This window comes from Streptomyces sp. MS191 (assembly GCF_008042125.1).
Taxonomy (GTDB): Bacteria; Actinomycetota; Actinomycetes; order Streptomycetales; family Streptomycetaceae; genus Streptomyces.
Genome location: NZ_RDBI01000051.1, coordinates 7904 through 65574, shown reverse-complemented (window position 1 = coordinate 65574; position 57671 = coordinate 7904). Strand labels below are relative to the sequence as shown.

46 protein-coding genes and 2 pseudogenes (1 of these 48 cut by a window edge) are annotated in these 57671 nt (G+C 73.4%); 24 read left to right on the top strand and 24 right to left on the bottom strand.

Annotated features, from left to right (window positions below; translation table 11 throughout):
- The 6 genes from EAO71_RS22780 to EAO71_RS22755 all read right to left on the bottom strand — a co-directional run.
- Window positions 1–1718, bottom strand: the 5' portion of a protein-coding gene (locus tag EAO71_RS22780) for a hypothetical protein (RefSeq protein ID WP_147979686.1). 163 nt of this gene lie to the left of the window's left edge; only the first 1718 of its 1881 coding nucleotides appear in the window; it begins with the start codon at window positions 1716–1718; the stop codon falls past the left edge of the window.
- The gene (locus EAO71_RS22775; RefSeq protein WP_147979685.1) at window positions 1715–5410 is read right to left on the bottom strand and encodes a vWA domain-containing protein; all 3696 of its coding nucleotides are present in this window, start codon (window positions 5408–5410) and stop codon (window positions 1715–1717) included. The genes EAO71_RS22780 and EAO71_RS22775 overlap by 4 nt, the downstream gene beginning before the upstream one ends.
- Complete coding sequence (locus EAO71_RS22770; protein ID WP_147979684.1) at window positions 5407–6561, bottom strand: ATP-binding protein; 1155 nt, start codon at window positions 6559–6561, stop codon at window positions 5407–5409. The genes EAO71_RS22775 and EAO71_RS22770 overlap by 4 nt, the downstream gene beginning before the upstream one ends.
- Window positions 6562–6664: 103 nt before the next feature.
- Window positions 6665–11569, bottom strand: coding sequence for a DNA-binding protein (locus EAO71_RS22765; protein ID WP_147979683.1), 4905 nt, complete (start codon window positions 11567–11569; stop codon window positions 6665–6667).
- The gene (locus tag EAO71_RS22760) at window positions 11566–12426 is read right to left on the bottom strand and encodes a DUF4132 domain-containing protein (protein WP_147979682.1); all 861 of its coding nucleotides are present in this window, start codon (window positions 12424–12426) and stop codon (window positions 11566–11568) included. Before EAO71_RS22760 ends, EAO71_RS22765 begins: the two co-directional genes overlap by 4 nt.
- 142 nt (window positions 12427–12568) lie before the next feature.
- The gene (locus tag EAO71_RS22755) at window positions 12569–13843 is read right to left on the bottom strand and encodes a geranylgeranyl reductase family protein (RefSeq protein WP_147979681.1); all 1275 of its coding nucleotides are present in this window, start codon (window positions 13841–13843) and stop codon (window positions 12569–12571) included.
- Window positions 13844–14160: 317 nt separating this feature from the next.
- Between EAO71_RS22755 and EAO71_RS22750 the strand changes: the two genes are divergently transcribed.
- From EAO71_RS22750 to EAO71_RS22740, 3 genes are all read left to right on the top strand, one after another.
- On the top strand, window positions 14161–14814 hold the full coding sequence (locus EAO71_RS22750) for a hypothetical protein (protein WP_147979680.1): 654 nt from the start codon (window positions 14161–14163) through the stop codon (window positions 14812–14814).
- A gap of 220 nt (window positions 14815–15034) precedes the next feature.
- Complete coding sequence (locus EAO71_RS22745; RefSeq protein ID WP_147979679.1) at window positions 15035–16120, top strand: S1 family peptidase; 1086 nt, start codon at window positions 15035–15037, stop codon at window positions 16118–16120.
- Between the two features lie 356 nt (window positions 16121–16476).
- Window positions 16477–17310, top strand: a complete 834-nt coding sequence (locus EAO71_RS22740; RefSeq protein ID WP_147979678.1) for an SDR family oxidoreductase — start codon at window positions 16477–16479, stop codon at window positions 17308–17310.
- A gap of 48 nt (window positions 17311–17358) precedes the next feature.
- On the opposite strand, the gene EAO71_RS22735 is transcribed toward EAO71_RS22740, so the two are convergent.
- The 3 genes from EAO71_RS22735 to EAO71_RS22725 all read right to left on the bottom strand — a co-directional run bounded on the left by EAO71_RS22735 (window position 17359) and on the right by EAO71_RS22725 (window position 21630).
- Window positions 17359–18582 (bottom strand): serine hydrolase domain-containing protein, encoded by a 1224-nt coding sequence (locus EAO71_RS22735; protein ID WP_147979677.1) that lies wholly within the window; start codon window positions 18580–18582, stop codon window positions 17359–17361.
- A 213-nt stretch (window positions 18583–18795) separates the two neighbouring features.
- On the bottom strand, window positions 18796–20265 hold the full coding sequence (locus EAO71_RS22730; protein WP_147979676.1) for a multicopper oxidase family protein: 1470 nt from the start codon (window positions 20263–20265) through the stop codon (window positions 18796–18798).
- Window positions 20266–20691: 426 nt separating this feature from the next.
- On the bottom strand, window positions 20692–21630 hold the full coding sequence (locus EAO71_RS22725) for an ADP-ribosyltransferase domain-containing protein (RefSeq protein ID WP_261992293.1): 939 nt from the start codon (window positions 21628–21630) through the stop codon (window positions 20692–20694).
- Window positions 21631–21717: 87 nt separating this feature from the next.
- Here EAO71_RS22725 and EAO71_RS22720 point away from each other — a divergent pair, with 87 nt between their 5' ends.
- Entirely contained in the window at window positions 21718–22269 is a 552-nt protein-coding gene (locus EAO71_RS22720; protein ID WP_147979675.1) for a 2'-5' RNA ligase family protein, read from the top strand.
- 72 nt (window positions 22270–22341) lie between these two features.
- On the opposite strand, the gene EAO71_RS22715 is transcribed toward EAO71_RS22720, so the two are convergent.
- The 3 genes from EAO71_RS22715 to EAO71_RS22705 all read right to left on the bottom strand — a co-directional run bounded on the left by EAO71_RS22715 (window position 22342) and on the right by EAO71_RS22705 (window position 25844).
- Window positions 22342–23454 (bottom strand): serine hydrolase domain-containing protein, encoded by a 1113-nt coding sequence (locus EAO71_RS22715; protein WP_147979674.1) that lies wholly within the window; start codon window positions 23452–23454, stop codon window positions 22342–22344.
- Between the two features lie 186 nt (window positions 23455–23640).
- Window positions 23641–24600 carry an endonuclease/exonuclease/phosphatase family protein gene (locus EAO71_RS22710; protein WP_222723577.1) on the bottom strand — a complete coding sequence of 320 codons (960 nt, stop codon included), beginning with the start codon at window positions 24598–24600 and terminating at the stop codon, window positions 23641–23643.
- Window positions 24601–24821: 221 nt separating this feature from the next.
- Window positions 24822–25844, bottom strand: a complete 1023-nt coding sequence (locus EAO71_RS22705) for a hypothetical protein (RefSeq protein ID WP_147979673.1) — start codon at window positions 25842–25844, stop codon at window positions 24822–24824.
- Between the two features lie 314 nt (window positions 25845–26158).
- Between EAO71_RS22705 and EAO71_RS22700 the strand changes: the two genes are divergently transcribed.
- On the top strand, window positions 26159–26530 hold the full coding sequence (locus EAO71_RS22700) for a hypothetical protein (RefSeq protein WP_261992292.1): 372 nt from the start codon (window positions 26159–26161) through the stop codon (window positions 26528–26530).
- Here the strand turns inward: EAO71_RS22700 and atzF are convergent.
- From atzF to EAO71_RS22680, 4 genes are read right to left on the bottom strand one after another with little or no spacing between them, the layout of a single operon-like run.
- Window positions 26517–28226, bottom strand: a complete 1710-nt coding sequence (gene atzF, locus EAO71_RS22695; RefSeq protein WP_147979671.1) for an allophanate hydrolase — start codon at window positions 28224–28226, stop codon at window positions 26517–26519. The genes EAO71_RS22700 and atzF overlap by 14 nt on opposite strands.
- Entirely contained in the window at window positions 28223–31810 is a 3588-nt protein-coding gene (gene uca, locus EAO71_RS22690; protein WP_147979670.1) for an urea carboxylase, read from the bottom strand. Before uca ends, atzF begins: the two co-directional genes overlap by 4 nt.
- Before the next feature lie 5 nt (window positions 31811–31815).
- Window positions 31816–32460 carry an urea amidolyase associated protein UAAP2 gene (locus EAO71_RS22685; protein ID WP_147979669.1) on the bottom strand — a complete coding sequence of 215 codons (645 nt, stop codon included), beginning with the start codon at window positions 32458–32460 and terminating at the stop codon, window positions 31816–31818.
- Window positions 32457–33299 (bottom strand): urea amidolyase associated protein UAAP1, encoded by an 843-nt coding sequence (locus EAO71_RS22680; protein ID WP_261992291.1) that lies wholly within the window; start codon window positions 33297–33299, stop codon window positions 32457–32459. Before EAO71_RS22680 ends, EAO71_RS22685 begins: the two co-directional genes overlap by 4 nt.
- Window positions 33300–33455: 156 nt before the next feature.
- Between EAO71_RS22680 and EAO71_RS22675 the strand changes: the two genes are divergently transcribed.
- Window positions 33456–34142 (top strand): TetR/AcrR family transcriptional regulator, encoded by a 687-nt coding sequence (locus EAO71_RS22675; RefSeq protein ID WP_147979668.1) that lies wholly within the window; start codon window positions 33456–33458, stop codon window positions 34140–34142.
- Window positions 34143–34274: 132 nt separating this feature from the next.
- On the opposite strand, the gene EAO71_RS22670 is transcribed toward EAO71_RS22675, so the two are convergent.
- The 3 genes from EAO71_RS22670 to EAO71_RS22660 all read right to left on the bottom strand — a co-directional run bounded on the left by EAO71_RS22670 (window position 34275) and on the right by EAO71_RS22660 (window position 37057).
- Window positions 34275–35864 (bottom strand): amino acid permease, encoded by a 1590-nt coding sequence (locus tag EAO71_RS22670; RefSeq protein WP_147979667.1) that lies wholly within the window; start codon window positions 35862–35864, stop codon window positions 34275–34277.
- A gap of 316 nt (window positions 35865–36180) precedes the next feature.
- Window positions 36181–36570 (bottom strand): VOC family protein, encoded by a 390-nt coding sequence (locus EAO71_RS22665; RefSeq protein ID WP_147979666.1) that lies wholly within the window; start codon window positions 36568–36570, stop codon window positions 36181–36183.
- 79 nt (window positions 36571–36649) lie between these two features.
- A complete protein-coding gene (locus EAO71_RS22660; RefSeq protein WP_147979665.1) occupies window positions 36650–37057 on the bottom strand; it encodes a response regulator transcription factor in 408 nt (135 codons plus the stop codon).
- Between the two features lie 200 nt (window positions 37058–37257).
- Between EAO71_RS22660 and EAO71_RS22655 the strand changes: the two genes are divergently transcribed.
- From EAO71_RS22655 to EAO71_RS22635, 5 genes are all read left to right on the top strand, one after another.
- Window positions 37258–37479: a hypothetical protein gene (locus EAO71_RS22655; protein WP_147979664.1), complete on the top strand. Its 222-nt coding sequence runs from the start codon at window positions 37258–37260 to the stop codon at window positions 37477–37479.
- Between the two features lie 291 nt (window positions 37480–37770).
- Complete coding sequence (locus EAO71_RS22650) at window positions 37771–39900, top strand: SpoIIE family protein phosphatase (protein WP_261992290.1); 2130 nt, start codon at window positions 37771–37773, stop codon at window positions 39898–39900.
- 225 nt (window positions 39901–40125) lie between these two features.
- Window positions 40126–40410: a hypothetical protein gene (locus EAO71_RS22645; RefSeq protein ID WP_147979663.1), complete on the top strand. Its 285-nt coding sequence runs from the start codon at window positions 40126–40128 to the stop codon at window positions 40408–40410.
- A gap of 102 nt (window positions 40411–40512) precedes the next feature.
- Window positions 40513–41073: a YcxB family protein gene (locus EAO71_RS22640; protein WP_147979662.1), complete on the top strand. Its 561-nt coding sequence runs from the start codon at window positions 40513–40515 to the stop codon at window positions 41071–41073.
- Between the two features lie 79 nt (window positions 41074–41152).
- A complete protein-coding gene (locus tag EAO71_RS22635) occupies window positions 41153–41953 on the top strand; it encodes a hypothetical protein (protein WP_147979661.1) in 801 nt (266 codons plus the stop codon).
- A 319-nt stretch (window positions 41954–42272) separates the two neighbouring features.
- Here the strand turns inward: EAO71_RS22635 and gdhA are convergent, their stop codons facing one another.
- The gene (gene gdhA / locus EAO71_RS22630; protein ID WP_147979660.1) at window positions 42273–43619 is read right to left on the bottom strand and encodes an NADP-specific glutamate dehydrogenase; all 1347 of its coding nucleotides are present in this window, start codon (window positions 43617–43619) and stop codon (window positions 42273–42275) included.
- Between the two features lie 287 nt (window positions 43620–43906).
- Here gdhA and EAO71_RS22625 point away from each other — a divergent pair, with 287 nt between their 5' ends.
- From EAO71_RS22625 to EAO71_RS22600, 6 genes and pseudogenes are all read left to right on the top strand, one after another.
- A complete protein-coding gene (locus EAO71_RS22625) occupies window positions 43907–44947 on the top strand; it encodes a vWA domain-containing protein (protein WP_147979659.1) in 1041 nt (346 codons plus the stop codon).
- 225 nt (window positions 44948–45172) lie between these two features.
- A complete protein-coding gene (locus EAO71_RS22620; protein WP_147979658.1) occupies window positions 45173–47509 on the top strand; it encodes a SpoIIE family protein phosphatase in 2337 nt (778 codons plus the stop codon).
- Window positions 47502–47717: pseudogene (locus EAO71_RS40085) on the top strand (hypothetical protein); the annotation flags it as partial. The gene EAO71_RS22620 and the pseudogene EAO71_RS40085, both read left to right, overlap by 8 nt.
- A gap of 88 nt (window positions 47718–47805) precedes the next feature.
- Window positions 47806–48120, top strand: coding sequence for a hypothetical protein (locus tag EAO71_RS22610; protein ID WP_187282791.1), 315 nt, complete (start codon window positions 47806–47808; stop codon window positions 48118–48120).
- Between the two features lie 100 nt (window positions 48121–48220).
- Entirely contained in the window at window positions 48221–48583 is a 363-nt protein-coding gene (locus EAO71_RS22605) for a helix-turn-helix transcriptional regulator (protein WP_261992289.1), read from the top strand.
- Window positions 48584–48775: 192 nt separating this feature from the next.
- On the top strand, window positions 48776–49678 hold the full coding sequence (locus EAO71_RS22600; protein ID WP_147979656.1) for an STAS domain-containing protein: 903 nt from the start codon (window positions 48776–48778) through the stop codon (window positions 49676–49678).
- 153 nt (window positions 49679–49831) lie between these two features.
- Here the strand turns inward: EAO71_RS22600 and EAO71_RS22595 are convergent, their stop codons facing one another.
- The gene (locus EAO71_RS22595; RefSeq protein ID WP_147979655.1) at window positions 49832–50449 is read right to left on the bottom strand and encodes a sigma-70 family RNA polymerase sigma factor; all 618 of its coding nucleotides are present in this window, start codon (window positions 50447–50449) and stop codon (window positions 49832–49834) included.
- 75 nt (window positions 50450–50524) lie between these two features.
- Between EAO71_RS22595 and EAO71_RS22590 the strand changes: the two genes are divergently transcribed.
- The 5 genes and pseudogenes from EAO71_RS22590 to EAO71_RS22570 all read left to right on the top strand — a co-directional run bounded on the left by EAO71_RS22590 (window position 50525) and on the right by EAO71_RS22570 (window position 54340).
- On the top strand, window positions 50525–51355 hold the full coding sequence (locus EAO71_RS22590; RefSeq protein ID WP_147979654.1) for an alpha/beta fold hydrolase: 831 nt from the start codon (window positions 50525–50527) through the stop codon (window positions 51353–51355).
- 172 nt (window positions 51356–51527) lie between these two features.
- Window positions 51528–51701 (top strand): CsbD family protein, encoded by a 174-nt coding sequence (locus tag EAO71_RS22585; RefSeq protein WP_147979653.1) that lies wholly within the window; start codon window positions 51528–51530, stop codon window positions 51699–51701.
- Between the two features lie 473 nt (window positions 51702–52174).
- A pseudogene (locus EAO71_RS22580) lies at window positions 52175–52744 on the top strand (sigma-70 family RNA polymerase sigma factor); the annotation flags it as partial.
- Between the two features lie 131 nt (window positions 52745–52875).
- Complete coding sequence (locus EAO71_RS22575) at window positions 52876–53607, top strand: FadR/GntR family transcriptional regulator (RefSeq protein WP_147979652.1); 732 nt, start codon at window positions 52876–52878, stop codon at window positions 53605–53607.
- A complete protein-coding gene (locus tag EAO71_RS22570) occupies window positions 53594–54340 on the top strand; it encodes a sterol desaturase family protein (protein ID WP_261992288.1) in 747 nt (248 codons plus the stop codon). Before EAO71_RS22575 ends, EAO71_RS22570 begins: the two co-directional genes overlap by 14 nt.
- Window positions 54341–54658: 318 nt before the next feature.
- Here EAO71_RS22570 and EAO71_RS22565 read toward each other — a convergent pair whose 3' ends face one another.
- On the bottom strand, window positions 54659–55027 hold the full coding sequence (locus EAO71_RS22565; protein WP_187282789.1) for an STAS domain-containing protein: 369 nt from the start codon (window positions 55025–55027) through the stop codon (window positions 54659–54661).
- A 124-nt stretch (window positions 55028–55151) separates the two neighbouring features.
- Between EAO71_RS22565 and EAO71_RS22560 the strand changes: the two genes are divergently transcribed.
- Window positions 55152–55481 carry a helix-turn-helix transcriptional regulator gene (locus EAO71_RS22560; protein ID WP_147979650.1) on the top strand — a complete coding sequence of 110 codons (330 nt, stop codon included), beginning with the start codon at window positions 55152–55154 and terminating at the stop codon, window positions 55479–55481.
- A gap of 49 nt (window positions 55482–55530) precedes the next feature.
- On the opposite strand, the gene EAO71_RS22555 is transcribed toward EAO71_RS22560, so the two are convergent.
- Window positions 55531–56451, bottom strand: a complete 921-nt coding sequence (locus EAO71_RS22555; protein WP_147979649.1) for a Rieske 2Fe-2S domain-containing protein — start codon at window positions 56449–56451, stop codon at window positions 55531–55533.
- A 208-nt stretch (window positions 56452–56659) separates the two neighbouring features.
- Here EAO71_RS22555 and EAO71_RS22550 point away from each other — a divergent pair, with 208 nt between their 5' ends.
- Window positions 56660–56935, top strand: a complete 276-nt coding sequence (locus tag EAO71_RS22550) for a hypothetical protein (protein WP_187282788.1) — start codon at window positions 56660–56662, stop codon at window positions 56933–56935.
- Between the two features lie 186 nt (window positions 56936–57121).
- On the opposite strand, the gene EAO71_RS22545 is transcribed toward EAO71_RS22550, so the two are convergent.
- Complete coding sequence (locus EAO71_RS22545; RefSeq protein WP_147979647.1) at window positions 57122–57400, bottom strand: GlsB/YeaQ/YmgE family stress response membrane protein; 279 nt, start codon at window positions 57398–57400, stop codon at window positions 57122–57124.
- Window positions 57401–57671 lie beyond the last annotated feature (271 nt).

Below are 57671 nucleotides of genomic sequence, written 5' to 3'. Positions count from 1 at the left end.
GCCGCCCCGCCGAACCCGGCCCGGCGCAGCGGTGCGACGAGACCGGCCGCGTCCGCCCCGCGCCCGGCCTCGGCCACGGCACGCCGGCCGCCGGCGACCCCCGACTCCAGCAGGCGCCGCACCCGCCACAGCGGCGCGTCCGCCAACGGGTCCGGTCCGGCCGTCACGGGACCCGGCACGTCAGGGGCCGTCGCCCCAGGCGGGAAGTGGCTGCCCTGGAGACGGTCGTAGCCCAGATCCGCCCGGCCCAGCCACTCCTCCGGCAGCCGCAGGGTGTACGGCGCCGCCGGCACCGGACCGACCGCGAGCGGCCGGAGGGTCGCCGCCCGGTCGAGGTCGGGCCTGCCCAGCACCCGGAGGGCGAGCCCCGGGTGCTCGGCGATCCGGCGCAGGCTGGCGGCGTGCGGCAGCTCCGGATGGGGGTGGGCCGGGCGCAACCGCAGCAGCGGACCGTCACCGGCGACACGGACCATCAGATACTCCCCGGCGGCACCGACCACCTCCACGTCGCACCCCAGCAACGGCGCTTCGGACTGCCCGCCCGGCTCCTGCGGGCCGCCGTCGAGCGCGTCGGCCATCGCCTCGCGTACGGGCCGGGAGAACAACGCCGCCGCCGGCTCCTCCGACCAGTCCACCCCGGGCAGGGGAGTCGCGCGCACGCCCCGGCCCGCACCGAGGCGTCCGTCCGCGGAGACGGTCGCCCCGACGATCCGCAGCCCCCCGCGCGCGAGCCCGGCGTGGTCGAGGACCCCGCCACCGAGCGCCACCGACGCGGAACCCGCCCCCCTGGCCCGGCCCGGACCGCCCGGGCGCACGTCGGACACCGAGTAGCAGGAGCCGTCGGCGCTCACCAGGTGCGTGGCCACACCCCCGTAGCCGGTCGCGGACAGCACCGGCTCCCTGCACAGGCCGAACACCCGCAGGCTGCCGCCCTCCTCGTAGGCGCGACGCGCACTGCCGGCCGCGCCGTGACCGGCCGACCCGGAGGCGAGCCCGGCGGCGCCGGCCAGCAACTCGCGGAAGGAGGACGTGAGATCACCGAGCCGCTGGCCCTGGCCGCGCTCCCGCGCGGCCCGCAGCCCCCGTACGACGCGCAGCGCGGCGGCCTCGGCACGGGGCAGCCCAGCCAGCCGCACGGTGTGGGCCGCGCGCAGCAGCTCGGCCTGGACCACCGCACCACCGGCCGTGACGCCGGCGGACAGCGCTTCGGCGGCCGCCTCCCACAGCACGGTCGCCGCCCGGACCTGCGCCGGACCGAGCCCGCTCGCCGCAGCGTCGGTCGCGGCGGCGGGGGCGACGGACGGGCCGGTTCCGACGCCGGAGGGCGGCGCGGCGGCCGCGGCCGCCGGCGGTTCCGCGGCGGAGCCGCCGACGGCCTCCGCTCCGTCTGCCGGCGGTTCCGCGGTCACGGGCAGGGTGTCCGCGTCCGCGATCGGGGCCGCGCCCAGCACCGCGGCGCGGTGCAGGCATCGGGGCGCCAGCAGACAGGTGCAGACCGCCTGCCCGGGGGCCGTGACGGCGCCCGAAGCGCCGGGGGTCAGGGTGACCACCGCGTCCTCGCCGAAGCGTACGTCGACCGAACCGCCGGTGGACGGGACGGCGTGTTCGGCGCAGCCGGCGATCGCGGCGTCGAGCTTCTTGCGCAGCCGGGCGCTGAGCTGCTCGACGGCGTCGGCGAGCACCTCGGGGGCGACGGGCGGCAGGACTTCCAGGCTCAACGGGCTTCTCCACGGAGGCGGTCGCCCACCCAGCGGGCGAGGGCGAGCGGACTGAGGGCGGCCACCGGCATTCCGGCGGCGACGAGCCGGCGCGCCACCGGCACCGAGTAGCGGGGCGCACCGGAGTCGTCGAGGGCCGCGCAGCCCAGCAGATGGGCGCCCGACGAGGCCAGCGCCCGCACCTCCGCGAGCAGTCCGGCGAGCGGCGCGCCCTCCTCGAAGTCGCTGACCACGACGACGAGGGTGCGGCTCGGCACGGTGATGAGCGAGCGGGCGTGCGCGAGCCCCGCGGCGATGTGGGTGCCACCCCCGACGCGGACCTCCAGCAGCAGCGACAGCGGGTCCGGCACGCGGTCGGTGAGGTCCACCACCTGGGTGGAGAAGGCCAGGAAGTGCGTCGACAGGGTCGGCACACCGCCCAGCACCGCGGCGGTCAGCGCCGACCAGATCACCGAGGCCTCCATCGAGCCGGAGACGTCGACGACCAGGATCAGTCGCCAGTCCGACTCCTTGCCGGCCCGGGTGGCGAACACCGGCCGTTCCGGCACCACCACGACGCGGCCGTCGTCCGTGCGGCGCGTGTGTGCCAGGTTGGCGCGCAGGGTACGGGCGAGGTCGAGGCGGCCACCGGGCCGGCGGGTCGGGCGCGGCGTCGTCAGGCCGGACAGCGTCGGGCGCAGGCGGGTGGCCAGTTCCCGGGCGAGCTCGTCGACGAGCCGCTTCACGAGCGGCCGGAGCCGGGCGAGTTGCGCCTCGGGCATGCCGCCGGCCAGCGACAGCACCGAACCCAGCAGCTCCACCGACGGGCGCACCGCCGCCGGATCCAGCTGTGCGAGGACGTCGGAGCGCCCCGCGTCGGCGGCCTCGGCGAGGACCTCCTCGCGGACGTCCGCCCCGAAGAGCGCCTCCAGCTCCTGGGACCACTCCCGGGCGGTGGGGAAGGACGGATCCTGCCCGGCGCCCGTCCCGGCACCACCGTCCAGGTCGTCGGCGCCCTCGCCGCGGCCCCTGCCGTACAGCTCGTCCAGGGCGCGGGCGTAGCGCCGCGCGTCGGCACTCAGCCGCTCCTTGTGACGGCCGAGGAGGAGGCGCCACCGGTCGACGGGGCCGAGTCGCCGGTCCGCCGGACCGGCGGGGGCAGGGTCCGCGGTGCCGGCGGCCGGAGTGTCCGGACCGGCCGGGGGCCGCGGCCCGTCGGGTACGGCCAGGGCCAGGGCCTTCAACGCGGCGAGACCGGCCGCGTCGGCGGCGGCCCACAGCGCCAGCAGCTCCGGCGGGGCGTCGAGGGAGAGGTCCGGACGGTCGCCGAGGCGCTCGGTCACCGTGGTGAGCAGACGGTCGCGGGCGGCCGGGGCGAGGGCGTCGAACCCGCCCCGCAGAGCCGGAAGACGATCGAGGAACTCCTGGTCGCCCAGGGCGTCGACCCGGTCGAGCAGCGGTGTCAGGGCCTCCGGGGATGCCTGGAGCAGCGGCCCGGCGGCCGTGAGCAGTCCCGCGAGCCGCTTCGTCAGGACGCGCCGCGCGTCGGGAGCGGTCGCCCCGTCGACCCAGCCGGCCGCCCGTTCCCCCAGTGCGGCGGCCGGGTCCAGGTCGAGCATCACCCGTACGGCCAGGGCCGCGCCCTGCATCAACGGCGCCGCATCGGCCGCGAGTTCGGCGAGCGCCCGGTCCAGCCGCAGGCCCAGGTGCCGGGCGGCCGTCCGGTCCGCGAGCGCGACCAGCGCGCCCGCGTCCGCGGGGGTGTCGCTTCCGGCCAGACCGGGCAGCGACCGTACGGCGGCCTCCAGCAACTCGTCCGTCAACGTACCGGCGGTGGTCCGGGCTTCCGCCGTGGTGCCGGGGTAGTGGCCGCGGCGGATGCCCTCCAGGAGATCCAGGGCTTCGAGGAGTTCGGGCAGGTCGGCCGTCTCGGGCAGGAGTACCGACGCCTCGCGCAGCCGCGCGTCGACCAGTTCGGGCAGGTCGCAGCGCGCGGCGGCGGTCAGTCCGGTCAGGATCTGGGCGGCGGTGGGGCCGCCCTCGGCGGCCTCGCGGCGCGCGGTCTCGCCCAGGGTGCCGGCGGCGGCCTGCTCGGCGGTCACCCCGCGGACCCCGGCGAGATCGAGACGCGCGGGCACGGACGGCGTCCAGGTCAGCCGCCACTTGGTACCGAGGGCGGTGCCGTCACCGGTGGCGGCGACGGGCTCGCCGTACGACGCCCCGATGACCAGCAGGCGCTGCAGCAGCACCTCGCGGCGGCCGTCGAGCGGGGAGCGGAGCGGGTCGAGCCGGACCTCGCGGGCCTCCGGCTCCTCCGGGCGGGGCAGCCGCAGCCGGGCCAACTCGTCCTCGACCGAAGGACCCAGACCCGAACGGGGCGCGTGCGGGCTGATCCGGCCGCGCGCGGTGCCGACGAACACGGCTTCCAGGGCACGGGCCAGCGCCCGGCCCCGGCCCAGGGGCTCGCCCTGCCCGAGGACGGTCGTGACGGCCTCGAGCAGCTCACCTCGCCCGGGCGCGGGGAGCCCGCGCAGGGCGGCCAGGTCGCAGGCAAGCCGCAGCGTCTCGGCGGCCTCGCCCGTGCCGGCGGTGTGACCCGCGCGGCGCAGCTCCCGGCACAGGCCGGTCACCGCGGCGGACGCCGCCACACGGATCCGGTCGGGGTCGCCGCCCGCGGCGAGCACGGCCTGCTGCCACCGGGGGTCGCGGATGCCGGCGGGGTAGCCGGACCGGGAGTCCAGCAGGTCGAAGGAGTACGGCACGAAGGAGGTCACCGCGCCGCCCCCGGCCGTCGCCCCACCGGCCGTCGCCGGCGCGTGGCCGGTCCCTGCCGGGGCGCGGTGCGCGTCGGGACCGGTCGTGCTGGTCCCGGCCGCGTCGGGGCCGGCCTGAGCCGGGACAGCCGCCGCGCCCGTACCGGCCGAACCCTCGTACCCCGGGCTCTGATCCCGCTTGCCCGTGTCCGTACCCGCGTCCGTGCCCTGGTCCGCGAGCAGTGCCGGCGCGTGGAAGGCGCCGATCACGGCGGCGACGCGACGCCCTCCCGCCGAGGCCGCCGCGATCACCTGCCGCATCCGCGCCTCGCGGGCCAGGTCGGTGGCGGGCACGGCACCGTCGGCGCGCAGCGCCCAGCCCACGCCCAGGGCCGCCCGGCGCACCGACTCCGGGGAACACCCCGGAGCGAGGACCTCCACGGCGCGGTCCCACATGTCCTCACCCTCACGGCCCGTGCCGGCGGCGGCGAGCGCCCCGGCGAAAGAGGCGCGCCCCCGCGGCTCCCCGGCGTCCGGGCCGGCGTCGACCTCCGCGCGCTCGTCCGGTTCCTCGGCCGGCCGACGTGCCGTTCCGGTCGCCGACCAGCCGGGGTCGGACAGCGGCAGGTCGCAGCACACGACCTCCACCCCGCGCTCCCGCGCCCAGCGCACCGCCACCAGCTCCGGTGAGAAGTCCGCGAACGGGTAGAACGCGAGCCGGCCCGCCTCGCCGGCCCCGGCCAGCGCGACCGGGGCCACCGTCTCCGGGTCGGCCAGATGCCCCAGCCACGGCTGGAAGTCGGCCGGCAGCTCCACGCAGACCACCTCGGCACCCGCGTCGTCCAGCAGGCGGGGCACCACCGCCGCCAGCGCCGGACTGTGGTGGCGCACTCCCAGCAGGTACGGCTCCCGCGACGCGGCCAGCGCGTCCACGGCCCGCCGCGGATCGACGCTCGTCAACGCAGGCTCCCGCGCAGGTCCCAGAGGCGGCGCCACATCGCCGAGCCGCTCTCGGCCCGGCGGCGCACCGGGCCGTCCCAGTAGCCCAGCAGCCGCGCGTGGTCGGCCGGATCGTCCTTGCGGACGACGCCCAGCAGATGGCCCGGCAGCAGGTCCAGCACGTCGCCGCCCGGCAGGTACGCGGCCGCGACCCCCAGCGACGCCGCCACCTGCACCGCCTCGGCGGTGGACATGACCGTCCCCGGCCGCTCCACGTCCCAGCCCTCGGTGGAGCGTCCCGAGCGCAGGTCCCGGAAGACGGTGACGAGCGCGTCCAGGACGGCGTCGTCGACCCCGAAGGCCGCGCCCGCGCGCTGCACCGCGGCGACGGCCTGACGACGGATCAGGACGGCCTCGGCGTCGGCGTCGGCGATCGGGTCCACCGTCTCGAAGTTGAACCGGCGCTTGAGCGCCGCGGACATCTCGGAGACACCGCGGTCCCGCAGGTTGGCGGTGGCGATGACGGTGAAGCCGGGTTCCGCGGTGACCACCGCGTCCTCGGAGGCCGTCAGCTCGGGCACCGTGATCCGGCGGTCGGAGAGGATGGACACCAGGGCGTCCTGCACCTCGGGCAGGCAGCGGGTGATCTCCTCGACCCGCACGACCCGGCCGGTCCGCATCGCGGCGAGGACGGGGGAGTCCACCAGGGCCTCCGACGTGGGGCCCTGAGCGAGCAGCAGCGCGTAGTTCCAGCCGTAGCGGAACGCGTCCTCGGTGGTACCCGCCGTGCCCTGCACGGTCAGCGCGCTGGTACCGCTGACGGCCGCCGCGAGCAGCTCCGACAGCATCGACTTGGCGGTGCCGGGCTCACCGGTCAGCAGCAGCCCGCGCTCCCCGGCGAGGGTCACCACACAGCGCTCGACCAGCGCGCGTTCGCCGACGAACTTCGGTGTGATCTCCAGCTTCGAGGGCAGGCCCGCGCGGCGCTTCGGCAGGGCCAGTTCCCCGCCGCCGCTGCCGCACACGAAGGTGACGACCGCGCGCGGGGTCAGGGCCCAGCCGGGCGGACGGGGGCCCGGGTCCTGGGCGGCGAGGAAGGCGAGCTCGGCGGCGTGACGCTCCTCGGCCGCCTGGACCTTCCGGACGGGGGAGGGCTGTTCGGTGACGGTCATGCGGGAATCCTTCTGCGTGGTACGGGTACACGGGTACGGGGTGGCCGGTGCGGCGCACCTGGGCAGGGGTGCGCCGCACCGTACGTCGGACGGCTGCGGCCGGTCAGCGGCGGCGCCTGGTGCGCCGGACCTTCAGCTCCTCGAAGCGGGGGACGTCGCCGTCGAGGATCCGCCGCCACGCCCGGGCGAACAGCTCCGCGGCCGGCTCGGTCGGCACCAGCGCGCCCAGGACGGGACGCTTGCCCGACACCGGCCCGTACATCGGCAGCTTCCACTGCTCGACCGGCAGCACCGGGGCCGACTGCTCGGCCCACGCGCCCGGCAGGAACAGCGACCGTCCCGCCCGGGTCCGGACGGCCGACACCACCAGCTCGGTGTCCGCCAGTTCGGCGCGGGCCGCCTTGGCGCGCGCCGGCTTCCAGCCGGTCCAGCGCGCGGTGTTGCGGTCCGTCGGGTCGGGCATGGCCAGCAGCATCAGGTACAGCGCGGCCGCGTCGGCCCCCAGCCCGCGGGCCTCGGCGACCTCGGCGACCAGCGCGGGCACCGAGCGCGACGGATCCTGCGGCCACCACAGGCCCTCCGGGTCCGGCGATCCCGCCGCGGGCGCGCCCGGATCGGCCAGCAGCCGCGCGAACGCCGGGTCGTGGGCCCGGCGCAGCGCCGCCTCCGCCTGCGTCGGCTGCTGGTCCTGACCGCGCAGCGCCGCCAGATACGGATCGGATCCGGTCGAGTCGAGCAGCGCCGGCCGCAACGCGGGCTCGGGCTGGCCGTCGTGCGTGGCCATGAGCACCGCGCCGTACCGCTCGTGGTCCGGCGCCGTCTCGGTCGGGGAGCCGGCCACCTTCCGGAAGTCCGCGAGGCTCGTGTAGCCGCCGCCGGACAGCAGCAGTCCGGGTGCCGCCAGGCGCTGCCGGACGGCCGTGAGCGCCGCGGGCAGGGCCGCGCGCACGGGATCGCCGGCGGGCAGCCGGTGGGCGAGCCAGGCCGTCAGACCCATCGCCCCCGCCAGCACCGACGTGGTGAACGGGGCCTCCGTCGCCACCACCGGCGCCGGCCGGTCGCCACTGATGTGCCACTCCACGTCGACGCTCAGCTCCGGGGCCGACGCCGGGTCCAGCAGAGCCGGCAGCGCCTGGTGGACGGCCCAGCCGCTGCGCGTGGCCCGGGCGGCCTCTCCGGCCAGCCAGTCGGGCACCCGCCGCCGGCGCCCCACGCGCGCGTTCCACACCGCCGCCGCGGACGCCACGTCCGGGCCCTCGCTCCACAGCCGCGCCGGATCGTCGGGCACCAGCGCCGCCACCACGGCCTGGCGCACCTCGACGGCGAGCGCGCGCAGCTCGTCGCGGGCGTGTCCGGCCTCGGACACCTTCAGCCCCAGCGTCTTGCGCAGCTCCGCGGGCAGGAAGTTGCTCTGCCAGCTGTCCACCTCGGGCATGCCCGCGAGGACGAGCCGGGACAGCGCCCCGGACGCACCGGTGAGCCGCCCGAACTCCTCGGCGGCCTCCGCCACGAACGGAGCCGCGCCCCGCGCGGTCGCCTCCCGCAGGAACCCGGTCAGCCAGTCGGCGCCGCGCCCGCGGTCACCCACCGGCGACGCGCCGCGGACCGTGTAGGGACCGGGCACCTCGAACCGGCCCCGCGGGTCGTACAGCAGCGCGCCGAACTCGCGGCCGTCGTCGACGTTCGTGCTGTCCTCGGCGAACCCCAGCACCGCTCCACCGCCCAGCGGCAGCACGCAGCGGTGCCAGGAGCTGCGCTCCGTGCCGTCGGCCGTGTGCAGGTGCGGCGTGCCGAGGTGGACCCGGACCCGGCGCCAGTGGCCGGCCGAACCCGCCGCCGACCCCAGACCCAGCGCGTCGACCTTGCCGAGCAGGCCCAGCAGCGCGGCCCGTTGCCCGTCGCCGCTGCCGGGAGCGACGGCCCGGTAGGCGATCGCGCCCGGCTCGTCCAGCAGGGAGGTGAAGGGCATCGCGGAGTACGGCAGCGACGGCAGGTCGTAGTGCAGCCGTCCCGGCCGCGCCGTGGCCGACGCGTCGGCCACGGCCGACGCCAGCCCCTCCAGGAAACGGTGGGTCACATCCGAGTCGGCGCCCCAGCGGTGGTACCCGGAGCCCACGAGGCCGTTCAGCGCCTCGCCGACGGTGCGGTCCGACGGCCCCTCGGCACGCACCTCCGCGGTCGGCGCCGCCGGGTCGAGGCGCGCCGCCACGGAATCCAGCGACTTCTGCTGCCGCACGGCGAAGCGCAGCACCTTCACCACCCCCGCGATCAGCTCGGGCGCGGAGATCCCCGGGAGCGCCGTGCTCACCAGCTCCGGAACGTCGGCCGCCCGCTCCGCGGCGGCCGCCGCCTTCAGCAGGGTGCCCGCGAGCTCCGCGTCGGCGGCGCGCAGCACGGCCGACCCCTGCGGATCCCGGGCACGCAGCGCGTGCAGGTGGGACAGCGGAGGCAGAGCCGGACCGGCCGTGCCGTACAGCTCGTTCCGGTCGCCGTCCGTCGTCGCCGTGACCACGCCGTCCGGATCGCTCAGCGACAGCGACCGCCACTGGTGGGTCACGGCACGCGGCCGGTCGTCGCCCGGGAAGGTCAGCGCCGTGATCGGCATGTCCGCGCCCTCGGGCAGGGTGACGACGCGACCGGTCGTGTCCTCGGCGTGCCAGCCGTCGCCGGGCAGCCGTACCACCCGCCAGCCCAGCAGACCGGACGCGCTCGTGCCGAGCGCCGAGCCGTCCACCGGCGGCGCGGGCCGCACCCACGACGAACGCGCGGCGAGCTTCGCCCCGGTGCCGTGGGGGCGCAGCGCGTCGGCGAGGAAGGCGGGCTGGGAGCGCCGGCAGTACGCACCCTCGGCCGGGTCGTACTCGGCCCAGCCACCGTCGCCGTGGTTCTCGCCCGCCTCCCACACCCAGTACGAGGTGCCGTCCGACAGCACCGCCCGCTCGGCGGGCAGCTTCGTGTCGCCGCGGTGCAGGACGCCGCCGCCGGTGGTGCGGCCGCCGGTGGGCAGCGGCAGGCTGAGGTGCTCCGACCGCAAGGACCAGTGGTTCCCGCCGCCGGACAGGGGGAACACCGTGTCCGGCGCGGTGTGCCAGTAGCCCTGCGCCTCCTGGCCGTAGGTGCTCCAGAACACCAGCAGCGCGCCGTCCACGTAGTGGAAGCCGTACCGGTAGGAGTGGCCCGTGGGCACGCGCAGGTCGTGCGTGAGCACGGTGGAGTCGGCGTCGATGACCCGTACCCGCGCGGTACTGGCCACGATCAGGTACGGCCAGGCCTCGACCACGGTCAGGCCGTCGAGGTTGTTGCGCCCCGGAGCCAGCTCCGCGAGCGCCTCCTCCCACGCCGGCCAGCCGAGCTCCTCGAACAGACCGCCGCGCAGGGTGCGCGCCAGCGTCTCGCCGAGGTCGGCACCCGCCGCGGCCGCCACCTCCTGCGGCGCGAGCGCGAGCGCTTCGGCGGGCAGCCACGTCAGCCGGGCGATCGCGTTCGGCAGCGCGGGCAGACCGGCCGCGACCGACGCGCGGGCGACGCCCCGCATCCACTCGGTGAGCATCGGGCGGCCCCCGGCCGTGCCGGCCAGCTTCCGCATCACATCGGCGCCGGAGGAGCCGTTGTGGTAGCTGTCGGCACCGCGCCGGAAGGCCGGACGGAAGCGTTCGTCGGCGGCGAGCGCGGCCAGGTCCCGGCGCTGCTCCCCGTTCGCCCAGTCCGACAGGTTCAGGGCCAGGTGCCGCCGGCCGCGCGGGTCCTCGTCCGGGTCGGCGACCGGGACGTCCAGGGAGAGCAGCAGATCCAGCAGGTTCGCGTCCTCGACGCCGATCCGCAGGCCCTGGCCGTCCGGCCCGGCCGCCAGGTCGGCACGCAGCCGACCTGCCGCCCGGTTCACCAGCTCCAGCAGGGCCGGCGGGGTGGGGCGGCTGCCCCAACCCCGGTGCCGGGCCGCGTGGTAGCGCTCCAGCCAGCCCGCGGCGCCGTCGGCGCACCGCGCCTCGTCCGGCACGTCCGCCTCGGTCAGGCCGGCGTCCGCGCCGGACTCCGCGAGAATCCCCAGCCACTGGACGCTCTGCTCCCCGTCGTCCCCGGGCGGCATGATCGACAACAGCGTGCCCCGCACGGCGGGGACCCGGCGCGCGAGGTCGACCAGCGCCGTGCGGTGCGCCTTCCACCAGCCCGCGGCCGCCCGCAGTGTGGCGGGCAGCGGCAGCAGCTCGGCGACGTACTCCTGCTCCGCCTCGTTGCCGGGCAGACCCGCGGCCCGGGCCAGCCGCCGCAGCTCGACGGCGACCTGGGCGGACGGGGCGAGACCGCCGGCGGTCCGGCGCACGCACAGCCGCCGGAACCGCTCGTACGCCTCCGCGGGGGCGAGCCGGGTGGCGAGCTCCTTGCCGTAGCCGGTCAGTACCTTCACCGGCAGCGCGCCGGCCAGCGCGAACTCCAGGAAGACCGCGTCGAGCCGGTCCTCGTCGACCGGCAGGCCGTGCTGCGCCTCGGCGGTGCGGGCCCGGCCGAACAACTGGCCCGCGTACGTGGCGTTCTCGACGGCGAGGAAGACCCGCGCGGCCTGCTCGTAGAAGACGGGGAGGAAGTGCGGTACGGCCGAGGCGAGCCGCCCGGCCAGTTCGTGGCAGGCGTCCAGGGCGGCCTTGGGCTTGGTCTTCGCCTGCCGCGCCAGCCGGTCGAGCTCCGGCACGACGGCCAGCGCGTGGTGCCCGTCCTCGGGGTGGTGCACCAGCACCCACTCCGGGAAGCCGAGTTCCTGCCGCTGGCCGAGCCCGACGACGGTCGCCTCGCCCTCGCGTTCCAGTCCCAGGAACCCCGCGGCGAGGTCCTCGGCGGGGCCGAGTTCGGCCGCGGCCAGCCGGACGACGACCCGCTCCTCCCCGAGCACCGGGTGCCGGTAGGTGCGCGCGGTCAGTGCCACCGCGGCGGCGCCCGCGCCCTCGGCATCGGCCGGGAGCACCGCCCCGGCCTTGAGCAGCTCTCTGTTGTCGGAAGCGGTCGTGCCGGTCACGCGTCCCCACCCTCTTCGATCGTGCGGCCGGCGTACAGCGCCGCGGCCATGCGCATCCCCTCGGACCAGGCCACCGGCCCGACCTCGCTCAGCCGCACCGCGCGGCCGTCCTCGTCGTGCCAGCCGAGCGCGCCGGTCTCCGACTCCCCGTCCCAGTACGGCTCGCCGATCCACACCGACGCCTCCGTGCTCCGGCCCCCGTCGCGGACCTTGCACGTGGCGTAGCCGCCGGACACCCGGTAGCCGAGCCCCGTGGCACGCGCCGCGAGACCGAAGCGGGAGGCGAACTTCCCGCCCGCGTAGTCCCGGACCTCCGTCGCCGTCCCGGGCCGGCCTGTGGCCGCGGGCCCGGCCCAGGTGGCCCGGTGGATCTGCTCCACCCGCTGGGTGATGCCGAGCTCGGCCGCGAAGTCCCGCACGTCGTCCAGGTCGGGAAGGAGGACGGGGTGCGGCAGGGTCACCGTGCGCGGGGACAGCCGTACGGTCTCGCCGTCGAGGTTGACCACCTTCAGCTCGCCCGCCGCCGTGGCGTCCCGCAGGAAGCCGACCTCGTCCGGATCGTCGCCCACCACGGCCATGTCGCGCAGGGCGGACCGCCACGCCTCGTCCGGCCACACCCGGGCGATCAGCTCGGTCGGCACCGGGAGCGAGGACACCATCCAGGTGTCCACCTGGGCCACGCACGAGGCCGTGTGCCGGTCGAGCCACTCGGCGAGCCGCCGCAGCCTGTCGACCTCGGGATGGTCGCGCAACGCCTTCGGCAGCGTCTTCAACTGCCGTCCCCCGGAGCGTCGTGCGACCACACGCCCGTCCTCGAGGGTGATCTCGTACCCCTCATCCGCTGTCAGCCACCCCATGAGCCGTGCCCCTCCGCCTGTCCCGTCGGAATCCGCGCAGCGCGAACCAAGGGCTCGATGCCCCTGAGCTGCGGTATGCGAGGAGACTAACCAGAGCCACTGACAACGCGTGATCGGGCCGGGGGAGGCGCCGGACGGAGGGTCAGGCCGCGGGGACCGCCCGCTGGATGGCGGTGATGACGCGGTCGAGCGCGTCCTTGCTGTGCGGGTCCGTCAGGTTGGCCCAGAGCTTGAACATGAAGCGTTGCAGGACGGGCCGCTGGAGGCTCCTCGTGGCGACCAGCCTCATGACGCGGGGGTGGTTGAGGGCGTGGACGACCAGGCGGCCCACGGTGAAGTAGCGCCCGTACGCCGCGCGGACGGCCTCCGGGTAGGCGAGCAGGGCCTCCTCGCGCGCCAGCGCGGTGGGCTGCGCGAGGGCCCGCGTGACGGTGTCGGCGGTCAGGCGGCCGGACTCCATCGCGTAGTCGATGCCCTCGCCGCTCAGCGGGTTGATCATGCCGCCGGCGTCTCCGGTGAGGAGCAGCCCGCGGGTGTACTGGGGGCGCCGGTTGAGACCGGCGGGCAAGGGCGCTCCGCGCAGCGGGGTGGTGGCGTGGGCGTCGTCGAACCGCCAGTCGGCGGGGAGACGCGCGGTCCACTCCCGGAACAGCTGCCGATGGTCCAGGTCGGGCTTGCGCCCGATGTGGAAACTGCCCAGACCGACGTTGAACGTGCCGTTGCCGACGGGGAAGACCCACCCGTAGCCGAAGGGCATGTAGGTCCTGCCCCGACTGTCGCGGGTCTCCAGGTCGAGCCAGGCCTCCAGGTGGTCCTGGTCGGGGCGCGGGGTCGTGTAGTAGCGGCGCACCGCCACCCCCATCGGCCGGTCCGTACGCTGATGGAGGCCGAGTGCGACGGCCAGCCGGCTGGACGCCCCGTCGGCGGCGACCACCAGCGGCGCCCGGTAGGTGTGAGGGGCGCCGTCCCGCCAGGCGACCACGCCGCCGACGCGGCCGGTGCCGGGGTCGAGAACCGGCTCGGTGACCTTGGTCCCCTCCAGGAGGCGCGCCCCGGACTCGACGGCCCTGCGGGCGAGCAGGTGGTCGAGGTCCATGCGGCTGCGCACGAGCCCGAAGTCGGGGAACGACGCCACGCTGGGCCAGGGCATCTCCACCGTGGTCCCGGAGCCGTAGGCTCGCAGCCCCCTCGTCCTGACCCAGCCCTCCCCGCCGATGTCCACGCCCATGTCGACGAGTTCCTTCACCGCGCGCGGGGTGAGGCCGTCCCCGCAGATCTTGTCCCGGGGGAAGGTGGCCTTCTCCAGCAGCAGGACGTCGTGCCCCGCCAGCGCCAGGTGGTGGGCGGCGCTGCAGCCGGCGGGTCCCGCGCCGACGACGATGACGTCCGCCGAGTCGCGGTGGGGAGACGGGTCCATGGGTTTCTTCCTCTGCTGGGGCCGGCATGAGGTGCGGGGAACGGCTCCCCATGTGTACCCACGTCCGACGGCTTTGATCACCGCCGGGGGAGGGTTCTGCCCCCGACAGCGGGTGCCCGGCCGTCCGGACCTGCTCAGGGAGGCCGCGTACGGACCTTTCGTTCGGCCGGACGGGGGAGGCCGGGTGCCGGTCGCCGGCCGGGGTGCCGGCCGACGCGACCGCGGCGGCGCCGGAGGGGGCGAGTCCGCTCCCTCCGCCTCCCGGAGCGTGGCGCCGCCCCGGTGACGCCGGGGGCCCGTCGCCTCTACCCTGGGGAATGCCTTCGCGCGCCCAGCTGTCCACACGCCGGCACGACTTCTCCTTCGACGGCCGGGAAGTGACCGTCGTGTCACGGTCCTTCGGGCGCCGACGCCCCCCGGTCCGGAGCCTGTTCACCGAGGTGAGCCTCTGGGTCCAGGAGCGGGACTTCGACGGGCACCCGTACCGCCGGTTCCACCTGACCTGTCCGTCGGGGGACTTCACGTGCAGGATCAACCACGATCAGGCGATCGAGGGCCGGGTGTTCGCCCGCTCCATCGCTGAAGCCAGGTGCGAGCGGCTGCGTTGGATATTCCGCCGCACGATCGGGCTGGGGCCGCATCGGCAGGAGGATCTGGAGCGCACGATCCGCGAGTTCGGCGAGTTCGGAGGTCAGGCGAGCGGCCTGGCCCTCGACGTCGGTCACCGGCTGGGCGCACTGCGCCGCGAAGGAGTCGAGCGGACACGCTTCTGGGAGATCAGGGGACTGACCCGGGAGACGGTGCGACCCGTCGACCAGTTGACGGACACCGGGGTCGTGCTCGGCGCGCAGGTCCAGACCTATTTCAACGAGCGGTTTCGGCGGTTCGTGGACCTTCTGCGCGGCGACTACGAGCCGTTGGAGGACCCGGCGTGGCAGACAGTCGTCGACCAGTACCGGGCGGGCGGGTAGAGCCGCGCCACGCCCCGGGGGCTCCTTTCCGCTCGCCTCCCGTCCGACCCGAGAAGCGTGACCTTTCCGTGAAGACGCCGTGAACCCTGCCGTGTTGTCGTGTGCGCGTCCGAAGGACGGCCTTGTGTGCGACTGCGACGCCTGGGAATAGTTCGGCGGGTCATCCTCCGTACCCGGACACCCCACATCGTCCTGGCACGGCCCCCCACAGGAGGTCACTTTGAAGCACCGTCGCATATCCAGGCGAAGGATCGGCGTCGCGGGCGGAGCGGTCGCCGCGCTGGTCATCGCCGGAGTCTCGTTCCAGAGTGCGAACGCAAGCGACAGCACCGAGCAGTTCTCCGTGAAGGCGCTGACCGCGCCGGCCGCCGGGACGCTCGCCCGCTCCCTCAAGGCCGACCTCGGCACGGCCGAGGCGGGCTCCTACTACGACGCCGACACCAAGGCGCTGGTGGTGAACGTGGTGTCGGAGGACGCCGCGCAGACCGTGCGCGAGGCCGGCGGCAAGGCCCGCGTCGTCGAGCACACCCTCGCCGAGCTGACCGGCGCCCGGAAGACCCTGACCGACAAGGCCTCCATCCCGGGCACCTCCTGGGCCACGGACCCGGTCAGCAACAAGGTGATCGTCACGGCCGACCGCACGGTGTCCGGCGCGAAGCTCGCCGAGCTGCGGAAGGTCGTCGAGGGACTCGGCGCCAAGGCGGAGCTCAAGCGCAGCGCGGGGCAGTTCAAGCCCTTCGTCGCGGGCGGCGACGCGATCCACTCCGGCGGCGGGCGCTGCTCGCTCGGCTTCAACGTGGTGAAGGACGGCGCGCCGCACTTCATCACCGCCGGCCACTGCGGCCAGGCCGGCAGCGAGTGGTCCGACTCGGCGGGCGGCGCGGCCATCGGCTCGATGGTCGACTCCCAGTTCCCGGGCAACGACTTCGCCCTGGTGAAGTACGACGGGGACACCCCGCACCCGAGCGAGGTGAACCTCTACGACGGCACCGCCCAGCCCATCACCAAGGCGGGCGAGGCCACGGTCGGCATGCAGGTCAAGCGCAGCGGCTCGACCACCCAGGTCCACGACGGCGAGGTCACCGCGCTCGACGCGACCGTGAACTACGGCAACGGCGACGTCGTCGAAGGGCTCATCCAGACCACGGTCTGCGCCGAGCCGGGCGACAGCGGCGGCTCGCTCTTCGCGGGAGACGCGGCGATCGGCCTCACGTCCGGCGGCAGCGGCGACTGCTCCTCGGGTGGCGAGACGTTCTTCCAGCCCGTGACCGAGGCGCTCTCGGTGTTCGGCGCCCAGATCGGCTGACCGCGGCAGCACAGAGTACGGAAACGGCGGGACCGTCCCTGACAGGGCCGGTCCCGCTGTCGTGCGCCGGTGCGCGACTCGGGCAGGGCCGCCAGGCACGTGCGCCCGCGCGCTTTCGCACGCCCCCACGCGAGGGATGACGGGAAGTCGGGGCGCCCGTGACCATGAACTGCTGCCACCGACCGGCAGTGGCGACGACGGGGAGACTCGGCAGCCGTGGGGAGGGACGTGACCGTCGACGACACGCGGCCGGCCGCCGAGGGCGCAGCCTCGTCCGGCCCGACGCCCGCCCACCACGCCGGCCTCCACGTTCGCCTCGGTCATCCGGACCGACGCGGTCGACACGGGGGGAACGAATGGGACGACGCTGGCTGGTGACGGGATGCTCCTCCGGACTCGGGTACGCCCTGGCCGACGCAGCGGCCAGGGCCGGCGACGACCTGGTCGTCACGGCCCGCAAGACCGCCGACCTGGAGGACCTGGCCGCCGGCCGGCCCGGCCGCGTCATCCCCGTCCCCCTCGAACTGCGGGACGCCGCCTCCTGCGAGGAAGCCGTCCGCGTAGCGGCCGACCGGCTCGGCGGCATCGACATCCTCGTCAACAACGCCGGCATCGGACTGTTCGGAGCGGTCGAGGAGGTCTCGGACACCGAACTCCGCGACCAGCTGGAGATCCTTCTCGTCGGCCCCTGGAGACTCAGCAGACTCGTTCTGCCGCTGATGCGCGCCCAGGGACACGGCCACATCCTCAACGTCTCCTCCGTGGCCGGCCGCATCGCCTTCCCCGGCCTGGCCGCCTACGTCGCCGGCAAGCACGCCCTCGAAGGCATGAGCCAGGCCCTGGCCGCCGAGGCGGCCCCGCACGGCATCCGCGTCACCGTCCTCGAACCCGGCATGTTCGCCACGCGCTACGGCACCTCCATGGCGGAGGCGAGCCACCGGGTCCCGGCGTACGACGTCACCAACCGCGAGATACTCGAAGGCGCCCGCGGCCTCGCGGACGATCCCGGGACCGGCCGCCCCGAGGACTTCGCGGCGCGGGTCCTCCGGATCGTCGCCACCGACGGCCCCACGCCCCTCCGCGTCCCGGTCGGTGACGACGCGTACGGCTATCTGGACCTGGCCGCGGAGGCGTCCCGGGAGGAGTTCGCCGCGGCCCGCGCTCTCACCGGCGGCCCGCTCCCGGCCTGACCTCGCCGCGGCCCGGACCCCGCTGCGTGCGACCGGTCCCACGGCGGTTCAGCCGAAGTCGGGAATGGGGTGCTCCGGGGAGAGCGCCGCGGCGATCCGCTGGGTGATCGTCTGGGCGGTGTGGCCGCCGGGCGCGTTCGGTCCGTTCGTGGTCGAGACGGCGATGGCCAGCCGCTCGGACGGAAGATACGCCTGGGCGGCGGCGTACCCGAAGAAGAGCGGATGCTGCGCGATCCAGTCGCCGAGGACGAGCAGACCCATGCCGTAGTGGGTCGCTTCGGTGTTCGCCAGGCACACGGTCGCCGGGCACTTGCTCGTCGGCCGGCCCAGCCCCACCGTTCCCGGGTTCAGCAACTCCCGGTAGGCGGACGGTGAGAGCAGCTCTCCGGAGCCGATGGCGGCGGCCGAACGGGCGAGGTCGCAGATGTCGGTCGTCTGCACCGCGCCCGGAGCCGTGGTCCACGAGGGATTCCAGAAGGTGGACTCCTCGTACGTCCCGCGGTCGGAGGCGAAGGCGTGCAGCACGGGGGCCGGGATGTCCGGCGTGAAGCTGTTCCGGGTCTCGCGCAGCCCGAGCGGACCGAGGACCTTGCGCTGGAGCAGCACGTCCAGACGGGTTCCGGTGATCTTCTCCAGCGCCGCGCCGAGGATGACGAAGTTGGCGTGCGAGTAGCTCCAGTTGGTACCCGGCTCGTACCAGCGGGGCTTGCTGGTCGAGATGCCCACCAGCTCCTTCGGCGTCCACTGGCGGAACGGGTCGGCCACGACGGCCTTCCCGAACTCGGGATCCGGGACGTAGTCGACGAGTCCGGTGGTGGAGGCGCCGAGCATGCGGAGGGTGATCTGCTCGGCCTGGGGAAGATCGGGCAGCCAGCGCGCCACGGGATCGTCGAGGTCGACCCGGCCCTCGTCGACCAGCCGCAGCAGCGCGGTCCCCATGTAGCTGATCGCGATGTTGCCGTTCCGGAAGTGCATCGCGGGGTCGGCGGGGACGCCCGTCATCGACTCTCCGAGCGCGGTGGTGACCATCTCGCGCCCGCCGACGGTGACCCGCACGATGACGGACTCGAGGTCCATCTCCGTCCTGGCCTGCTGGGCGATGCGCAGCACCTCACGGGCGGGGCCGTTCGCGGGGATCCGGGAGCCGGCGCAGTGCCGACCATGGCCCCCCTCGCTCGCCGCGGTTCCGGCGGTCGCGACCGGCACGACGAGAGCGAGGACGGCGCCGATCGCGGCGAGGCGCGGAAACGAAGACAGACGGACGGGTCTCATGGCCGGAGTATCGAGCGCTGCCCTGCGTCCGCCTCCCCCGCACCCGTCGACCCGCGCGAAGATCACCCATCGGGCCTCGCGCGCCCGCCTGCGGCCCGTGCCCGTACGGATCGGACACGGCAGCTCACACCCGGGGGCGCGCCGCCGTCCCGGCGCCGCGGTGTGCGGGGCGGCCGCGGAGGTTCCGGTCCGTGCCGCGAGCCGTCCGGCGGGTCAGCGGACCCGGAGCGTCGCCATCATGCCCATGGCCGAGTGGTCGAGCATGTGGCAGTGGTACAGGTAGTCGCCGCGGTGGCCGTCGAACGTGACGTGGAGCCGCACCGTCTCGCCGGCCGACACCCGCACCGTGTCCTTGAGACCCGCCTCACCGGGTGCCGCGGGCCGTCCGCCGCGTTCGAGGACCCGGAACTGCACCAGGTGCATGTGGAAGTTGTGCGGGGCGCGGGTGTTGGAGTTGGTGACGTTCCAGATCTCGGAGGACCCGAAGGCCACGGTGGTGTCGATGCGCGCGGGGTCGTACATCTGTCCGTCGACGAAGGCGCGGGGATCGGGGCGACCGTCCTCGTCCATGCTGAGGACGATGTCGCGGGTGACGGTCGCGGTGGGCAGGTCCGCGGCGGCCGGCAGAGTCCGCAGGACGGCGGGGACGTCGCTGGGGTCCTCGGCTGTCCGGACGACGTCGAACCGGAGGACCTGGCCGACCTGGTCCGCCGGACCCGGACCGGAGTTGGCGAGCACCAGGCGGGTGCCGACGGGGTACCGGGAGAAGTCGACGACCACGTCCGCGCGCTCGCCCGGCGTCAGGGTGAGGACCGGCAGGGTGACGGGGCGCTCCAGGAGGCCGCCGTCCGAGGCTATCTGGGTCAGCGGAGAGCCGTCGGCGAGCCTGAGGGAGAAGAAGCGCAGGTTGGAGCCGTTGAGAAGCCGGAACCGGTACCTGCGGGCCGCCACCTCGAAGTAGGGGGTGACCCGGCCGTTGGCGAGGAGGGTGGTGCGGTTCCGGTCGCCCATGGCGTACACGAGTTGGCCGTGCTCGTCGAAGCGGGCGTCGCGGATGGTGACGGGGACGTCGTACTCGCCCGTGGGCAGGGGGAGGCTCTGCTCGATGTCGTCGGTGAGCAGGTAGCTGCCGGAGAGTCCCCGGTAGACGTGCTCGGACTCCATGTGGTGCGTGTGGTCGTGGAACCAGAGCGAGGCGTGGGGCTGACCGTTGGGGTACACGTACGTCCGGGAGGTGCCGGGTTCGAAGACGTCCATGGGATTGCCGTCATGCTCGGGCGGGACGCTCGCGCCGTGCAGATGGACGGTGACCGGCATGTCGAGGCGGTTGTGGTGCACGACCGCGACCGGGCGTCCGGAGCGGGCGTGGATGACGGGGCCGGGGAAGTGGCCGTCGTAGGTGAGGACGTCGGTGGCGGTTCCGGGGAAGATCTCGGCGGTCGCCTTGCGGATGGTCAGCTCGTAGAGGTCCTGCCCGCCCGCGGTCGAGGTCGGGCTCAGGACGGCCGGTACCGGCATGGGCGTGCTGAAGGGTGCCGGCGCTCCGCGACGGGCCTCGCCGGCGCCGCGCGACGGGCGCGCACCCGCCGCGTGCGCGCTCCCCGCCGGCACGGCGAGCGGGGTGAGGAGCGGAAGTCCGGCTGCGGCGAGAGCCCCACCCAGCACGCTGCGACGGGTGACCATCGGCTTCCTCCCGGTGTGTCGATGTATCGATGTGCCGGCGGTGTCCGGCCCAGGGCGGTCACGTGCGACGGCGAGACCCGCGTTGATCCAGGTCTAGCCGAGTGCGGGGGGAACGGCACACGGTCGGTCGGCGGCACGGGCCACGACCCCGGCCGCACACAGGAGAGCCCCCGCCCCCTGGGAGCGGGGGTCGGGGGCGGGAGCCCGGCCGGGCCACGGCGTGAGCCGCCGGGCCGGGAACCGAGGGCCCGGGTCCCGCCGGAGCGGCGCGACCCGGACACCCGTACGGTCGCGTCCGGCGAGCCGTGCGGGTCGGCCGTTGCGGTGAACCGGCACTCGCGGACCGCCGCGCACCCGGCCGGGTGTCCGGGTCGCGCCGCATGGGTCACGGTGCCGGGCTCCTCCCCACGGCCCTGCCGTGGGTCGTCACGACACCAGGCCGGCCCCCTCCAGCTCGGTCAGCCGCACGGTGCACAGGCCTCCGCGCTCGGCCTTCACGTCCGTCACCTTCAGCTGCGTCCCCGGCGCGAGGATGTACTCCTCCTCACCCGTGAACGCGGAGAACCGCCGGATCCCCACCGCCCGCGCCGGAGTCACCTCGAACAGCGTCCGCCGGCCGCGCCCGCCGAGGAACGCGCGGGCGACACCCAGCTCGGACGTGCACGACGACACGCCCCACCACGTCACCGTCCGCCCCAGCGGGTACTGGGACCGCAGATCCAGCGCCACACCACGCCAGAGCGGCCGCGTCTGCGCCGGCAGCGCCTCCATCGCCGAGAACAGCAACCGCAGGTACGGCAGGTACGGCACCACACGCTCGCGGTCCGACGAGCGCAGCACGGCGTTGATCTCGCGGTAGAAGCCCGACTCGCACGTGTACAGGTAGAGGGCCGAGATCGCGTCGGCCGACAGGCCGCCCATGGCCTCCCCGGACAGGGCACCCATGGGCGCCGCCTCCGCGGCCTTCGTCTCCCCGAAACGGCTCGACAGATCGATATGCCGATCCAGATGCGCGAGCACCCGCGACACCGGCTCGACGGCCTTCCGGAAGTCCATCAGCGGCGTGTCGAACACCCCGGTGACGGGCGGCAGGACGAGGCCCTCGTCCTTGACGCTGGTGAGCCGCTCCAGATACAGCTGGTGCAACTCCATCGYGGACGCGATGAACGCCCCCATCCGCTGCGCGACACCGCCGTCCTCCGGACCACCGGCCCCGCCCGTGAGGTGCTGCGCATCGCCCGACCACCGGCCCCGCCCGTGAGGTGCTGCGCATCGCCCACGTGCAACCACCCCCCATCCCGTCCGCACGCGCTGAACGGGCTCACCGACCGGCCCACCCCTCGTCGTGCCGTCCGTCACGCCCATGAGGGAGGAGCCTGCCGAAGCGAGGGCCGACCCGTTCGGCGAAAGGGAGCAGCACCGGCCACGTCAGGGGTGACACCATGCGGTGTCATGGCAGATGACAGCACCAGCGGGTTCAAGGCGGGCCAGACGGCGCTCATCGTCCGGGTCCCGGAGGCGGAGCCGTCCGTCCGCGGGTGGCGTGAGCGGCTCGACCCCTCGGCCCGGGCCGGGGTTCCGGCCCACGTCACCGTGCTCTTCCCGTTCCTCGACGAGAGCCGGATGGATGCGCTCGTCCACTCCGCCCTCGCGGACGTGCTCGGCAGCCACCAGGCCTTCGACCTGCGGTTCGAGCGCTGTGGGCGGCTTCCGGAGGTGCTGTATCTCGTCCCCGAGCCCGACACGCCGTTGCGGCGGCTCACGGAGGCGGTCGCAGAGCGTTGGCCTGAGGCACCGCCGTACGGCGGCCGATTCGCCGAGATCGTGCCGCACCTGACCATCGCTCAAGGCCAGGAGGACGCCGTCCTGGAGGAGATCCAGGCCGGCCTCGCAGGCAGCCTCCCGTTCACCTCCCGCGTCTCCTCGGTCGAACTCATCGTTCACGACGGCGTGAAGTGGCAGGAACGGGCGTCGTTCGCACTCGGGGAACGAAGCAGGTCATGAGGCTGTGCCGGTCCGCTCCCCCTCGGGGCAGCGGACCGGCACACGGCCGCGGCCTTGGCGCAACCCCTGCCGTCAGCGGCGCAGGCCCTGGAGGCCGTCGTACGCGGACATCACGACATCGAGCCCCCGGGTCTCCTCCGCGGGTTCGCGGACCTGGTTCGTCACGAAGGCCACGACCATGCGGGCGTCGGGATCGATCATGACCAGGGAGCCGCCCCAGCCGCCCCAGCCGTACGTCGTGCCGAAGAGGCCGTAGCCGAGGCCCCAGCGCATCGGGATGCCCAGGACACGGTCCTCGCCCTCGAACTGCGCTTCCCGGGCGCGCTCGGCGCCCGCCTCCGACAGCAGGCGCACGCCCTTCGCCGTGMCTCCGCACGCCATCACCGACTGGACGAGCGCGACCGAGCGGGCGTTGCCGAAGCCGCTCGCCGCGGGGATCTGCGCGCGGCGCCACGCGACGCTGTTGCCGTCGCGGACGCGGACCCCGGTCCCGGAGGCGGGCTTCGCGTCAGGCCCCGGAGCGCTCGCGGCGTAGTCCTCGTCCTTGCCGGGCGGCGGAGTCACGCGGGCGACCCGGTCGTCATGCTCGGCGGGCAGGCCGATGTGGAAGTCTGCGCCCAGCGGCCCGCTCACCTCCTCGGCGAAGAACTCCCCGACGGTACGGCCCGTGACGCGGCGCAGGACCTCCCCGACGAGGAACCCCTGGGTGAGCGAGTGGTATCCGCCGTCCGCCCCCGGTTCCCACCGGGGGGACTGCGCGGCGAGCAGCCCGGTGGCGGACGACCAGTCGCAGAAGTCGTCGAGCGTCACCGGCTCGTCCCACTCCGGCAGGCCCGCGGTGTGCGAGAGCAGGTGGCGGACCCGCACCTCCTCCTTGCCCGCCGCGGCGAACTCGGGCCAGTACCGGGCGACCGGCGCGTCCAGGTCGAGCACGCCCCGGTCGGCCAGCATCAGCGCGCACAGCGCCGTCATCGTCTTGGTGACCGACCAGACACACGTGAGCGTGTCACGCTGCCACGCCACCGTGCGCGTGGCGTCGGTGAATCCGCCCCAGACGTCCACCACGGGCTCACCGTCGACGAACACGGCGACGGAACCGCCCGCGTCACCGGCATCGAGCAGCTCGGCCAGCTTGAGAGGCACCGCGGAGAAGAGGTCGTCGTACGTGCCCTGAATGTCAGCCATGAGCCGCATTAAGCCACTCCGCCACGTCACGAGCAACCGATTACCCGGCGCGGGGGCCGTGCTCGGCACCAGCCGCCACTCCCCTGGCCAGGGGAGGGCGGCGGGCTCCGTCAGGAGCTTCCCGGCCGGGCGTCGGCCGGGTCTCCCGCGATCTGTCCGCGGTGCGGGCCGGGTGGCCCTCGTGGCCTACTTCAGGGTCACCGTGCCGGTGAGGATGCGGTGGTCGGAGCAGAGCCCGTCGGGGTTCTTGCTTCCCGGGGTGCAGTCCTTCGACGTGGTGAGGGCGTCCGCGCTGTAGCTGCCCGGGGCCGCGAGCGCGGACTCGCGGACCAGGATCAGGTCGATCTTGGGGTTGCCGCCGCACGGGGTCGGGTTGGTGGGCGACGAAGGTGTGTTGGACGTCGGTTCGCCGTACCCCGGGCAGTTGCCGGCGTCGTTGTCGTCGAGCTCGCGGTAGGCACCGACGTTGCCGCCGTTGTGCGGCGTGTTCGCCGTGGCAGAGTAGAAGCTGTTCATGGACGGGTAGTCCGGCTCGACGTTGAAGTCGCCGGTGATCAGAACCTTCTCGCCGGCCGCGTTCCACGCCTCCAGCTTCTGGTCGATCTCGCCGAGCTGCGTCCACTTGAACGAGTCGACCGTCGTCAGGTGTGTGGTGCAGAACCGCACTCCCGAACCGTCGGCCAGCGGCGCGCACAGCATGTTGCGCCGCTCCAGCGTGTTCCCGTCGTCCGCGAGAGGAATCCGGTCGGCGGTGCCGAGCGGGCGCTTGCTGAAGATCGCGTTACCGAACGCCGCGCCGCCGCACACACCGGTGCCGGCCTGCCGGCTCGGCTCGAAGCGGGCGAAGTTCGTCTCCACCTGAGGCCAGTTCGCCGCCGCGAGCTGCCTCACGAGCTCGTCGTACTGGCCCTTGCAGAGCTCGTTGAACGCGGCGAAGTCCGGGTCGCGGTAGACGATCGAAGAGGCGGCCAGGGACACCATGTTGGTGTCGCTCCTGCCGCCGTGGAAGGTGTTGCCCGCCACGTTCCACTGCCAGACGCCGTACGCCGTCGGGCTCGCGGACTCGGCCTGTGCCGTGGCCGCGGGCAGCATCACGGCGAACAGCACACCAGTCGCCGCCAGCCGCGCCGTGCGGAACCCTCGCATGAAAAACCCTCCCCGTATGGAAAGCCGGCCGTCCCCCCGACCGGCGCCGCGCCGCGCGGCAGATGATCATCCGCACTCTCTCACGAGTACCGCGACCGGCGCTCGTGGACTCGAACGGACCGGCTCGACGCGACCGATGCTCCCTCTCCGGGGGCCTCCGGCTCGACTACCGCGTGTCGCAGACGGCGGTGGCTGCTGCCTCGGCCGGGTGCGCGGCACCGTCACCCGGGATCGGATGGGATCGTCCAGCGTCGCACCCTCTCCTCCTCGACGGTGAGCCAGGTGCCGTCACCGAGCGGCACGGCCGCGACCCCTGGCGGCTGCGGGTAGTCGAGTGCGGCGAGCGGCCTGAGTGTGCGGGCGTCGAGGAGGAGATGGGTTCCCTCCTCCGCCCACAGTTCCTCGGCCGCCACGACCAGAACCCGCTTGTCGTCGACGAAGCCAGGCGTGTAGCCGACGAACACCCAGTCCTCGGGCAGTACGTCGCCGGCCTCGACGATCACGTCGGCGGCGCCTTCCCGCGTGCGGCAGAGGTAGCCGCCGCCGACGTCCTGGCTGACGAGCACCCCGTCCACGCCGAGTCCGACGTAGGGTTCCTCGGCGGTGCCCGCCGCCCTGATGTCGAGCCCGCCGTCCGTCCAGGTGACCAGAAGGCAGCGGGTGCCGTCCTGGCCCATGGAGGCGGTGAGCAGGACCTCCGGGCGTGCGTCGGGGAACTGCTGGAAGGCGTACGTCGCCGAGAAGGACGGCAGGACGCGCTCGGCGAGCACCTCGCCGGTGGCCAGGTCGAGGGCGCGGCAGATGTCGCCCCGGGAAAGCCCGTCCGCCCCGAGGGGTCCGGCCATGGCCGCCAGCAGGACGCGGCCGGCCGGGTCGGGCGTACACGCGCCGGAGGCTTCGCCGGAGTCGGACCACGTCTCGTGGCCGTGCTCCCAGCGGACGGACCCGTCGGTCTCGTGGACAGTGACGGCCTGTCGGCCGCTGACGGCCAGGGCGCCGTCGGGCAGCGGTGAGCAGTAGGTGTCGGCGCCGTCCGCGGCGGGGTCGGTCCACGTGGCGCGTTCGGCGAGCACCCGGGACGGATCGGCGGCGACCCTGGCGACGGTGATCACGCCTTCGTGCCGGGTGACGAGCCGGTGTGCGCCGTCGCGCAGCAGCCAGCCGTCCATGTTCCCCAGCGCCTCGGCGACACCGGGCAGGGACTCGCCGGCGAGGAGCCGTGCGGGTACGCGGGGTTGGGTCACGTGCTCTTCCTCGTCCGTGTCCGGGGTGTCGCGGCTGGGCCGGGTGGAACTGCCGCAGGTGGGTGGGGTTGTCCTTCTCGTACGTCGGCCCCCCAAGTCTGCCGTCGACGCGGATGCGGAGTTCGAGGCGCTCGAGCCGGGGTGCGTCGCCGAGTCGGCGCCAGGCGGGTCGGGGGCGCCCGTCGCGCGGGGCGTCGCCCGTGGCACCGGACGACACCTGATGCGGATAATGGCCCGACCAGGGCTCTTTCGCGGTCCCGGCCCCGAACCACAGCAGAGACGAGGGAACGATGACGCTCGAAGAGGGCTYCCGGGTGAAGCTTGCGGCAGACCTCAGACTGGCCGGGCAGGTGGAGCCGGCCGAGAGCACGATGACCTCGACGGAGGCTGTCGCCGGGTCCCTGTCGCTGGCAGCGGGCTCCGAAGGCACCGTGGAACGGGCGGAGACACTCGCGTTGGAACAGAGCCGGCAGGTCCGCGAGTACCTCCGCCTCAAGTCCCTCCTCGACGACTTCGGCTCCCACATGCCTCCCGGGAGCCGGCAGCAGCTGGAAGAACAGGTAGCGGCCCTGGAAGCCCACTGGATCGCTCACCTGAAGGCCGAGCCCCGCATGAGGCTCCGCGTCCGCCTCGACAACGGATTCATCCTCGACGAGGCGGACGCCACCCTCTTCACCCCCTGCTGAACCCCCCGGCGGTCGCCGCCCCACCGCCGGCGCCGTCCCACTCGTCGGCGGACCGGAGCGCGGCGCGCCAGCCGCCGTACGAGGTGATCTCGCGGGCGCCGTCGAGCGCCTGCGGTTCGCAGAGGAAGCCGGCCACGAAGCCGCCGTCCGCGAGTTCCACGCTGCCGAGCGCCATCGGGCGGGGCAGCGTCGCCAGGAGCGCGCCGAGGCCCTCGGCCGGAAGCCGCCACAGCTCGGCCTCGATCGCGGCGCCGCCGTCGCGGACCCGGACCAGTCCGGGCTTGGGAGGGACCGTGTCCAGCGCGTACAGGCGGTAGGCGGGCGCGGTGGTGGTCGTGCGCTCCAGCCGGCCGCCCAGGGAGAGCAGCTGCCCGTTCAACGGCTGCCCCGAGAGGTGCGCACCGACCACCGCCAGGCGCAGCGGCGGGGCGGTGAGCAGGCCCGCGATGCGGGCGAGGCGGTCGTCGGTGAACGCCCGGCCGATCAGCATGACGCCGAACGGCAGGCCGTTCGCCTCGCCCGCCGGGACGGCGACCGCCGCCAGGTCGAACAGGTTCGTCGAGTTGGTGAACCGGCCGAGCCTGGCGTTCGCGCCCAGCGGGTCGGCCGCGACCTTCGCGAGGGTCGGGTGCCCGGGCGTCGKCGGCAGGAGCAGCGCGTCCGCGTCGCCCAGTGCGGCCATGGCCTGCGTCCGGAGGGAGGACAGCTTCCGCGTGTCCGCGTGGAGCCGGTGGGCCGGGATGTCCCGGGCCCGGGAGATGATCCCGGCCACCGTGGGGTCGAGGTCCGCCGAGCCCGTGTGCGCGTCGACGAAGCCGCCCACGGCGGTGTAGCGCTCGGCGACGAACGCCCCCTCGTACAGCATCGTGGCCGCTTCGGTGAACGGCGTCAGGTCGACGGGCAGGATCTCGGCGCCCGCGTCGGCGAGCCGGGTCGCTGCCGACCGGAACGCCTCGGCCCAGCCGTCGTCCAGCTCGCCGAGCTGCCCGGGCCGGGGGACGGCGACCCGCCACGGGCCCGGCCGGCGCTGCTCCAGGGCGGGGAGCTCGCGTCCCGACGGCGCCGCCATCAGGGACATCGCCCGCTCGGCCTCGGGGAGTGTGCGGGCGAAGACCGTCACGCAGTCGAGCGACGCGCAGGCCGGTACGACCCCCTCGGTGGGGACCAGACCGATCGTCGGCTTGAGTCCGACGATGCCGTTGAAGGCCGCCGGGACCCGTCCGGAGCCCGCGGTGTCGGTGCCGAGCGCGAGGTCCGCGATGCCCAGAGCGACCGAGACCGCCGATCCGGACGAGGAGCCGCCCGAGACGTACGCCGGGTCGACGGCGTTGCGGACCGCGCCGTACGGGCTGCGGGTGCCGACCAGGCCGGTCGCGAACTGGTCGAGGTTCGTGGTGCCGAGGAGCACGGCCCCGGCCGCCTTCAGGCGCGCCACCGCCGGGGCGTCGGCTTCCGGCCGGTAGGCGTACGAAGGGCAGCCGGCGGTCGTCGGGAGCCCGGCCACGTCGATGTTGCCCTTGACCGCGAACACCGTCCCGGCCAGCGGCAGCCGTTCGCCGTCGGCGGCCCGTGCGTCGACCGTGGCGGCGTCCGCCTCCACGTCCTGCGGCGGGCGCAGGTCGATCCACACCTCGGGCCGGTCCACCTGGGCGATGCGGGCGTACGCGGCCCGTACCCGCTCCACTGCGGTGCTCATACGGGTGCCTCCGCGGTCTCGACGGGAGCGAGGACGACGAGCGCGGTGCCCGCCTCGACCTGGCTGCCCGGTGTGATCAGGACCTCCGCGACGATGCCGTCGGCGGGTGCCGGTACCGGCGCCTCCATCTTCATCGCCTCGAGCGCGACCAGCTGCTGACCCGCCGACACCCGGTCACCGACCTCGACGTCGACCTGCCAGACGCTGGCGGTGAACTCGGCCTCGACCAGACGGCCGCCCTCGGGCACCGTGATGTCGGCGGTGGGCGGCGTGACCACGGCGGCGGCCTCGGCGCGGGCGAACTCGCCGGCCGCCTCCCAGGCGTCGCGCTCGGCGTCGAACGCCGTGCTCTGCCGGGCCCGGAAAGCCGCGATCGAGGCGGCGTTCCGGTCGAGGAAGGCGCGGTACCCGGCGAGCGAGAAGGTGCCCTCCTCGGTCTTCGGCGCGAAGCGGCCGGAGGTGATGTCGGCGCGCAGTTCCAGGAGTTCGTCGGCCCCGACCGGGTACCACTTGATCCGGTCGAAGAAGCGCATCAGCCAGGGCCTGCCCGGTTCGAAGGCGCCGCGCTGCTGCCAGCCCGACCACACCTGCGTGGTGCGGCCGATGAACTGGTAGCCGCCGGGGCCCTCCATTCCGTATACGCACAGGTACGCGCCGCCGATGCCGACCGAGTTCTCCGCGGTCCAGGTGCGGGCCGGGTTGTACTTGGTGGTGACGAGACGGTGCCGCGGGTCGAGGGGGGTGGCGACGGGCGCGCCGAGGTAGACGTCGCCCAGGCCGAGGACCAGGTATTCGGCGTCGAAGACGGTCCGGTACACGTCGTCGACCGTGTCGAGGCCGTTGACCCGGCGGATGAACTCGATGTTCGAGGGGCACCACGGGGCGTCGTCGCGCACGCCGGCCGTGTAGCGGGCGATGGCCTCGCGGGTCGCCGGGTCGTCCCAGGACAGCGGGAGGTGCACGGTCCGGCTGGGCACCACCAGCTCGTCGGTGGCGGGGAGTTCCTCCTCCACGCTCAGGACGGCGTCGAGGAGTGTCCGCTGGGACAGCGTGTCGGGGTTCGTCTGGATCTGGAGCGAGCGGATGCCGGGGGTCAGATCGACGACGCCGGGCAGTTCGCGCGCGGCCAGTGCCTCCGCGAGCGCGTGGACGCGCATGCGCAGCGCCAGGTCGAGCTGCATGGGCCCGTACTCGATGAGGAGGTTGTCGTCTCCGCTGCGCCGGTAGGTGACCGCCGGGCGGCCTTCGCGCTCTTCAAGGCGCGCGAGGACTCCGCCGTCGGCGACGGCCGCCCGGTCGGCGTGCGGGGCCGAGGCGGGTCTGCGCCGCAGTTCGGCCGCCGCCGCGGTGGTGACGGGGACGAAGCGGACCGTGTCGCCGGGCCGGAGCTGGCCGAGCTTCCAGCGCTGTCCGGTGACGACCGTCGCCGGGCAGACGAAGCCGCCGAGGGAGGGCCCGTCGGGGCCGAGGAGGACGGGCATGTCGCCGGTGTAGTCGACGGCGCCGACGGAGTACGGCGTGTCGTGGATGTTGGACGGGTGGAGGCCCGCCTCGCCGCCGTCCGCGCGTGCCCAGCGTGGCTTGGGGCCGACCAGCCGGACGCCGGTGCGCGCCGAGTTGAAGTGGACTTTCCAGTCCGCGGCGTAGAAGTCGTGGATGTCGTCCTCGGTGAAGAACTCGGGGGCGGCGTGCGGGCCCTCCACCGCGGCGATGTGCCACGCGGCGCCGAGAACCGGCCGCTCGTCGAGGGGGACGACGGACGTCCGGGTGCGGGCTTCGCCTCCGTGCAGGACGTCGCCGGCGCGCAGGGCACGGCCGCCGTGTCCACCGAACCGGCCGAGGGTGAAGGTGGCGGCGCTGCCCAGGAACTCCGGTACGTCGAGGCCGCCCGCGAACAGCACGTAGGTGCGCAGGCCCTGTTCGTCGGGGGCTCCGACGGCGAGGGTCTGTCCGGCGTCGAGGGTGACGGGCTCCCACTGCGGTACGGGGGTGCCGTCGATCGTCACGTGCGCGGGGGCGCCCGTGACGCAGACCGTCGTGGGGTGGGTGAACCTCAGCGAGGGGCCCTGGAGGGTGCACTCCAGACCCGGCGCCCCCGCGTCGTTGCCGAGTGCGGTGTTCCCGAGCCGGAAGGACAGGTCGTCCATCGGGCCGCCGGGCGGGACGCCGATCCGCCAGTAGCCGGTGCGGCCGGGCCAGTCCTGCACGGTGGTCAGCGTGCCCGGCGCGATGACCTCGACGCGCGGTGTGGGGTCGGCGATCGTCGCGAGCGAGGCGGTCGAGTGGCCCGCGGAGCGTACGGCGGTGTCCTGGAGCGCGGCCCGCACCAGGCCGAGGTTCGTCTCGATGCCGTCGACGCGGGTCGCCGCGAGCGCCGCGTCCAGCCGGTCGAGTGCCTGGGCGCGGTCGGCGCCGTGCGCGACGATCTTGGCGAGCATCGGGTCGTACGCGGTGGTGACCTCGGTGCCGGTCTCGACCCAGGCGTCGACGCGCACGTCGGCGGGGAAGACGACGCGGGTCAGCAGCCCCGCGCTCGGGCGGTGGTCGCGGGAAGGGTCCTCCGCGTAGATCCGGGCCTCGACGGCGTGGCCCGTGGGCGCCGGGGGTGCGGTGACGACCGCGGTGTCGCCCTGCGCGAGCCGCAGCATCCATTCGACGAGGTCGACGCCGTAGATCTCCTCGGTGACCGGGTGCTCGACCTGGAGGCGGGTGTTGACCTCCAGGAAGTAGGCCTCCTCGCGGGCCGCGTCGTACACGAACTCGACCGTGCCGGCGGAGCGGTAGCGCACCGATGCGCACAGCTCCCGGGCGGCTGCCGCGAGCCGGTGCCGGACGTGGTCCGGGAGGCCGGGTGCCGGGGCCTCCTCCAGGACCTTCTGGTTGCGGCGCTGCAGCGAGCAGTCACGGTCGCCGAGGGTGACGACCTTGCCCTGCCCGTCGCCGAAGACCTGCACCTCGACGTGCCGGGCCCGCTCCACCAGCCGCTCCAGGAAGACGCCGGCGGAGGAGAAGGAGGCCGCGGCCACTCGCTGCACCCGCTCCCAGGCGTCGGCGAGGTCGGCCGCGCCGTGGCAGGCCTGCATGCCGATGCCGCCCCCGCCGCCGGTCGCCTTGAGCATCACCGGATAGCCGATGTCGTCGGCCGCCGCGAGGGCCGCGGCCACGTCGGGGAGGAGCCCGGTGCCGGGCGCGAGCGGCACGCCCGCCGTTCGCGCGGCGGCGCGCGCGGTGTGCTTCGCCCCGAACAGCTCCAGTTGTTCGGGGGTGGGGCCGACGAAGACGATGCCGGCGTCGGCGCAGCGGCGGGCGAAGCCGGCGTCCTCGGACAGGAACCCGTAGCCGGGGTGGACGGCGCCGGCGCCGGTGTCCTTGGCGGCCTTCAGGACCAGGTCGGCGTCGAGGTAGGACTCCTTGGCGGGTGCCGGGCCGAGCCGGACGGCCTCGTCGGCCAGCCGGACGTGCTCGGCGCCGCGGTCCGCGTCGGAGTACACCGCGACGGTGCGCAGGCCGAGCTGCCGGGCGGTGCGGATGATGCGTGCCGCGATCTCGCCGCGGTTGGCGACCAGCAGGGTGTCGAACGTCATCGTGGTCAGACCTCGTCGCTGTCGTCGGGCCCGGTGATCGTCATCCGTACGGCCGTGGGGTCGAATCCGTTGCAGGGGTTGTTGATCTGCGGGCAGTTGGACAGCAGTGCCAGGACGTCGGTCTCGGCGCGCAGCACGACCCGCAGACCCGGGGCCGAGATGCCGTCGACGATGCCGAGGGTGCCGTCCTTCTCGACCGGCACGTTCATGAACCAGTTGATGTTGGAGACCAGGTCGCGCTTGCCGAGCCCGTGCCGGGCGCCCTCGGCGAGGAAGTTCTCCACGCAGGCGTGCTGCGACCAGGTGTGGTGGCCGTAGCGGAGGGTGTTGGACTCCTTGGAGCAGGCGCCGCCGATCGTGTCGTGCCGTCCGCAGGTGTCCTCGACGACGGTCATCAGCGGGGTGTGCTCGTTGGACAGCAGGACCGAGCCGGTGCTCAGGAAGATCGTGCCCTGGGCCTGGATGGTGTCCGGGGCGCTGTAGCGCACGGAGGTGTCGTGCGCGTCGTAGAGGAGGAAGTCGGCGGCCTGGTTGCCGTGGAGGTCGGTGATGGTCAGCGACTGGCCCTTGCGGACGACCGCCGACCAGGCTGCGCGGGCGGGGACCGTGTCGTCGGAGACGGCGCGGCCGGGAAGGGCGGTGGTGGTCATGCGATCCCCCGGGCGGTGAGGTGGTCGGCGGTGTTCAGGAAGGCGCGGCGGCCTTCGGGGGTGGCGTTCCACAGGGCGTCGCCGGGAGCGGTCGGGCGGGCGCGGTAGGCGAGGACGCCGAGGTTCCCGCAGAGGTAGTCGGGGCGTGGGTCGAGGGGGTGCGGGACGTTGACGACGAGGACGACGACGTCCTGTTCGGCGCGGAGCGTCACGGTCTTTCCTGGGCCCGCGGAGCCGGTGAACCGGGTGGTGCCGTCGTCGTCGACCCGTACGCCCTGGAAGAAGGAGACGGAGGGGGGGAGGTCGCGCGGGGCGAGGCCGTTCTTGAGGGCGGCGAGCTTGAACAGCTCGCGGCCCGACGGCGAGGCGGACTGCGGGGTGCCGTCCCCGTAGCGCTCGGTGTTGCGCGCCAGGGTGGAGGTACCGGTGAGGGCGTCGTGCCGGCCGGAGGTGTCCTGGACGAGGGAGGCGAGGACCCGGCCCTGGTCGGACAGGAGCAGGTGCCCCGCGCCGAGGTACGCGTTCCAGAGCACCTTGACGGTGTCGGCCACGTTCAGCCGCTCCCAGGGGCGGTCGGCGCTGTGGAGCAGGACGTGCGCGCAGGCGTCGCCGGTGAGGTCGGTCAGCCGGAGCTCGGTGCCCCGGGCGAGGACCTTGTGGGTGTAGTGGCCGCCCGCCACGGTCTCGGCCCACACGACGTCCCCGGCGGGCACGCCCTCGGGAGGCGCCGGCCAGCTGCTTGCGGGCAGGACGGGCATGGCGTCGACCTGGGTGCCCTCCTGGGCGCGGGCATGGTCGCGCGCGCCGTGCGTCGACGCTGTCGCTGACGGTGTCGCCATGGCTCAACCTCCGGTCGGAACTAATTTCTGTCGCTTGACAGAAATTAGGGATCGGGCGCTTCGCCGCCATTGCCCGTGCGTTTCGCGTCGGTTACCGGAAACTCACCCGAGGGCTCGCCCCGGAGGGAGCCGCCGGCCCTGTGCGAGGATCACCGGGTGACCACGCCCAGCAGCAGAAGAGTCGGCCGCCCGCGGGTCCAGGAACGTCCCGCGAGCGGCCTGGAGCCGCGCGACGAAGTCCTGGCCGCGGCGGCCGAGCTGTTCACCACCCGTGGTTACACCGCGACCTCCACCCGCACGATCGCCGAACGCGCCGGACTGCGGCAGGCCTCCCTGTACCACTACTTCGACGGCAAGGAAGCGATCCTCGCCGAGCTTCTGGAGGGGACCGTCCGTCCCTCCCTCGGCGTGGCGCGTGGGCTCGTGGCCGACGCGGAGGCGGCCCCGGAGGCGCGGCTGTGGGCCCTGTGCCACTCCGACGCGGCGCTGCTGTGCGGCGGTCCCCACAACCTCGGGGCGCTCTACCTGCTGCCCGAGGTGCGGACGGAGCGCTTCACCGACTTCCACCGGGTCCGCTCCGAACTCAAGCGGTGCTACGGGGAGTTGCTGACCGCCACGGAGCCGGGGGCGGCACTCGGCGCGGACGAGCTGGCGCTCCGCACGGACCTCGTCTTCGGTCTCACCGAGAGCGTGATCCTCATCCGGCGTGCCGACCCGGCCCGCGACCAGGAGGCCCTGGCGGCCGCGACGGCCGACGCGGCGCTCCGGGTGGCGGGTGTGCCGCAACGCTCCCTGGCACGGCTGCGCCGCGAGGGGCGGCGGCTCCTCGCGGCGGATGCCTGACACGACGCCGTACGGACCGGCGGCCCGTACGGCGTGCGGCGGGAGGTCGGACCTGCGGCCGGACCGACGCCCGGGCAGGAAGCCGGACCGGCGTGCGGGTGGGAGGTCGGACCGGCGTGCGGTGGGGACGGTTCAGGCCCGTACGGCTTCGCCCTCGGACTCCTCCCGTGCCGGTGGGCCCGACTCCCCCGACGCCGGGTCGGCTCCCTTGCGGCGGCGGTACCAGCGGTACGCCGCACCCGTCCCGACCGTGGCGCCGACCACCAGGACGGTGAACCACTGGAAGTACCAGTGGCCGCCCTCCGGGTCGTACACCTCGGCGCGCGGCCAGGAGAGGTTGACCGTCATGAAGAGGCCGTAGCCGACCGCGAGCACGTTGACGGGGAGTCCCCAGCGACCGAGGGAGAACAGCGGCCTGCCGAGCTCGTCGCGGTCGCCGTCGGCGGGCGGCGGCCACTCCCCTCTCAGCCGCCGGACCAGCATCGGCCCGGTGACCATGGCGTAGGCCAGGTACACCATCGCGATGCACGTGGTGCCGATGGCCAGGAACGCCTGCGGCGAGGCGAGATTGAGCAGGAGCAGCAGCCCCGCCCCCACGCCGACCACCACCGCGGCCGTGCCGGGCATCCCGGTGCACCGGGGCACCCGGGCCAGCCGCGCCGACCGCGGGAGGACGCCGTCGCGCGCCATGGAGTAGAGCATGCGGGTCGCCGAGGTCTGGATCGCCAGGGTCGCCGCGCAGATCGCCAGGGCCACGTCGGCGAGCAGGACCCTGCCGAGGCCGTCGCCGAGGGTGCTGGTGAGCACGTACCCCAGGCCCTCGGTCGCGAGGCGCCCGTCGGTGAGGCTGGGCGCGGCGAGCAGCCCGCCGAGCAGCAGGAGGCCGCCGCAGACGCCGGACGTGGTGAGCGCGCTGAGCGTCGTACGGGGGGCGACGCGCCGCGGGTTGACGGTCTCCTCGCTCATCTCGCTCGCGCTCTCGAAGCCGATGAGGACGTACGCGGCGGTGAACGAGCCCACCAGGAGCGCCGCGATCAGGCCGCCCTCGCCGCCGGTGTGCAGGGTGATGCCGGGATCCCGCTCCGCGTGTGTGGCGAGGAGGGTCACGATGAGGGCGACTCCGGCGATCTCGGCGGTGACGCCGACCGTGTTGACGGCCGAGAGCGCCCGGTTGTCCAGGACGTTGAGCAGCGTGGTGAGCGCCAGCAGGACGAGGCCGAGGACGGCGGCGTTGGTTGCGCCGCTGGTCGTCGTGGGCGACGGGTCCCCGCCGACGACCTGGAAGCCGGGCCAGACGGCCGGCAGGACGACCTGCAGCGCGAGCGCGGCGGCCGCCACGACCACGATCCGCCCGATCACCATGATCCAGCCGGCGTACCAGCCGAAGGCCGGGCTGCCGAGCCGGCTCGCCCACTGGTAGATCGCACCCGCTATGGGCAGCCGGGCCGCGAGTTCGGCGAAGCAGGCGGCGACGAGGAGTTGGCCGGCGAGAACGGCGGGCCAGGTCCAGAAGAAGAGCGGCCCCCCGAAGGAATAGCCGAGGGAGAAGAACTGGAAGACCGTGGTGAGGACGGAGATGAAGGAGAACCCGGCGGCGAAGGAGGCGTACCGCCCCATCCGGCGCCGCAACTCCTGGTGGTAGCCGAACGCGGCGAGCGAGCCGTCGCCCGCGGCGCCCGGCGAGGGAGGTGCCGGCGGAGCGGGATCGGTGGTGACGGTCATGGCGGTCCCCTGTCGCGGAGGCGAGTTCCTGCGAATACCTGTCGGACGACAGAAATTAGGGACGGCCGGTTTCCGCCGCGTGACGCGACCATGTCTCCGCCGTTAGTGAGTCCTCTCCGGGCGGCCCCGCCGGACGGCGAGAGGCGGCGCCGGGACCTCACCCACGCGGGTCCTCACCCACCCGGGACCGCGCACACGCGGCCGGGCGCCGGACGGGAGATCCCGTCCGGCGCCCTCGGCTTCGCCCCTGGGTCGGCAGGGGCCTCGGGGCGGGCTTCCGTCGCTGCGGCCCCTGTGGCGACGGACGTTCCGATCCTCAGTCGAGGTAGTGCGCGCGCCCCTCGTCGTCGAGCTCGAACGAGCCCTCGGGGATGATGCAGAACTCATTGCCCTCGGGGTCCGCCATCACGAGGAACCCGCCGTCGGCGTACTGCTCCAGCCGGCGCCCGCCGAGTGACTCGACTCGGTGCCGCTCGGCGGCGGGATCGGGTGAGGTGATGTCGAAGTGCATCCGGTTCTTGCCCGACTCGGGCGCGGCGGTCTGCTGGAAGCCCAGACCCAGGCCGTCCTCCCGCCGCAGCCAGACATAGGGCCCCATCCGGCCCACGACCGGCCTGCCGAGCAGTTCGGACCAGAACAGGGCGAGCCGCTCGGGATCCGCGGCGTCGACGATGAGGGCATTGATCTTCACGGGTGATTCCGTCACCTCCGGATCCTCTCAAGCGGGCACCGGCGGCTTCGCGGACGGCCCTGGCCGGCCGACCGGGCACCGGCGAGCGGCACCGTCAGGAGCCGGCCGGGCGGGCCGGCCGTGCGCGCAGAAGTGCAGCGAGGGACGCGGCGCATGCGAGGGGGTCGACCGGCGAGGTGAGGGTGTCGTCCGCCTGACTCCAGCCGGCGAGCCAGGCGTCCTGCGGGCGGGCGATGAGGAGCAGGACGGGCGGGCACCGGAAGACCTCGTTCTTGATCTGCCGGCACACCCCCATGCCGCCCGCGGGCGTGGACTCGGCGTCCAGGACGCACGCGTCGATGTGGTCGCGTTCCAGGGTCCGAAGCAGGGCCGGCAGGGTGGCGCATTCGCGCCACGTGATCGGCGGAAGATCGGCGGCGGGCCTGGTGCCGGCCGCGCGGAGCACCTCCGCGCGGGTGTTCGCGTTGCTGCTGTAGACGAGGACCGAGAGGCTGGACCGCATCGTTCTTCGCTCTCCTCCGTGGAGGCTGTCTGCCTGCGGGAGCCGCGACGCGCTCTTCACCTCCCGGGCCGACGACACCTGATTCACACGATGACGCATTCAATTATTGCTCTATGGGTATATCGGAATGTTCGATACATATCGGGCGCCCTGGTTCAGGCCGAGAGTGGACCGCACATTCTTCGGGCGGTGAGAATCCGATGACTCAATGCAAGACTCCCGATTACCGGACGGGCCACCGCGGCCGCCACTGGACGCATGCCCTGCGGTGCGCGCAGAAGACCGGAGCCGTGATCGTCACCGACGACACGCAGGAGCCCGTCACCTACTCCCACCAGCACTCCGGCCCGGGCCGCTTCCGCCCCTGGCTGACAGACGCCGGTACCCGCTACGACAGCCACGACGTCCACCCCGAGTGGTGAGGCGGCCGCGACGGGCAGTGGCTCCGTGACGCACGCCCGCCACGGAGCCACCTCTCGCAGCGGGGACCGGTCGCGCGGTGCGCGCCAGGAAGGGCCGTCTCCCCCGCGCTGAGGGCTGCCGGCTCACCGCTGTCTCCCTCCCGCCGACGACCGTCGCACGCGCCGGCTCGAAAGATCCCGCACCGCGGGTGAGGTCCGCGTGGGTATCAGCCGGTTCGACGGGTACGCGCAAGCCGTGCCCGGCCTTTCCCCAAGGCTCCGGGACGGGGAGCGGCGGGCCGAGGAAGTGTGGTGGCCAGCTTGATCGACCGGCAACGGCAGCAGGGTGACGCAGGCCTGCTGGACGACGCGCTCGCGGACGCCGTGCGCCGCACGGGGGCGTCCGCCGGCGGGGTCTACCTCTGGGACGAGTCCGCTCAGGCCCTGGGGCTGACGGTGCTGTGCGGAGTACCGGTGGAGGTCGCGTGGCCGTGGAGGCGCGTACCGCTCGGCTCGCCGGTGCCGGTGAGCGACGCGGTCCGCGAGGACCGTCTGGTGTGGGTCGGCTCCCAGGACGACCTGGCCCGCACGTATCCCCGCGCCGCCGCCAGCCTGCCCTACCGCTTCGCGCTCGCCGCGGCCCCGATGCACGGCCGGAAGCGGTGCCGGGGCGCACTGATGCTGCTGTGGCCGGCGAGCCACCCCGCCGACGCCACCCGTCGGGAGCGCAGCCACATCGCCGCGGTGGCCCGACGGATCGGCCTCCTGCTGGAGGATTCGGCCCCGCAGGCCGTGCCCGCGGAACCTCGTCTCACCTCGGTGGCGCCCGCGGACGACCACCCCCGGGACGACCGTCCGTTCCACGCGGCCATGGACTATCTGGACCGGCTTCCGGAAGGAGCACTCGGGCTCGACCTCGAGGGCCGCATCACGTTCGTGACGGGCCCGACGGAATCGATGCTCGGTCTCGACGCCGGTCGGTTGCGTGGGACCCGCCCCTGGCAGTCACTCCCCTGGCTGGACACGTCGTCGGCCGAGGACGACTACCGCACTGCGGTGATCAGCCGCGACCCCGTCGAGTTCACCGCCCTGCGCCCCCCTGACGACTGGCTCCACTTCCGGCTCTACCCGGACGCCGGCGGCATCAGCGTCCGCATCACGCACGCACCGGAACCCGGGACGCCCCAGCCCGGCGCCACGGCACGGTTCCCGTCGTCCGCTCCCCCGCACGCCGCCCGGTCCGGCCGTCTCTACCAGCTGGTGCACCTGGCCGCGGCGCTCACCGAGACCGTGGGCGTCCGCGACGTCGTCGAGTTCCTCACCCATCAGGTGCTGCCCGCCTTCGGCGCGGACGGGCTGGTCCTGTCCGCCGCCGACGCCGGCCGCCTGAAGATCACCGGGCACCACGGCTACGACCAGCACACCATCGACCGGCTCGACGGACTCCCGCTGGACACGGACCTCACGCCCGCCGGGCATGCCCTCAGCCACGGCATACCGTCCTTCTTCGCCAGCCCGCGCGACATGGCCCTCCACTACCCGCGGGCGCCACGCATCAGCGACAAACAGGCCTGGGCCTTCCTCCCGCTGATCGTCTCCGATCGCCCGGTGGGCTGCTGCATCCTCTCCTACGCCCGACCCCACACGTTCGACGCGGACGAGCGCGCCGTCCTCACCTCCCTGGCCGGCCTGATCGCCCAGGCCCTGGACCGCGCCCGGCTCTACGACACCGCCCGCGACCTGGCCCGAGGCCTGCAGCAGACGCTGCTGCCGCGCCGCCTGCCCGCTCTGCCCGGACTGGAAACCGCCGCCCGCTACCTGCCCGCCAGCCACGGAATGGACGTCGGAGGCGACTTCTACGACGTCATCCGCATCGGCCCCAGCACGGTCGCGGCCGTCATCGGGGACGTCCAAGGCCACAACGTGGCCGCCGCCGCACTCATGGGACAGGTCCGCACCGCCATCCACACGGCCACCGGAAACGCCCCCAGCCAGGTCCTGGCCCGCACCAGCCAGGTCCTCGTCGACCTCGACTCCGACCTGCTCGTCTCCTGCCTGTACGCGTACATCGACCTCGCGCGCCACGAGGCCGTCATGGCCACCGCAGGCCACCCGCCACCCCTGATCCATCAACCCGGCCGGTCGCCCCGCGTCGCGGAACTCGACCCCGGGCCCCTCCTCGGAATCGACCCCGGCCTCGCCCACCCCGACACCACTCTGACGCTGGCGCCGGGAACAACGCTCGCCCTGTTCACCGACGGGCTGATCGAGACGCCCGGCACGGACGCCGACCAGGTTCTCCACAGCCTCGCCCAGGAGCTGGCACGACTCGACGGGCGCACCCTGGAGTACACGCTGGGAGCCCTGCTGCAGCRCGCCCGGCCCACCGCGCACTACACCGACGACATCGCGATGCTCCTTCTGCGCACCGCCGCACGCTGACCTCGGCCCACGGCCCCGCTCTCGGGCACCCCCCTCGCGTGGCACCACGAGAGGCCACGGCGGCGACGGGCGGGTGCGGGCCGCGTGCCCACCGGGAAGCCGCCGTTCGGATCACCTGACGACGGCCCTTCAGGTGATTGCCGGACGCCCATGCGCCGGACCGCCACCCAGAGGGGTACGACGTCCCAGCGAGAAGAACCCTGAACCCCCGTGAGGAGCTCGGCCATGTACGTAGCAGTCCGGCGGTACGAAGGGGTGACCGATCCTGCCGAGGCGGGACGCCTCGTGAACGAGGGGTTCGTGCCGATCATGCGTCAGGTCTCCGGATTCGTCGCGTACTACTGGTTCGACGCCGGCGACGGAGTGATGGTCTCGACCAGTGTCTTCCAGGACCGGGCCGGTGCCGAGGAATCGATCTCGAGAGCGGCGGACTTCGTACGGGACAACCTCGCGTCCCTGCTCCCCAACCCGCCCCAGGTCATGGCGGGGGAGGTGCTGGCCTCCGCGTGACGGCGACCGGACCGGCCCGCTGAATCGCCGGCCACCCCGGGCACATGTGCCCCGGGCCTGATGATCGATAGGATCCGCAGGTCTTCTCACCGGGGAGGGAACATGGCCGAGGACAGCCACGTCGAAGGCAACACCGCGGAAGCCTGTGACGATGTCGAGCAGCAGCAGGGTGCGGTCCGGTTGGTGTACCGGCCCGAACCAGCCGACACCCTGGTCGGGCTGCGGGTCCGTGAGCGGATCAAGCGGACCGGACTCCTGCTGCGTGGTGCGTTCCTGACCCTGTGGGCCGGGCAGTGGCTGCTCTCCGCCGTGGGCCGCGGGAGCGTCGAGCCGGTGTCGACGGCCCTGTTCCTGTTCGTCGTCCTGGTGGTGTGGGGGTACCCGCGGATCCAGGCCGCCCACGTGCAGCGGACCATCGGATGGCAGGGCGAGTACCGCGCCACCGTGTCCGCGGCCGGGATGGCCTGCCGCAGCGACCACAGCACTCTGGTGCAGAAGTGGACCGTCTTCCAGGGCTACCGGGAGACGGCAGATCACTTCGTCCTGGTCAGCCGGGACCCGAACATCATGTGCCTGGATGTGCTGCCGAAGCGGGGCGTGCGTGAGGCGGGGGACGTCGACCGGCTACGGGCCCTCCTGGAGCGGCACACCACCCGCGTATGACGGGAGCGAACGGCAGTCGGCCGGCGCTGTGGTGCCGACCGATCGCGAGGCCCGTGGCCGGGGCTGAGATCATGAACGCATGCCCGAGGAATCGAACCCGCTGTCCGGCCTCTGGCCGCTCGCGCCGTCCGGTGCGACCGAGTGGTTGACCGAGACGTGTGGCGACGGCCTGACCGGGTTCATGCCTCCGGCCATGCCGGACGCGGCCTGGGTGCTCAACAACATGTACGAGCACGAGCGCGGGCTGACTGAAGTCAGCCACCACGAGTACCACCAGGCGCGGCTGGCCGACGGGAGCGTCCGGCCCTTCGTCGTCGCGGGCGTCGACGTCGACGCCGTGGGCGTCGCCACGGGCGGTGGACTGGGCCGCGCCGAGCACCCCGGCCCGGGGTGGCGGCGGCTGCGCTGGGCGGAACTCGCCCGGCGGACCGGCGAACCCGTCGTGCCCGACGGACTCATGCCCTCCTACCGTTGCTTCTCCTCGGTCAAGAAGGAGGGCAGCTGGCCGCTCGGCATCACCCCGCCCACCGAGGGGAGCTTGGACCGTCAGACCTGGAACCGGCTGATCGGCGTCCTCACCGGGTACAGCCCCTCGGGCCCGGACACCCGCTGCCTGGCCTACTACAACCCGCTGATGCTCGGGGCGGCGGACTTCGACAACCTCCATGTGCGTGCGGGCCGACTCGGCGACGCCGGGATGCTGTACGACAATCCGGAGGCGGACTTCAGCCCGTCCAACCTCTGGGCCGAGGATCACTCGTGGTCCCTGTGCACCGACTACGACCTGTGGGCCACCAAGGTCGCCGGGCCCTCCGCCCTGGTCGAAGCGCTGTTGAACGACGCCGAGATCGAGGCGGTACGGCTGCCCTGGGCACACTGACGGCGAGTTCGCCGCCCACCGTCTCGGCAAGTCCGCATGCCGCAGGGGCAGTTCCGGGGTGTTGTCCGCCGTCTCGACGTTCCGGGAGGCACGGGTACCTGGGGCACTCAGATGATCATGTGGGAGCCGAACCGCGGGGACAACCAGCCGTGGGTCCAGCACATGTGGTGACGACGCGAGGCTCGCTCGGCGCGATCCTCACCCGACCACGCGAGTGCCCCGCCCCCGGCAGCAGTCGGGGGCGGGGCACACCGCTGTCCACCGGCAGGCACGAGCGGCCGGTCCCGCGGTCGCTGCCGGTCCGTCAGCCGGCGCGGTCTCAGATGACGCCCTGTGCCGCCATGGCCTCGGCGACCCTCAGGAACCCGGCCGCGTTGGCACCGAGCACATAGTCGTCCGGGTTCCCCCCGCACGCCTCCGCGGTGGTACGGCACTGGCGGTGGATGTCGCGCATCACCGCGGCCAGCCGGGACTCGGTCTGCTCGAAGGACCAGGTGTCACGGGAGGCGTTCTGCTGCATCTCGAGCGCCGACGTGGCCACGCCACCCGCGTTGGCGGCCTTGCCGGGGCCGAAGAGGACCCCCGCCTCACGGAACACCGCCACCGCCTCGGGCGTGCACGGCATGTTCGCGCCCTCCGCCACCGCGCGCACCCCGTTCTTGACCAGGGCCACGGCATCCTCACGGCCCAACTCGTTCTGCGTCGCGCACGGCACCGCGATGTCGCACGGCACGTCGAAGACCGTGCCACGGGCCGAGAACCGCGCGGACGGCTTCGCCTCCGCGTAGTCGGAGATCCGGGCCCGCCGTACCTCCTTGATGTCCTTCAGCAGCTCCAGATCGATGCCGTCCTCGTCGACGAGGTACCCGGAGGAGTCGCTGCAGGCCACCACACGGCCGCCCAGGGCGTGGACCTTCTCCACCGCGTACAGGGCCACGTTCCCGGAGCCGGAGACCACCACACGACGCCCGTCGAAGCCGTCGCCGCGTGTGGCCAGCATCTCCTGGGTGAAGTAGACCGCGCCGTAGCCCGTGGCCTCGGTACGGGCCTGGGAGCCGCCCCATCCCACCGGCTTGCCGGTGAGGACGCCGGACTCGTAGCGGTTGGTGATGCGCTTGTACTGCCCGAAGAGGTAGCCGATCTCACGGCCTCCCACGCCGATGTCACCGGCCGGCACGTCGGTGTGCTCACCCAGGTGACGGTAGAGCTCGGTCATGAAGGACTGGCAGAAGCGCATGACCTCGCCGTCCGAACGCCCCTTGGGGTCGAAGTCCGCGCCGCCCTTGCCGCCGCCGATCGCCATTCCGGTCAGCGCGTTCTTGAAGATCTGCTCGAAGCCCAGAAACTTGACGATCCCGAGGTTGACGCTCGGGTGGAATCGCAGCCCTCCCTTGTAGGGCCCGAGGGTGCTGCTGAACTCCACCCGGAAGCCGCGGTTCACGCGGACGGTACCCCGGTCGTCGACCCACGGCACCCGGAAGATCAGCTGCCGCTCCGGCTCGACGAGCCGTTCCACGATCCCGGTCCCGACGTACTCGGGGTGCCGTTCGAGGACGGGGCTGAGGGACTCCAGCACCTCGGCCGCCGCCTGGTGGAACTCGGCCTCGCCGGGGTTCCGCCGGCAGACCTCCGCGTACACGGCCTTGATGTGTTCGCTCACGTTCACCGCTGTGTCCCGCTTTCCTCGGCTCGGGGTCCGTTTCGACCCGGAGGTGTTCGCACCGGATGTCACCGATCCGGATCTCTTCGGGCTGAGCCGATCAGACATCCGGTCCACCGTCCAGCCCCCACGGGCGCGCGTGCGTCGGGACCGGGCGAGGGAGGGACCACGAGCGTGCGGTGACCGGACACCTCCCGTTCGGGTGGGCACTCCCTCGGCTCCGGAGCCGAGATCGACTGTCAGTGGTGGGTGAGACGGTAGGGGCATCGGGTCGGAAACGAGGGGGATTCGTCATGTCGGGGAGTCAGAACTACATCAATCACGTGGCTCTTGTTCTGGACGCCAGTTCGTCCATGTCGCACCTGAGTCGCAAGGTCGTCGAGGTCGCCGACCAGCAGATCGCGTATCTCGCCCGCCGTTCGAGGGAGCTGGACCAGGAGACCCGCGTCACGGTGTACGTCTKCGCCGACAAGGTGGAGTGCGTCATCTACGACAAGGACGTGCTGCGGATGCCGTCGCTGCGGCAGCTGTACCGGGCCGGTGGGATGACGGCCCTGCTGGCGGCGGCACTGAAGTCGCAGCGGGAGCTGGCGCAGACGGCGCAACTGTACGGTGACCACAGCTTCCTGACGTTCGTGCTGACCGACGGGCAGGAGAACGCGAGCCACCGCAGTCCGGACGCGCCTTCCCGGAGTCCGCGTGAACTGGTCGCCGCCGTGGCCGAGATGATCGAGACGCAGGGCGACAACTGGACGCTGGCCGTCCTGGTGCCGGATCAGATGGGCAAGCGCGAGGCCGCTCAGTGCGGCTTCCCGAAGGACAACATCGCCATCTGGGACGCGACGAGCACACAGGGCCTGGAGGAGGCCGGGCAGGTCATCCGGGAGGCCACCGAGAAGTTCATGGTGGGCCGTACGCAAGGCATCCGGGGATCGCGCGCGGTGTTCTCGACGGGCGCGGAGGTCGTCAACAAGGACGCCATCGAGGCGGCCGGCCTCACTCCGGTGGATCCGTCGGAGTACCAGCTCCTGGCGGTGGCCCGGGCCGCGGCGATCCGGGACTGGATCGTCGAGAGCGGGCACACGTACCGGACGGGTGGCGCGTTCTACCAGCTGAGCAAGTCGGAGAAGATCCAGGCGCGGAAGCAGATCGCGGTCCTGGAGAAGAGCACCGACCGGGTGTACACGGGACCCCAAGCCCGCGCGCTGCTCGGCCTGCCGGATGCCGAGGTACGTCTCAAGCCGGATCACAACGACGACTTCACGATCTTCGTGCAGAGCACCAGTGTGAACCGGAAACTCGTCCCCCACACGCGCCTCCTCCTCATGCCCTGACACCTCGCGGTCCCGTGAGGCTCCGCGGGGCCTCGCGGGGCCTCACGGGGACTCGTCCGGCGGGCGCTCATCCGGAAGTGGACGGGACCATGGAGGACCGGTCCACCCCGGAGTGCGCCCGCCGTCGGTGAGAGGCACCCTGGAAAGGCCGCCCGCACGCCTGCGGGCTGCCACCGAGGCGGCGGGAGCCGCCTCCGCGGAGCGACCCCTGGAGGCGATCTGCCCATGGCATCGGACGACGCGCTGCTGGTGGTCGACGCAGCAGGAGTCGTCGTCGCCTGGAGCCGGGCGGCCGAGTCCCTCTTCGGACGGGGGCCCGCCGAAGCCGTGGGACGGCCCCTCATGGAGCTGCTCTCCGGATCATGGCCGTGGGACGACGCCGGAGGGAACGGCCCGCCCCGGAAGTCGGCCGGCACCCCGGGCCTCCGCGTGCTGCCCGTGACATCGCACGATGACGCCCCCGCGTGGCGCGTCGACCTGCTGGGGCCGACGGAGGACGGGGGCGACGCACTGGACCAGGCCCTGCTGCATGCGCTGTTCACCCAGTCGCCCATCGGCATGCAGGTGCTCGATCCCCAGCTGAACATCGTGCGGGCGAACACCGCGGCGTCGGGGATGAGCGGCCTCGACCGCTCCGAGGTGTTCGGACGCCGCCTCAGCGAGATCTTCCGGCTGTCCGACCCCGACGAATCGGTCGGGATCATGCGGGAAGTGCTCGAAACCGGTGTGCCGGCGCTGGAGCGGCTGGTGCGCGTCCGTACGCCCCAGGACCCCGAGCACGAGCACGTCTACTCCGTCTCCGTGTTCCGGCTCCAGGGCCCCGACGGCGGTGTCCTGGGTCTTTCCACGGCAGTGGTCGACGTCACGGTCCGTGAACGGGCCCTCGCCCGGGCACGCGTCCTCAGTGCGGTCAGGGAGCGGGTGGGGCACACGCTGCAACTCGACGTCACGTGCGCGGAGCTCGTGGACGTGCTCGTGCCCGCCTTCGCCGACGCCGCGGAGGTGGACCTGCTGGACCACGTCGTACGCGGCGAGGACCCCGCGTCCGGACCCGTCGGACTCGACAAGCCGCTGCGGCGCATGGCCTTCGCTTCGGCGGACGGCCGGCGGGAGTCCCTGGCCGTCGGCACCGGGCCGTTCCGCTTTCCGGCCGCATGGGTGCGCTGCCTGACCGACCTGCGTCCCCAGCTGGTGACGTACCAGCCCGAGGACCTCGAACCATTCCCTCCGCATCCGTGGTCGTCCCGCACCCCGACGACCCCGGGCCTGCATTCGGCCATCGTCACACCGCTGTCCCTCCGAGGCGGCGTCTACGGGACCCTGAGCCTGTACCGCTCCCCCGGCCGCGACGCGTTCGTGGACGCGGACCTCGACCTCTCGCTGGAGGCGGCCGCGCGGGCCTCGCTCCACATCGACAACGCCTGCCGGTACACCCGGGAGCACACCATCGCGGTGACCTTGCAACGCCGGGTCCTGGCCCGCCCGGCCGCGTCGCAGGACGTCGTGGCGAGTGCCCATTTCCACCAGTCGACCGACGCCGGCGGCGGCTGGTTCGACGTGTTCCCGCTCTCCGGTGAGAGGGTCGCCCTCACGGTCGGGCGCGTCTCCGGTACGGGCATCCACGCGGCCATGGTGATGGGTCAGCTGCGCACCGCCCTCCACACCCTGGCCTCGCTCGACCTGGAACCCGACGAACTCCTCGCCCGCCTCGACGACACGGTGACCCGGCTCGCAGCCGAACGCGCCGGCCTGCCGCCCGGTGACCCCCTGAGGGACGAACGACTCACCGCCGACTGCCTCTACGGCATCTACGACCCCCTCGGCCGCGGCTTCGCCGTCGCCGTCGCCGGCAATCCGCCACCGCTCCTCGCGTATCCCGACGGAACCACCGAGGTCTTCGACGTTCCCGCGGCTCCGGCACTGGGTGACGGTGAAGGAGCGCCGTTCGCCGTCACGCGTACCGGCCTGCCCGAGGGCAGCGTCATCGCGCTCCACACCGACGCCTTCCTCCCCATGCGCTCGGCCGGCGGGAAGGAGGGTCTGGACCGCCTGCGGCAGGTTCTCACCGACAGCCGACGCCGTCTGGACGACCTGTGCGCGGAGGCGGTCCGCACCGCCCCGGCCTCGCCTCCGGGCACGGACGCCATCCTGCTCCTCGTGCGCACCCACACGCTCGACCCCAGCCTGGTCTCGACCTGGGACCTGCCCACGGACCCCGCGGCGGTGGCCACCGCGCGAGCCCGTACGCGGCGCCAACTCTCCGCGTGGAACCTCGACGAACTCTCCCTCGCCACCGAACTCATCGTCAGCGAACTGGCCACCAACGCCGTCCGCTACGGCGCCCCGCCCCTCACCCTTCGCCTGATCAGAGGGACCCGCACCCTCACCTTCGAGGTGAGCGACTCCAGCCGCGTCTCACCGCGCCTGCACCACGCGCAGACCACCGACGAGGGTGGCCGAGGCCTGTTCATCTGCGCCGAACTCGCCCAGAACTGGGGCGTCCGGTTCACCGACGGCCACAAGACGATCTGGACCGAGCAGTCCCTCCCCCACCCTGCCTGAGGGCCGTCCCACGGATCGTGCCGGGCTCGCGACCTGGTCACCGGGGAGGGTCGCCCGAGCCCTCGCCGGGGTTCACGCCCCCGGGCACAAGCAGGCGCGCGGCGCCGATCCTGCCGTCCGCCGCGTCCTCGGCGACGCGGTGTTCCACGGCGACGTACCGGCCCGTGGCGGACGGGACGACTGCCGGACACGCGCCGTGCAGCGCGCCGACTGGCCGCGGCCCCTTCTCTCCGTCACACTGATGGACCCGCCCTGAACTGGGCATATCGCATGTCTGGGGAGCCAGGGAGGCGGCCATGGTCATCAGCCACACGCTCAGGGACGACGTACTGCGCGTCACCGTCCTGCGAGAGCTCGATGTCACCACCCGGGCCGCCGCCGCCCTGCAGGTCGAGGCCCTCGTCGCCGCCCACCACCCCCGTCGCGTGCTCGTCGCGCTCCCCACCGCGACGCCCTCCCCGGCGACCCTCAGCGCGCTCGCCCGGGTGCACCGGATGTGCCGGAGCCTGGGGATCCCGATCTCCGCGACCGGGCCCGGAGCCGCATGGGACCAGGACTCGGGTGTCCACGCGTCGGAGCGCATGGAGACCGGGGCCCGTCGGGAACGGTGATGCGCTTCGCGGAGTCGAGTGGGTTCTCACGGAAGACCGGGGCGGGATATCCGCGTACCGGTCTGGCGAAACCGGAATGGCAAATCATATAATTTCGGACATGGAACCGGTCGAGCCTCGGACCAGCTGGACGTTCGTCACCAACCACGCCCGGATCCTCGCGATGATCCTGCGGGATCCGGAGATTCGGCTGCGGGACATGGCGGGCGCCTGCCGGCTGACCGAACGCGCCGCTCAGGCCATCGTCACCGACCTGGAAAGCGCCGGCTACCTCACCCGGGTCCGTCACGGCCGCCGCAACCACTACGAGGTCGCGCCCGGCACACTCTTCCGTCATCCGGCCGAAGGACACCACGAGGTCGCGAGCCTTCTGAAGCTGCTGGCGGGCCTCGACCCGCCGGTCGAGACGCCCACCCCTCCCCCCGCGGCAAACGATCACGATGAGCAGGACGACCGCTCCTGACCCGGAGCACGGCACCCACGGCTCCTGGTACCAGGTACCGGGATCCGCCGGCACGGGGTCGCGCGCACTTCCCCACCTCCGCACGGCTCGGGCGCCCGCACCGGCCCCTGCGGCCACCGCCCTCGGCGGGGCCGCCCGGCGGCCGGGGCCGGGACGCGCGAGGACAGACATGGCTTTGAAGGGAGAAAGGCCATGACCGACCAGTTCAGCCGCCGACCCGCCACTCCCGCGGACATGATCGACGGCAGCACGTTCCCCCCACCCGTCAGCGTGGCCTTCGACCCCGGCCCGAGGCGAGTCCGGGCCCGGGTGCGGGGAGAGATCGACATGGACGACGCGGGTGGGCTGCGCGAGGACCTCACCGCGGCCCTGAGGGCCAGCAGCGCCGGTCTCGACGTGGACCTGGGAGCCGTCACCTTCTGCGACAGTTCAGGCCTGCACGTCCTGCTGGACCTGAACCGGCTGGCCGCGGAGACCGGCAAGAGCCTCGTGCTGACCACTCTCAGCCGCCCCGTCGCCCGCCTGCTCCAGATCACCGGCAGCCGACGCCTGCTCACCGTCCGCGAGCACTCCGCCGCAGGCTCCCGGGCCGGCGGGCATCCGGTCACGGCCCTTCCCGGCCGGCCTTCCCGGCCTGCCCACCAGGGCGGCGGCGCCCCGCGCACTGCGGCCCACCGGCCGCACCGGCACGACCCGGACCCGGCGCAGGCGGAGAGCTCGCCCGGGGCGACGGCAGGCGGGGAGTCGTGGCCCGAAGGACTCCCGGACATATGCGACCTGTGCCGACGAGCCATCCCGGTCGGCGCCACGGTGTACGGCCACGCCGCCGACTCCTCCTTCGCCCATCCCTTCGACCCCGAACAGGACGGGAACCGGCCGCTGCTCGCCWGCAGCGCCGCCCACCTCGCCGACCTCCAGCGGCAGTACCGCGGCCGGCCCTTCGTCGACGCGGAACTCTGGGCGGTGAAGATCGACAGCGCGATGCGTCGGCACCGCTACGGGCTCAGCATCGACCGGCTCTGCGAGGAGACCGGGCTGAGCCTGATCCAGATCGAGGCAGCCGTCACGTGGCGGCGCAGGCCGGGGCGTACATAGGTCCCGCGTGGCAGACCCTCACCGGGTGCACACCCGCGACCAGTTGGTGACCACGGTGTGGGGGTAGGGCCCGGCGGCCGCCCCACCCGCCTCGGACGCGCGAGGACGCCGCTCCCCTCTTCCTGGTTCGGGAAAGTTCGCCCGCGAGACGGCTCAAGCGCCGTCCCGGAGCAGGTCGCGCTGAATCTGGCGCGCGAGAGAGCGGCGCACGGACGCCGATCCGGTGGCGGCCTGCGAGGGGAGGTCGGCCTGCGAGGGAAGGTCGAGGCCGCGGCTGATCCCGTCGTACGCGGCCTGGTAGCCGGGGGGCAACTCCGCCCGGTGCAGCCTCAGGTCCTCTTCGACGAGGCGCCGCAGCTCGTCGACGCTCTGGGGCGTGAAGCGCTTCCTCCCGCGGGCCAGCGCGCTCACGTAACGCGTGCAGCAGGCCGACTCGTCGCAGGTCTCGGAGATCTCCTCGGCGAGGCCCCACAGGCGCCCTTCGAGCCAGGGGGCGTCACGCTGGTCGAGGGAGAGCCTCATCGGCGGCTGCCGTTCGTCGGCCCTGTGCTTCGCCATCTGCTTGGACACGGCGGGCTGGCTCATGTCGGTGAGCTGCGCGATACGTTCCTGTGTCCAGCCGAAGCCCGCGAACACCTTGATCATTTCAGCTCGCAGCTTGCGCATCTCCTCGCCCGCGCGGATGACCTCGTTCATCCCGGCGAGCATCCGCTCGGCCTGTTCCTCGGTCAGCGCCTCGGGCGTTCGCCGGGTGTTCTCTTCGCCTGCCACAACCCGGTTATACACCACAGCACCCCCCTCATAACCAGGTTGTACAACCAGGTTATGAGTGACAGGATCCGTGGCATGCCTACCTTCTCCGCTCCCGACGGAACCCGGCTCGCCTACCGTGTGACCGGTGACGGCGACCCGCTCGTCTGCATCCCCGGCGGCCCCGCCGACTCCGCCTACCTCGGCGACCTCGGCGGTCTGTCCGCGCACCGCCGGCTGATCGTCCTGGACCTGCGCGGCACCGGCCGGTCCGCGGTTCCCGACGACACCGCCTCGTACCGCTGCGACCGCCTGGTCGACGACGTCGAGGCGCTGCGCCGGCACCTCGGCCTCCCTCGGATCGACCTGCTCAGCCACTCCGCCGGCACGAACATCGCGACGCAGTACGCGGCCAGGTATCCCGAAAGGCTCTCCAAGCTCGTTCTCGTCGGCCCCAGCACCCGAGCCGTCGGTATTCCGATCACGGCAGAGACGCGGCGCGAGCTCGCACGCCTTCGGAGGGACGAGCCGTGGTTCCCGTCGGCGTTCGCCGCCCTCCAGGCGATCGCCGACGGCACCGGCAGCGACTGGGAAGCCGTCGCGCCCTTCTTCTGGGGCCGGTGGGACGCCACGGCACAGAAGCACCACGCGGCTGGCCGGCCGAGCAACGACGAGGCCGTCGCTCTCTTCGGGGCCGACGGCGCCTTCGACCCGGAGAGCACGCGCGCGGGGCTCGCCGCCTGCGAGGCTCCCGTTCTGCTGCTGACCGGCGAGTTCGACCTGAACAGCCCTCCTGTATCCGCTGCCGAGTTCGCGGAGTTGTTCCCCCACGCCACGCTCGTGGTGCAGGCGGAGGCGGGCCACTGTCCGTGGCTCGACCACGCCGACCGGTTCGTGGCCACCTCGGCCGCGTTCCTCCGCGGGTGACAGGGCGCATCGGCGGGGTGACGTGACCCGTCCGGTGCGGCATGCGGGAGACCCACCCTCGCGGCCGCCGACTCCTCGTCGCCCGCCGGTGCGAGACGGAGGGGGTTTGAGTTCGGCGCGCGCGAGCAGGCGGGCTGTACGGCCAATCCGGTACAACACGAGGAGGTCCCCGATGTCGGGCGAGCAGAAGTCGAAGGCGCACGTCGAGCAGGCCAAGGGCAAGGGCAAGGAGGCCGTCGGCCGAGTTGTCGGCAACGAGCGCCTCACGGCCGAGGGCCGTGCCGAGCAGGCCAAGGGCGACGCGCGCGAGGCCAAGGAGAAGACGAAGGACGCCTTCCGTCACTGACACGGCAGGCACCTTCCGCGGCTGGGGCCGCCCCTGATCAGGGGCGGCCCCAGCCGCGTTGGGCGAAGCGGCAACGGAAGAGGTGCGGCGGACGAACCGGCGGGGGCCGGCTTCGCAGGCGCCCGGGCGGGGCCCGCACGGTCGGCGAGCCGGGAACACCCTTCCTCCGGAGCCGACCGGAGGTCGGCGTGCGCCCGGTCGGCCGGGCGGATCCGTGGAGCCATGTCACAGACGGGCGGGCTGTCTTGTCCCAGGAGTGAAGACGACAGCCACGTCAGGAGGGAGACGGCCATGCGGGTGCCCGCGGCAGGAGGGACCGGGGTGCCGGTGCGGCCGGTTCGGCTGCCGGCCGGACATCAGGCGGTCGTGAGGGTGACCCGAAGGCCCGGCTTCTCCGACGCCGAGGGCGAGGGGGAACCCGGCCGGCGACTGCACCGTCCCTCGCGGCGGCACGGCTTCCAGGAGCAGTCCGCGTGAGTCGGACGGAAGAGTTCGAGGAGCGGCGGCCCCTGCTGTTCTCGATCGCCTACCGGATCCTGGGCAGCGTGAGCGAGGCGGAGGACGCGGTCCAGGAGGCGTGGCTGCGGTTCGAGGCGGCCGCCACGCCGCCCGACTCGATCAAGGCCTATCTGGCTGCGGTGGTCACCCGGATCTCGATCAATGTGCTGCGCTCCGCCCGCGTCCGGCGCGAGGAGTACGTCGGGCCGTAGTTTCCCGAACCGCTCCTGACCGACCCCTATCAGGACCCCGAGCGCGCGGCCGAGCTGGCCGATTCCGTGTCGATGGCCGCCTTGCTGCTGCTCGAACGACTCACGCCGCTCGAACGCGCGGTGTTCGTGTCGCGGGAGGTGTTCGACTTCGGCTTTCCGGAGATCTCCGCGGCGGTCGGCCGCGCGGAGTCGGCATGCCGTCAACTGGCAGTCCGGGCGCGCCGTCACATGACCGAAAGCCGGCCACGGTTCGCGGCGGATCGGCGCGCCCGCGAGGAACTCGCGACGCGGTTCTTCGCCGCGTTCGCCGAGGGAGACGTCGACGGACTTCAGCCGGTGCCGGTACGCGCCGGGGGCCGGACGGACCACCGTCGGGGCAGTCCGTGATCACGAGGCGCGCACCCACACTTCTTTGACTGGTCTGACCACTAGACCACCTGTCCTCTGCCTCGTATGGTCTCCCTGTGCCTTTCCAACCCGTCAATAGACGTTCGGTTCCTGATCAAGTGTTCGATCAGCTCTTTGGTGAGCTCGTCAGCGGCGGTCTCGCCCSGGGCGAGACCCTGCCCAGCGAGCGTCGCCTCGCGGAAGTGCTCGGCGTCTCGCGCCCGGCGGTCCGTGAAGCGCTGCAACGGCTCGCGCACGCGGGCCTGGTGGAGGTCCGGCAGGGGGACGCCACCACGGTGCGGGACATCCGGAGAGCGGGTGGCCTCGACCTGCTGCCCCGGCTGCTGTTCGCCGGAGGCGAGATCGATCTGACCGTCGCCCGCAGCATCCTCGAAGCCCGGCTGCACGTGGGGCCGAAGATCGCCGAACTCGCCGCCCTTCGCGGGGGGCCGGCCCTGGCCGCACAGCTCCGGGACGCCGTCCAGGCACTCAAGGACGACAGCGGCCCCGTCATCAGACAACGGCACGCGTTGACCTTCTGGGAACTGGTCACGGACGCCGCCGAGTCCGTGACCTTCCGGCTGATGTTCAACGGCCTTCGAGCCGCCTACGAGCCGGCCCTCGACGCCTTGGCCTACGTCATGGCCGTGGAGGTGGACCGGACCGAGGCGTACGACGCACTGGTCGCCGCCATCGCCGAGGGCGACGCGAGCCGTGCCCGTAGCCGTGCCGAGGATCTCCTGCGCCCGGCGACCGAAGCCCTGATCGACATCATCGACCAACTCGAGGAGTGCGATGAACCTTCGTAGAGCGATCGAGCGACGGCGGGGCATGAAGGACGCCGCCGCTTCGGACGCCCGGGCGCGCGTTCGGGCGGACGAGTCCGCCCTTGCGCGATCCCGCCGTGACGACACGTCCCTGATCGCCGTGTTCCGGGCGTTCTGGCGTTACCCGTCGCCGTGGATGATCAGCGGTGTACTGGTGACCGTGCTGGCCTGCCGCGTCGCTTGGGGCGACTGGCGCGCGAGCGACGCGTGGGCCCCACTGGTCCTGCTCGCGCTGTTCCCCGTACTGGAATGGCTGATCCACGTCTTCGTGCTGCACTGGCGCCCCCGAAAGGTCGCCGGCGTGGTCCTCGACACCCTGCTGGCGCGGAAGCACCGCGAGCATCACGCGGACCCCCGTGACGCCCCCCTGGTCTTCATCCCGTGGAAGACGCTCGTCTGGGTCGTCGTCGGCTACAACGCCGCGGCCCTCCTGGCCTTCCCGCGTGTCGGCCAGGCCCTGACCTTCATGGTGACGGTCGCGGCGACGGGACTCGTCTACGAGTGGACCCACTACCTGATACACAGCGACTACCGGCCCCGGAGCAGCACCTACAAGGCCATCTGGCGCAACCACCGGCTGCACCACTACAAGAACGAGCACTACTGGTTCACCGTCACCACGACCGCCAGCGCGGACCGCCTCCTGGGCACGTACCCGGACCCGGCCACGGTCCGGACCTCGCCGACCGCCAAATCCCTGCACGGCGCACCCTGACGCCTCGACCGCCCGCCGAACAGCCCGCCTCCCTCGCTCGTCACGAACGCCAGTGCCGGCCCGGCGCCCGGAGGGACCCGGGGCCCGGCCAGGACGCGTTCGGCGCGCTCGGCGGTGACCGCCGTTGAAGACCCGGGAGACGGTGGCAGCCGACAGCCCGGCGGCTCTGACGGTCCGGGCAGGCGGGTGTGGTCGAGGAGGCCACCCCGCGACCCGAGGAGGTGGAGCCGCGCACCACTGATGCTGCGTCAAGCGACTTGCCTCCAGGCCGCGTTGCGCCGGCGGAAGTCGCCCGCGGCCGGAGTGGTGGCGTGAGATCTACGCCGCGAACAACGCGGCGGAGCCCGTCATTTCGAGAAGGCGGGCCACCTGGGGGCCGGTATGGGAGATGGTCAGGCTGCGACCGTCCTCGATGGCCTGCTGACGCAGGCGCAGAAGGGCGTTCAGGCCGCTGGAGTCGCAGAAGGTGACGGCGGACATGTCGAGGACGAGGCCCGCACCGGCGGGAGCGGCGGCCAGGGCGCGCATGAGGGCCACCCTGAGGTGGCCCGCGCTGTCGAGGTCGATCTCTCCCGCGACGTGGACACGGGTGTGGGCTTCCCCCGGAGAGGCGACGACTGTGACGGCCGAGCCCGCGAACCCCTGGTGGGGCTGCGACACGAGGCGCGGGTACGGGACAGAAGTCATGGGGCCAACCTCCTGAACCAGGTGCAGTCGCGGAAGCCCTCTCGGCCCCGTCATGCGTCCATCATTACACGAAATCCAGTTCGTGCAATTGGCGACGGGCGATGCGAGGAGGCATGATGCATTGATGGGAGAAAGAACGGGTGACGCGTCGAAGTGGACCTTCCTGACCAACCACGCCCGCGTGCTGCTGGCGATCTCTCAGGATCCGGGTGTCCGCCTGCGTGACATCGCGGCGACCTGCGGAGTCACCGAGCGAACCGTGCAGGCGATCGTGGCCGACCTCGAAGAGGCCGGCTACCTCACCCGCACTCGCGCGGAGGACGGCCGGCGCAACCACTACGCCCTGGTGCCCGACGCCCCCTTCCGGCACCCCGCCGAGGCCGACCACGACATCGCAGGCCTGATCGCCCTCTTCACCGATCGGTCGGAAGGCGCCGCGACCGGCCGTCGCTGACAGCACGTCGACGGACACGCGACAGCGGCCCTGAGGGCGTGTTCACGCCTCAGGCCGCCGCTCGGTGCTCATGCCGTCGATGACGCAGCCGGGCTTCGAGGCGGCCGTCGACGATCCGGGTGTCGAACGACGGCTGGGGTGCGGTGGAGGGCCCGTGGACGTTCCAGCCGTCGGCGAGGCGGAACACGCTGCCGTGCCACGGGCAGCGGATACAGCCGTCCTCGGCCTCGCCCTGGGACAGCGGGCCGCCCATGTGCGCGCATCGGTCGGCGAGCACATGCACCCGGTCTCCGGCCTGCCGGAGGACGACCACGTCCACCCCGTCCACGACTGCCCGGGTCGGGCGGCCGACCGGGTAGTCCGTCACCGGGCCGACCGGATGCCAGCCGGGGCCGACAAGGTGCGGCACCGCCTCGGCGTGGTTGGCGCCCGACGCCTGCCGGTACGCCAGGTGGCCGCCCAGAGCGCCGCCCGCCGCCACGGTGGCGAGCCCGGCGAGGGCCAGGAGCCGGCCCTTCAGCGGGCGCCCGCGCAGGCGGGCCAGCAGGGAGGTGGCGTAGAGCGACACGGCACCGATGTTCGCCGCCGCGTGGACCAGCCCGACTCGGGACTGCTCCGGGGGCAGCTCCGCCCAGTCCGCCCAGCCGGCCACGGCGGCCGGTGCCGCCCCGGCCAGTCCGACGGCGATCAGGGTGTCCGCCGCGCGGCGGTGACCGGGAAGAAGGTCGACCACGGCCGACGAGAGCCACGCCCCGATCGGCACCTGGACGAGCAGCGGGTGGACGGGGTGTCCCAGGGGAACGCCGTGGAGGACGTCGCGTGCGCGCCCGAGCGGCACCGACCGGACGGCCCGGCGCATCGCGCCGACGAGTCCGTCGAGGGCCGTCGACTGCTCGACGCGTTCGATGGCACGCAGGACGCCCGAGGGCCCGGCCCGCAGGCTGTCAGGGAGGGTAATGTCTGCGTTCATGCCGCGCGAGTACCCGGCCGGTGCCGTTCGACTCGCGCCGCCTTCCCGGCATGCGGCCCGGGCCTTGCGATGGCGCGCGAACGCGAGGGGACAGCGGCCGGACCGACCTGTCGCGGGTTCGGCATGAGGATGGCGACTGGGGGTATTCGCGCGCCGGCGCGTCCGAGCGAGACGCGCGGTCTGGGGGTGGGTCATGGCGCGAGGAGCGTTGACGGCTCGGGAGACGGCCGTGTGGGACCAGCTGGTGGCGGAGCTTCGACGGGCGCCGGGTGGGTACCGGTCTCCGGCCCGGCACACGGCGCCCACCAGGGCGGTGGTGCTCCTGGTCGCCGCCGTACTGCTGTGTGCGCCGGCGCTGGTGGTGGCGGGCCGTGTCAGTGGCCTCGCGGTCCTGGCCTGGGTCGGAGTGGTGATGTGGGTCGCCGGGGTCCTGTCCGTCTCTCACTTCGCCGGCCACGGGCCGCGTCCGCCCTGGCGGCGTTGACGTCGGTGGCAGCCGCCACCTGCCGCCGGCCGTGCGCGCCAGCGCCCCACCGGCAGGCATCGGCCGGGCTTCGGCAGACCTGGAGGCCTACCGGTCTCCGGGAACCGCGCGCGTGTTGCCCGGGCAGATCAACGGCTCCCCCGCACGCGGCGGGAGAGCCGTTCGGGTGCCGCGCGCCCGGGGCGCTCAGGCATGTCGGTGGGAGCGTCGACTCCCGGTGACGAGCCGGTAGAGGGCCAGGAGGATGACGGAGCCGACGATGGCGGCGATCCAGGTGGAGAGGTCGAAGAATCCGTCGATGGAGTCGACGCCGAATATGACCTTTCCGAGCCACCCTCCGAGCAGCCCGCCGGCGATACCGATGAGCGTGGTGACGATGATGCCGCCCGGGTCCTTGCCCGGCATCAGCGCCTTCGCGATGAGGCCGGCAAGCAGCCCGATGAGGATCCAGGCGATGATGCCCATGGCGTATCTCCCGCTTCGTGACGTATGACCGGTGTCACCGTGGCGTCTTCACCATTCGAGCGGTTCCAAACTTCGGGGAAGGGCTTCTCCGCATCCGCCGCACGGCGGCAGGGAACACGCCGCGGCGGGAGGGGGGCGGGAACGGCAGTCGGCGAGCGGCCCAGGGGTGCCGTACCGGGGACTGCTCCGGCCATCGCGAGACGTACGGCAGCCCCCGTGAGGGCGCGGCCCGCGCTCACCCACCGTCCGGACGCCGGACGGGGTGGTGCCC

Coding starts and splice junctions, on each gene's coding strand:
- EAO71_RS22620 (WP_147979658.1), top strand. CDS start 45,173: ATGGCATCGGACGACGCGCTGCTGGTGGTCGACGCAGCAGGAGTCGTC.
- EAO71_RS22565 (WP_187282789.1), bottom strand. CDS start 55,027: ATGACTTCTGTCCCGTACCCGCGCCTCGTGTCGCAGCCCCACCAGGGG.
- EAO71_RS22730 (WP_147979676.1), bottom strand. CDS start 20,265: ATGGTCACCCGTCGCAGCGTGCTGGGTGGGGCTCTCGCCGCAGCCGGA.
- EAO71_RS22710 (WP_222723577.1), bottom strand. CDS start 24,600: ATGCGAGGGTTCCGCACGGCGCGGCTGGCGGCGACTGGTGTGCTGTTC.
- EAO71_RS22660 (WP_147979665.1), bottom strand. CDS start 37,057: ATGCGGTCCAGCCTCTCGGTCCTCGTCTACAGCAGCAACGCGAACACC.
- EAO71_RS22610 (WP_187282791.1), top strand. CDS start 47,806: ATGGTCATCAGCCACACGCTCAGGGACGACGTACTGCGCGTCACCGTC.
- EAO71_RS22720 (WP_147979675.1), top strand. CDS start 21,718: ATGGCAGATGACAGCACCAGCGGGTTCAAGGCGGGCCAGACGGCGCTC.
- EAO71_RS22570 (WP_261992288.1), top strand. CDS start 53,594: ATGAACCTTCGTAGAGCGATCGAGCGACGGCGGGGCATGAAGGACGCC.
- EAO71_RS22655 (WP_147979664.1), top strand. CDS start 37,258: ATGACTCAATGCAAGACTCCCGATTACCGGACGGGCCACCGCGGCCGC.
- uca (WP_147979670.1), bottom strand. CDS start 31,810: ATGACGTTCGACACCCTGCTGGTCGCCAACCGCGGCGAGATCGCGGCA.
- EAO71_RS22755 (WP_147979681.1), bottom strand. CDS start 13,843: ATGGACCCGTCTCCCCACCGCGACTCGGCGGACGTCATCGTCGTCGGC.
- EAO71_RS22585 (WP_147979653.1), top strand. CDS start 51,528: ATGTCGGGCGAGCAGAAGTCGAAGGCGCACGTCGAGCAGGCCAAGGGC.
- EAO71_RS22760 (WP_147979682.1), bottom strand. CDS start 12,426: ATGGGGTGGCTGACAGCGGATGAGGGGTACGAGATCACCCTCGAGGAC.
- EAO71_RS22545 (WP_147979647.1), bottom strand. CDS start 57,400: ATGGGCATCATCGCCTGGATCCTCATCGGGCTGCTTGCCGGCCTCATC.
- EAO71_RS22645 (WP_147979663.1), top strand. CDS start 40,126: ATGTACGTAGCAGTCCGGCGGTACGAAGGGGTGACCGATCCTGCCGAG.
- EAO71_RS22635 (WP_147979661.1), top strand. CDS start 41,153: ATGCCCGAGGAATCGAACCCGCTGTCCGGCCTCTGGCCGCTCGCGCCG.
- EAO71_RS22560 (WP_147979650.1), top strand. CDS start 55,152: ATGGGAGAAAGAACGGGTGACGCGTCGAAGTGGACCTTCCTGACCAAC.
- EAO71_RS22685 (WP_147979669.1), bottom strand. CDS start 32,460: ATGACCACCACCGCCCTTCCCGGCCGCGCCGTCTCCGACGACACGGTC.
- EAO71_RS22605 (WP_261992289.1), top strand. CDS start 48,221: ATGGAACCGGTCGAGCCTCGGACCAGCTGGACGTTCGTCACCAACCAC.
- EAO71_RS22555 (WP_147979649.1), bottom strand. CDS start 56,451: ATGAACGCAGACATTACCCTCCCTGACAGCCTGCGGGCCGGGCCCTCG.
- EAO71_RS22770 (WP_147979684.1), bottom strand. CDS start 6,561: ATGACCGTCACCGAACAGCCCTCCCCCGTCCGGAAGGTCCAGGCGGCC.
- EAO71_RS22740 (WP_147979678.1), top strand. CDS start 16,477: ATGGGACGACGCTGGCTGGTGACGGGATGCTCCTCCGGACTCGGGTAC.
- EAO71_RS22680 (WP_261992291.1), bottom strand. CDS start 33,299: ATGGCGACACCGTCAGCGACAGCGTCGACGCACGGCGCGCGCGACCAT.
- EAO71_RS22750 (WP_147979680.1), top strand. CDS start 14,161: ATGCCTTCGCGCGCCCAGCTGTCCACACGCCGGCACGACTTCTCCTTC.
- EAO71_RS22590 (WP_147979654.1), top strand. CDS start 50,525: ATGCCTACCTTCTCCGCTCCCGACGGAACCCGGCTCGCCTACCGTGTG.
- EAO71_RS22670 (WP_147979667.1), bottom strand. CDS start 35,864: ATGACCGTCACCACCGATCCCGCTCCGCCGGCACCTCCCTCGCCGGGC.
- EAO71_RS22640 (WP_147979662.1), top strand. CDS start 40,513: ATGGCCGAGGACAGCCACGTCGAAGGCAACACCGCGGAAGCCTGTGAC.
- EAO71_RS22735 (WP_147979677.1), bottom strand. CDS start 18,582: ATGAGACCCGTCCGTCTGTCTTCGTTTCCGCGCCTCGCCGCGATCGGC.